Origin of the sequence: Endozoicomonas montiporae CL-33 (assembly GCF_001583435.1) — a bacterium.
Lineage (GTDB): Bacteria > Pseudomonadota > Gammaproteobacteria > Pseudomonadales > Endozoicomonadaceae > Endozoicomonas_A > Endozoicomonas_A montiporae.
Genome location: NZ_CP013251.1, coordinates 1087843 through 1145513 on the forward strand (window position 1 = coordinate 1087843; position 57671 = coordinate 1145513).

General features: G+C 49.5%; 43 protein-coding genes (2 of these 43 only partly in view). 22 read left to right on the top strand and 21 right to left on the bottom strand.

Translation table 11 applies throughout. The features are described 5' to 3' along the window. A protein-coding gene (locus tag EZMO1_RS04795; RefSeq protein ID WP_201772170.1) for a sodium-dependent transporter crosses the window boundary here: on the bottom strand, window positions 1-12 show its 5' portion. The gene continues 1404 nt to the left of window position 1, outside the view; the window shows 12 of its 1416 coding nt (coding positions 1-12); it begins with the start codon at window positions 10-12; its stop codon lies beyond the left edge, outside the window. 161 nt (window positions 13-173) lie between these two features. After that, window positions 174-1043, bottom strand: a complete 870-nt coding sequence (locus tag EZMO1_RS04800; protein ID WP_034875080.1) for a hypothetical protein — start codon at window positions 1041-1043, stop codon at window positions 174-176. Window positions 1044-1387: 344 nt separating this feature from the next. Here EZMO1_RS04800 and EZMO1_RS04805 point away from each other — a divergent pair, with 344 nt between their 5' ends. Further along, entirely contained in the window at window positions 1388-1930 is a 543-nt protein-coding gene (locus tag EZMO1_RS04805) for a hypothetical protein (protein ID WP_145912471.1), read from the top strand. Here the strand turns inward: EZMO1_RS04805 and holA are convergent, their stop codons facing one another. Beyond that, the gene (gene holA / locus EZMO1_RS04810; RefSeq protein WP_034875075.1) at window positions 1931-2968 is read right to left on the bottom strand and encodes a DNA polymerase III subunit delta; all 1038 of its coding nucleotides are present in this window, start codon (window positions 2966-2968) and stop codon (window positions 1931-1933) included. It lies immediately after the preceding gene. Continuing rightward, the gene (locus tag EZMO1_RS04815) at window positions 2965-3567 is read right to left on the bottom strand and encodes an LPS-assembly lipoprotein LptE (protein WP_051789839.1); all 603 of its coding nucleotides are present in this window, start codon (window positions 3565-3567) and stop codon (window positions 2965-2967) included. The genes holA and EZMO1_RS04815 overlap by 4 nt, the downstream gene beginning before the upstream one ends. Window positions 3568-3861: 294 nt before the next feature. On the opposite strand from EZMO1_RS04815, the gene EZMO1_RS04820 reads away from it, so the two are divergent. The 3 genes from EZMO1_RS04820 to EZMO1_RS04830 all read left to right on the top strand — a co-directional run bounded on the left by EZMO1_RS04820 (window position 3862) and on the right by EZMO1_RS04830 (window position 25083). Further along, window positions 3862-4560, top strand: coding sequence for a SapC family protein (locus EZMO1_RS04820; RefSeq protein ID WP_034875073.1), 699 nt, complete (start codon window positions 3862-3864; stop codon window positions 4558-4560). Between the two features lie 110 nt (window positions 4561-4670). Continuing rightward, on the top strand, window positions 4671-23237 hold the full coding sequence (locus EZMO1_RS04825; RefSeq protein ID WP_034875070.1) for a leukotoxin LktA family filamentous adhesin: 18567 nt from the start codon (window positions 4671-4673) through the stop codon (window positions 23235-23237). Between the two features lie 166 nt (window positions 23238-23403). Then, window positions 23404-25083: a ShlB/FhaC/HecB family hemolysin secretion/activation protein gene (locus tag EZMO1_RS04830; RefSeq protein WP_034875068.1), complete on the top strand. Its 1680-nt coding sequence runs from the start codon at window positions 23404-23406 to the stop codon at window positions 25081-25083. Between the two features lie 71 nt (window positions 25084-25154). On the opposite strand, the gene EZMO1_RS26095 is transcribed toward EZMO1_RS04830, so the two are convergent. Next, complete coding sequence (locus EZMO1_RS26095; RefSeq protein WP_145912472.1) at window positions 25155-25355, bottom strand: hypothetical protein; 201 nt, start codon at window positions 25353-25355, stop codon at window positions 25155-25157. 103 nt (window positions 25356-25458) lie between these two features. Between EZMO1_RS26095 and EZMO1_RS27995 the strand changes: the two genes are divergently transcribed. The 4 genes from EZMO1_RS27995 (at window position 25459) to EZMO1_RS04855 (ending at window position 29361) form a co-directional block, all read left to right on the top strand. Then, window positions 25459-26216, top strand: a protein-coding gene (locus EZMO1_RS27995; protein ID WP_420809906.1) for an IS1 family transposase whose coding sequence is annotated in 2 segments (ribosomal slippage) — window positions 25459-25726 and window positions 25726-26216 — 759 coding nt in all. Because the reading frame shifts where the segments join, the coding sequence is not laid out codon by codon here. Between the two features lie 357 nt (window positions 26217-26573). Further along, window positions 26574-27281 (top strand): Bcr/CflA family efflux MFS transporter, encoded by a 708-nt coding sequence (locus tag EZMO1_RS04845; RefSeq protein ID WP_051789837.1) that lies wholly within the window; start codon window positions 26574-26576, stop codon window positions 27279-27281. A gap of 20 nt (window positions 27282-27301) precedes the next feature. Further along, window positions 27302-27802, top strand: a complete 501-nt coding sequence (locus tag EZMO1_RS04850) for an MFS transporter (protein WP_051789835.1) — start codon at window positions 27302-27304, stop codon at window positions 27800-27802. A gap of 107 nt (window positions 27803-27909) precedes the next feature. Next, a complete protein-coding gene (locus tag EZMO1_RS04855) occupies window positions 27910-29361 on the top strand; it encodes a catalase (RefSeq protein ID WP_034875066.1) in 1452 nt (483 codons plus the stop codon). A gap of 74 nt (window positions 29362-29435) precedes the next feature. Here EZMO1_RS04855 and EZMO1_RS04860 read toward each other — a convergent pair whose 3' ends face one another. The 3 genes from EZMO1_RS04860 to EZMO1_RS04870 all read right to left on the bottom strand — a co-directional run bounded on the left by EZMO1_RS04860 (window position 29436) and on the right by EZMO1_RS04870 (window position 32028). Next, entirely contained in the window at window positions 29436-29651 is a 216-nt protein-coding gene (locus EZMO1_RS04860) for a hypothetical protein (protein ID WP_034875065.1), read from the bottom strand. 27 nt (window positions 29652-29678) lie between these two features. Beyond that, window positions 29679-30860, bottom strand: coding sequence for an alpha/beta hydrolase (locus EZMO1_RS04865; RefSeq protein WP_034875062.1), 1182 nt, complete (start codon window positions 30858-30860; stop codon window positions 29679-29681). A gap of 148 nt (window positions 30861-31008) precedes the next feature. Next, window positions 31009-32028 (bottom strand): MBL fold metallo-hydrolase, encoded by a 1020-nt coding sequence (locus tag EZMO1_RS04870; RefSeq protein WP_034875693.1) that lies wholly within the window; start codon window positions 32026-32028, stop codon window positions 31009-31011. 193 nt (window positions 32029-32221) lie between these two features. Here EZMO1_RS04870 and EZMO1_RS04875 point away from each other — a divergent pair, with 193 nt between their 5' ends. The 5 genes from EZMO1_RS04875 to EZMO1_RS04895 all read left to right on the top strand — a co-directional run bounded on the left by EZMO1_RS04875 (window position 32222) and on the right by EZMO1_RS04895 (window position 36694). Next, entirely contained in the window at window positions 32222-32839 is a 618-nt protein-coding gene (locus EZMO1_RS04875) for a TetR/AcrR family transcriptional regulator (protein ID WP_034875059.1), read from the top strand. Between the two features lie 3 nt (window positions 32840-32842). After that, window positions 32843-33547, top strand: a complete 705-nt coding sequence (locus tag EZMO1_RS04880; protein ID WP_034875057.1) for a DNA-3-methyladenine glycosylase I — start codon at window positions 32843-32845, stop codon at window positions 33545-33547. Window positions 33548-33681: 134 nt separating this feature from the next. Beyond that, entirely contained in the window at window positions 33682-34581 is a 900-nt protein-coding gene (locus EZMO1_RS04885; RefSeq protein WP_051789833.1) for an AEC family transporter, read from the top strand. A gap of 232 nt (window positions 34582-34813) precedes the next feature. Further along, window positions 34814-36139: a phospholipase D family protein gene (locus EZMO1_RS04890; protein WP_160174045.1), complete on the top strand. Its 1326-nt coding sequence runs from the start codon at window positions 34814-34816 to the stop codon at window positions 36137-36139. A 42-nt stretch (window positions 36140-36181) separates the two neighbouring features. Next, window positions 36182-36694: a lactoylglutathione lyase family protein gene (locus EZMO1_RS04895; protein WP_034875053.1), complete on the top strand. Its 513-nt coding sequence runs from the start codon at window positions 36182-36184 to the stop codon at window positions 36692-36694. A 71-nt stretch (window positions 36695-36765) separates the two neighbouring features. Here the strand turns inward: EZMO1_RS04895 and EZMO1_RS04900 are convergent, their stop codons facing one another. Beyond that, window positions 36766-38130, bottom strand: a complete 1365-nt coding sequence (locus tag EZMO1_RS04900) for an MATE family efflux transporter (RefSeq protein WP_034875051.1) — start codon at window positions 38128-38130, stop codon at window positions 36766-36768. Between the two features lie 226 nt (window positions 38131-38356). Here EZMO1_RS04900 and EZMO1_RS25305 point away from each other — a divergent pair, with 226 nt between their 5' ends. Both EZMO1_RS25305 and EZMO1_RS27745 read left to right on the top strand, forming a co-directional pair. Next, window positions 38357-38569: a TetR/AcrR family transcriptional regulator gene (locus EZMO1_RS25305; protein WP_145912473.1), complete on the top strand. Its 213-nt coding sequence runs from the start codon at window positions 38357-38359 to the stop codon at window positions 38567-38569. A 23-nt stretch (window positions 38570-38592) separates the two neighbouring features. After that, complete coding sequence (locus tag EZMO1_RS27745; protein ID WP_269077867.1) at window positions 38593-38727, top strand: hypothetical protein; 135 nt, start codon at window positions 38593-38595, stop codon at window positions 38725-38727. A gap of 60 nt (window positions 38728-38787) precedes the next feature. Here the strand turns inward: EZMO1_RS27745 and ribB are convergent, their stop codons facing one another. From ribB to EZMO1_RS04920, 4 genes are all read right to left on the bottom strand, one after another. Then, window positions 38788-39441, bottom strand: a complete 654-nt coding sequence (ribB, locus tag EZMO1_RS04905; RefSeq protein WP_034875049.1) for a 3,4-dihydroxy-2-butanone-4-phosphate synthase — start codon at window positions 39439-39441, stop codon at window positions 38788-38790. Between the two features lie 581 nt (window positions 39442-40022). Next, window positions 40023-40337 (bottom strand): AzlD domain-containing protein, encoded by a 315-nt coding sequence (locus EZMO1_RS04910; protein ID WP_034875046.1) that lies wholly within the window; start codon window positions 40335-40337, stop codon window positions 40023-40025. Then, window positions 40330-41088: an AzlC family ABC transporter permease gene (locus EZMO1_RS04915; protein WP_034875044.1), complete on the bottom strand. Its 759-nt coding sequence runs from the start codon at window positions 41086-41088 to the stop codon at window positions 40330-40332. Before EZMO1_RS04915 ends, EZMO1_RS04910 begins: the two co-directional genes overlap by 8 nt. A 130-nt stretch (window positions 41089-41218) precedes the next feature. Then, entirely contained in the window at window positions 41219-42184 is a 966-nt protein-coding gene (locus EZMO1_RS04920; protein WP_034875043.1) for a tetratricopeptide repeat protein, read from the bottom strand. 239 nt (window positions 42185-42423) lie between these two features. Between EZMO1_RS04920 and EZMO1_RS04925 the strand changes: the two genes are divergently transcribed. Together EZMO1_RS04925 and EZMO1_RS04930 are read left to right on the top strand one after the other, a co-directional pair. Further along, a complete protein-coding gene (locus EZMO1_RS04925; protein WP_034875042.1) occupies window positions 42424-42828 on the top strand; it encodes a response regulator in 405 nt (134 codons plus the stop codon). A 21-nt stretch (window positions 42829-42849) separates the two neighbouring features. Continuing rightward, a complete protein-coding gene (locus tag EZMO1_RS04930; RefSeq protein ID WP_034875041.1) occupies window positions 42850-43809 on the top strand; it encodes a hypothetical protein in 960 nt (319 codons plus the stop codon). 289 nt (window positions 43810-44098) lie between these two features. Here the strand turns inward: EZMO1_RS04930 and leuS are convergent, their stop codons facing one another. Both leuS and EZMO1_RS04940 read right to left on the bottom strand, forming a co-directional pair. Then, a complete protein-coding gene (gene leuS, locus EZMO1_RS04935; protein ID WP_034875689.1) occupies window positions 44099-46699 on the bottom strand; it encodes a leucine--tRNA ligase in 2601 nt (866 codons plus the stop codon). Window positions 46700-46915: 216 nt separating this feature from the next. Then, window positions 46916-47230, bottom strand: a complete 315-nt coding sequence (locus tag EZMO1_RS04940; protein ID WP_034875040.1) for an SCP2 sterol-binding domain-containing protein — start codon at window positions 47228-47230, stop codon at window positions 46916-46918. A 337-nt stretch (window positions 47231-47567) separates the two neighbouring features. Between EZMO1_RS04940 and EZMO1_RS04945 the strand changes: the two genes are divergently transcribed. After that, window positions 47568-48329 (top strand): enoyl-CoA hydratase, encoded by a 762-nt coding sequence (locus EZMO1_RS04945; protein WP_034875039.1) that lies wholly within the window; start codon window positions 47568-47570, stop codon window positions 48327-48329. 12 nt (window positions 48330-48341) lie between these two features. On the opposite strand, the gene EZMO1_RS04950 is transcribed toward EZMO1_RS04945, so the two are convergent. From EZMO1_RS04950 to EZMO1_RS04970, 5 genes are read right to left on the bottom strand one after another with little or no spacing between them, the layout of a single operon-like run. Continuing rightward, on the bottom strand, window positions 48342-48914 hold the full coding sequence (locus tag EZMO1_RS04950; RefSeq protein ID WP_051789829.1) for a DUF3299 domain-containing protein: 573 nt from the start codon (window positions 48912-48914) through the stop codon (window positions 48342-48344). Window positions 48915-48930: 16 nt separating this feature from the next. After that, the gene (locus EZMO1_RS04955; protein ID WP_034875038.1) at window positions 48931-50193 is read right to left on the bottom strand and encodes an ABC transporter permease; all 1263 of its coding nucleotides are present in this window, start codon (window positions 50191-50193) and stop codon (window positions 48931-48933) included. Further along, window positions 50190-50921 (bottom strand): ABC transporter ATP-binding protein, encoded by a 732-nt coding sequence (locus EZMO1_RS04960; protein ID WP_034875037.1) that lies wholly within the window; start codon window positions 50919-50921, stop codon window positions 50190-50192. Before EZMO1_RS04960 ends, EZMO1_RS04955 begins: the two co-directional genes overlap by 4 nt. 1 nt (window position 50922) lies before the next feature. Then, entirely contained in the window at window positions 50923-51555 is a 633-nt protein-coding gene (locus EZMO1_RS04965; RefSeq protein ID WP_034875035.1) for a ZrgA family zinc uptake protein, read from the bottom strand. A 42-nt stretch (window positions 51556-51597) separates the two neighbouring features. Beyond that, window positions 51598-51978: a hypothetical protein gene (locus tag EZMO1_RS04970; protein WP_145912474.1), complete on the bottom strand. Its 381-nt coding sequence runs from the start codon at window positions 51976-51978 to the stop codon at window positions 51598-51600. Window positions 51979-52247: 269 nt separating this feature from the next. On the opposite strand from EZMO1_RS04970, the gene EZMO1_RS04975 reads away from it, so the two are divergent. The 3 genes from EZMO1_RS04975 (at window position 52248) to EZMO1_RS04985 (ending at window position 55177) form a co-directional block, all read left to right on the top strand. Next, on the top strand, window positions 52248-53858 hold the full coding sequence (locus EZMO1_RS04975; RefSeq protein ID WP_160174044.1) for an amidohydrolase family protein: 1611 nt from the start codon (window positions 52248-52250) through the stop codon (window positions 53856-53858). 75 nt (window positions 53859-53933) lie between these two features. Next, window positions 53934-54392 carry a YcgN family cysteine cluster protein gene (locus EZMO1_RS04980; RefSeq protein WP_034875031.1) on the top strand — a complete coding sequence of 153 codons (459 nt, stop codon included), beginning with the start codon at window positions 53934-53936 and terminating at the stop codon, window positions 54390-54392. Between the two features lie 383 nt (window positions 54393-54775). Next, on the top strand, window positions 54776-55177 hold the full coding sequence (locus tag EZMO1_RS04985; RefSeq protein WP_051789827.1) for a pilin: 402 nt from the start codon (window positions 54776-54778) through the stop codon (window positions 55175-55177). 135 nt (window positions 55178-55312) lie between these two features. Here the strand turns inward: EZMO1_RS04985 and EZMO1_RS04990 are convergent, their stop codons facing one another. Further along, window positions 55313-55774 carry a hypothetical protein gene (locus EZMO1_RS04990; protein WP_034875029.1) on the bottom strand — a complete coding sequence of 154 codons (462 nt, stop codon included), beginning with the start codon at window positions 55772-55774 and terminating at the stop codon, window positions 55313-55315. Between the two features lie 198 nt (window positions 55775-55972). Here EZMO1_RS04990 and EZMO1_RS04995 point away from each other — a divergent pair, with 198 nt between their 5' ends. Then, window positions 55973-57671, top strand: partial view of a sulfatase-like hydrolase/transferase gene (locus EZMO1_RS04995; protein WP_034875027.1) — the 5' portion only. 167 nt of this gene lie beyond the right edge of the window; only the first 1699 of its 1866 coding nucleotides appear in the window; it begins with the start codon at window positions 55973-55975; its stop codon lies beyond the right edge, outside the window.

Genomic DNA, 57671 nt, shown 5'->3' on the forward strand with positions numbered 1-57671 from the left:
TGGCGCAGTCATGAAGGATTCACTTCAATGCTCGGACTCGTTTGCCTGTGTTCCTGTTAATAGAGGCAAACGAACTCTTGTGCTGAGGGCAATGACTTTATGCCAACAGCAGCAAGACCTCCTTTTGCTGGGACCCGGATACTATAGCAGTCTTCTTGGCGAGAGCAGTTCTCTCAGCGAGCAGGCCGGATAAACAGCAGGGGCTTGCCTTTTTCCAGAACGTAGGGGTAAGCAATGGTGGCATTGTTATCACCGGTGCCCACTTCGTCCGGAGCCAGATAAAGGTAGACCCAGCCGGGCAGTCTGGCACTCAGCTTTTGGTAGAAGACATTTTCACTGATGCTTTCCAGACCTTCCCCCTGAGTAATGGCCAGTCTCGGGTAGGCATCATTGTCTTCGGAAGGAAAGAACCAGGCGGGTTGTCCGGCAATACTGTAATAAGAGAAAAACGGTGCCTGATCGACGGCTACCGGTTCCGGTACATAAAGGCTCAGAACACAATTAAGGCGGGCAAAGTTACAGATGCCTCCGGACTGTTCCAGATACCACTGCTTGAAAGCCAGTCCGTTCAGCTCAAAAGGTTTCCTGATGGCCTGAGCCTTGTATCCCATTTCTTCGAGAATGGCCAGCGATGCTCTGCCGAGCATGGCTTCCATCTTGTCTCTTGCCCTGCCTTCATTGTCAGCCATCTCATCAGGCATCCAGGCGAACAGGCGGTGGTCGCTGTAATGGCTGGCACCGGGTACCGACCAGCCCCAGTAAAAGCTTTCAAAAGCTCCATAGGGCTGAACATTAACCCCTACTATTCCACTGCCGCTACCGTAAGCAGGGTGGGATATATTCCCCAGTTTATTATCCTGAAGCTTGCCTTCTTTATCATAAGCGCCGCTGGGCAGCTGCTGATCGTGTATCTGCTGACTCATGCCGGCAGAATGAACCATGTTTTTGGCTTTGGACCATTCATCGTTGTAGGAAGATTGGTTATACATGGCGCAGCCTGTCATCATCGCTGTGGCTATGACCAGCAGGTAACGGATTGTCATGCCGTTGTCTCCTCTCCTCTCCTGAGCGCTTATGAGAACTACCCGTCACTGGATAGTTATTGATTAGGCTTTAGCCGTTTCTGTCATTCGGGGCATCGGCCGGGCAAAAGCCGCCTTTATGGAATAACGATCCTTGTTGCAAATACTTCTAGTAAGGCTCTGTCTTTAGTATGATAGGTAGTAACCACAATGCTTTTTGGGGTTGTTACAGAGTGAAAAAAACTCTGCTTTTCGAGAGCTGACTGTTTTTTGACCCTGCCTGCTTTTTTCGGGGTGCTACTGTCGGTCAGTTCCGGGTTAAGGATTTTTATCGATGCTGTCGGTGATAGAAGGCTTTATCAAAGATGTACCGAATAACAACTATATTGCTTTTCGTTTTGCTTCTTGCTGGTTGTGACCAGAGAACTCTACCTCCTAAAAACTATAAGCTGGACGAAGGGGTCATGACGCTTTTGCTTGATGCCAAGGAAGATGCCATCCGTCGCAAAGATGCTGCTGCGGTGAGAGGCTTTTATTCAAAGCATGTCGTCATGGATATTACGGGCCCGAAAGGTCAGATGTTTCAGGGTTCTTACAAAATGGTGTCCCGGCAGGCGGAAATAAATGCTGAATATGGCAGGGATTTTTATTCGGAAATTCTGGAACGAGTGGTTTATGTTTCAGCGAATCAGGATAAAGCGATAGTACAGCAGCGCATCAAGGAGTCCTGGCTGTTCAACTCCCACTTCAACGATGTCATGGTGGAATCCATTAACCGGATGGAGTGGGAGCTGGTGGATAACGTTCCGCAAATCACTCGCGTCAGCAAGCGTATTCTGGATCGCAAAGTATTGAACGAAGTTGACCGGCAATTACCGGCAGGGGAATACCTGTTAAACGACGCCTGATCAGATGACAGGCGCTCCTGCCAGTGTCATCGAGAGTGTCAGAAGCTCATCCCACTCGTTAATCTGGGTCAGTCCTTTTATGCCCTGATCAATGATGCCGACATGCTCCAGCATTTGTCGTAGTTCCCGTTCTGATTGACGACTCATTCCCTTTTCCAGAAGCCCCCGACGTTTCTTCAACATAAAAGGGGAAAAGCCATGGGCTTTAGCGGCCTGCTCAATCGCCAGCTCGGTACTGATACCTCTGGATTTAAGACGGCTGAGGTGGCACAACAAACGTACTTCTCTTGCCAGTGCCCAGAGAACAATGGGTGGCTCTATGCCTTCCGACCGGAGACCGCCCAGAATACGCACAGTATTCCTGACATCACCCTGCAAAGCCGTATCGGCCAGCTGAAAGACATCAAACCGGGCATTATCTGAGACCACTTCACGAACGGTTTCGACATCAATGGTGTTGCCATTGGCCAGCAGTTTGAGTTTTTCAATCTCCTGTGCTGCCGCCAGCAGGTTGCCTTCAATCCTTTCGGCCAGCAGTGCTACGGCATCTTTCGAGGCTTCATAACCTGCCATTTTAAAACGATGGGCAACCCAGCCCGGTAGCTGACGGTGTTCAACCGGCCAGATCTGGATGAACACACCGGCTTTTTCCAACTGCTGAAACCACTTGGCTTTCTGTGTTGCGGCATCCAGCCGGTCGGTAATGATCAGCAACAGATTATCCGGAGAAGGGTTTTGCAGATACTCCAGCAGTGCTTTGCGCCCTTTGTCTCCGGGTTTGCCATTGGGCATTCGCAGTTCGAGAATCTGCTTTTCAGCAAACAGGGAGAGCGAGTTAGCTGTTTCCAGAAACTCGCCCCAGTCAAAGCTGTTGTCGATATGGTAGGAGTGTCGCTCGGTAAACCCCTGCTGGCGAGCTTCCTGACGGATAGCATCGCAGCATTCTGAGATTTGCAGGGGTTCATCGCCACTGACGATGTAGAGACTGCCAAGCTGGCGCTGTAACTGCGCACCAAGCTGCTCAGGTTTTAATTTCATTCCCTGGCCTCAAGTGCCTCCAGTTCCTGTTTGCGAACCTCCCGGGCGCGTTCAGTTTCCTGACGCAGGGCATCGCCTGACATGGCCGCCACCCGACGAACTGTAGAGCTGATGATGTCCTGACGCAGTTCATTAAAGATAATGCGCTCTTCGTTGCTGGAAGCATTGGACTGGTTCTGGTTCTGGGTAAAGAAACGCTCGTTACGCAGCTCCATGGGGGCAAACAGTTTCAGGCCGTCATCGGTTTCCAGCTGATAGGTGACAGACAGGGTTAACAGCCGGTCATAACTGCCAGCAGCGGATTGAGAACGTTGCTCGGAATCCTGATTGATGCGGGTGACTACCAGGCGATAAGGTGCGTCATCGTTCATGCTGATGCCAGACAGGGTAAGTGCTCTGCGAAGATCCCGGACAAAGGTTCTGTCAGAACCGCTGACAGACAGTTCGGACAGCTCACTGGCAATATCCATTTGTCCCCGCAGCTGAAAACCGCATGCAGTTAACAGGCTGGTGATCAGTAACAATGGCAGAATGGCACTTTTGTATATGGCACTTCGGTGAAAGTGTATTGCTCGTTGTGTTGATAGCTGTCTGAACATGATCTCTCCATAGCACACAAGACCGACGGTTAATCGCCCAACAATAACATGCTGACCACTTGGGGTTAAAGGGAAGGATGTATCGCTAGCGCGGTTTTATTTTGTCAGGGTTTAAATTTTGTTTCTCCTCACCAAAAAAATAAAACAATATAGGCGGAGCTTTTCGATAATAAAGTGCTACATAAATTTGTGGAACCAAAGTATTTGTTATCTTGAATTTAAAGGCTATAAAATGACACTATGTAGTGTCCTTCATATAATTCTGAAAAATAATAAAAAGAGTTGAATGCCTCCATGCCTGAACTGCTTTTTTACAAAGAACCTGCGCCCCTGAATCGTGAAGCTCACAAGGCGTTGAAATATAAATCATCAACAGACTATCGCTTTACTGAAGATGTTAACTCTGTTCCATTGACGGGGATTGAATTTTTCGAAGCCAGCCGGGATATGCCGGTACTGTTCAGCAAAGATAATGAAGGTCATTATTTTCCTCTTGCATTGCTATCCCTGATGGAAGCCGGACATAAACAGCTGGACGACGGTGGTCGTTGGGAGAACAGCTATGTTCCGGCTTTTGTTCGTCGTTATCCTTTTGCCATGACGGACGAAGGAACGGTTTGTTTCGATAAAGCAGCCGGTCAAGTGGGTAAAGAGGAGGGCGATGCACTGTTTGATGAAGACGGTGAAAATTCAGAAACGCTGAGTAATATTATCAGTTTCCTCAACAACTACGATCAGCAATATAAAAATACCAGAGCCTACTGTGACGAATGTGACGAACTGGAACTGTTTACCCCTTTCAATTTGCAGGTGCTTGTCGATAAAGATAAACCACTGAGACTTGAAGGCCTTTATGCCATTGATGAAAAGAAGCTGGCTGAATTGCCAGAAGATAAAATCAATCACTGGTTTAAATCAGGATGGCTGGCATGGAGCTATGCACATCAGCATTCACTCGGAGCCTTAAAGCGGCTACTGAAAAAACAACAATAACAGAGAGAGTCACTCAATAAACAAAAAAACAGAAGAGGGCTTTTGCCCTCTTTTCTTCTGACGAAGACGTATCAAAAATTAATTCAGAATAATAAAGAGAAGGAATCGCCATGGAAGGCTTTCATCGTACAACGCTGTCCAGTTCTATCGATCTGGTCAACAGAAAGGCCTTTAGTCACCTTCACTGGCCAGCAGTGACAGGCGCATTGCTTTCTACTCAAGCGCTTGCGGTTGACAATGATATTCAGGCGGTCGATGGCATCACTTCGGTCACCAGTGTCAATAACGTTCATACCATTACTTCCCTCAAGCGTTCTAATTCTTCTGCCATTAATGTGTTTGATAAGTTTGTTGTGGGTAATGCTCATACCGCCAATCTGACGGTACCTGCTGATGCCAGCAACCTGGTGAATATTGTCAGGGGAAGTGACGCACCTGAGATACACGGCATTCTCAATAGCTATAAAAACGGTACGCTGGGCGGCGATGTTGTGTTTGCCAGTTCGGCAGGGTTTGTCGTCGGTGAAACCGGTGTTGTTAATGTGGGCAGTCTTTCTGTCAAAACACCCGACGGCAGCCTGATGGATGCCCTGCTGAGTGGTGGTGAGCCGGTTAATGCCGAGGTGAGTAATCTTCTCAATAACAGTTTCAGTGTGTCGTCTTCAGGGTTGGTCAGGATTCAGGGGAAAATCAATACGGCATCGGGTGTTGATATTCATGCTCACAGTATTGAGGTTGGTGATAACGCCATTGTAATAGCCGGTAATGCGGCCTCTGCCACCGGTGTCAGCAATTACGGTGTGAATGATGATTACACCGCGGTTAACGTTGATGACCTGACGATTCCAACGGAATTAAAAGTTGACGGTGGCAGCATTGTGCTGAAGGCCGCCAGCACGGCGGATAATGCCATTAACCTGTCGGGTGATTTGTACGCCGATGGCGGTTTTACAATCACCGCCAGCGACATTAATCTTGCCTCGGATGCAACGCTGGATGCGCGTCATGCCAATGGTTCCAGCCGAGGCGATATAACCCTTACGGCGGCCGTGAGTGAAGAAGCGGGTCTTGGTGTGGTGAATGTCAGCACGGCAATCGACCTTGATGGTCAAGTGTATGCCGCTAACCTGACGGCAACGGCGGAATCCAAAGCCGCCAGTAGCATTAAAGAAGAGCCCGGCGCTGCCATAGGCTCTGCTGTGGGCGGGGCTTTCGCAGGCGCTTCATTTTATCTGATGGAAGCGGACGCAGAAGCTACCGTTAACGTCAACAGCAATGCTCATATAAACGCCAGTGGTAATGTAATCCTGAGTACGGAATCCCATGCGATTGCGGATGCTTCTGCCATTACATTGGGGAATGCGTTGCCCGGTGCCGTAGCGGCTATTTACGCCTCCAGTGATGCCACCAGTATAACTCATGTAAAATCCGGCGCCACCATTGAAGCCGGGGGCGATTTAGAGGTTTCAGCCCATAACGAATCGTATGTATCAGCAACGGCGTTTAACCTGATTGCAGAGGATGCCAACAAGGTTGTGATTGCGGCGGCTGTGGGTGAATCTGACGTTGATGCAACCGCAAAAATTGACAGCGGCGTGACTCTGGATGCTGATAATTTGGTGGTTGCCGCAGACAACCAGAATTACTATCACGTTTCTGCTTCGGCTTATGGTTTGAAAGCAACCCGTTATGGTTTGGCAGTGGCGGTGGGTGACTTTAATACCAATGCCACTGCGGAACTGGGCAGTAGCCTTGGCACGGATCAGGATAAAACCGGCGATGTCACGATTACGGCTTTAGACCGGACTCTGAACCAGAGGGTTCATTCCGGTGTGACGGTGGGTAGCAACCTGTTTATGCGCACCATTGGCTCTAAAGCCATCAGTGGCATTTCGGCGCTGCAAAATGGTGTTCATAACTATACGACCAAGTACCTGCCTATTGGGCACTCGGCACCCACGGATGAAAGTGGAAAGATCAACTTTAAAGGCGGCTTGTCGTTTTCTTTAAACCTTTCTGACCACGAAGCGTACAGCTATCTCGGTACCAATGTGTCCGGACAGGCCGATGCGCCTCATATCCATGCCACCGGCAATGTGCTTGTTGCCAGCCAGACGGATCTGGGCTCGGATAACGCGCCCGTGGCGGGGGGGAATAGCAGTGGTGCTCTGGGTGGTGATCAAGGAGGGTATCGCACTTCGTCGGAAACAGCGGTTTCATCACCGAATAAGCAGTCGGGAGGGGACAATCAGACTCCAGCTTCTGACAAAAGCCTTGCTTTGGCACTCAATTTTGCCATTAACGACAGTGACGCCGTGGCAGAAGTTGGCGAATCGGTTCAGATTGATGCCGCTAATCTTGGCGTGATCGCGGCGCAGCACATGCCCATTGTGTCCACTTATGATAAGTGGGATAACTTTTCCGATGTAGTCAGCAAGTTTAATGGTGTCGGAGGTCTACAGAATAATATCCTTACGGCCTTTGCCAATGCCGGAGCCGCGGCAGATAAAGAAGCCTATGGTGGCAGTTTTAATGTTATCTGGAATGACATGGACACCAAAGCCTGGATAGACGACAACGCAAAGGTAACAACCACGGGAACAGGCAATTGGAGTGCCAGTCGAACTGTTGAAGCCAACAGCCGCATTCCCGGTTTTCTTGGTGACAGCAGCGTTTTCAAAGACATTACGTACACCTTCGATTTTACGGACTCAGTCACCGTCCATGCGTATAACCTGATGGAAACGGCGACGGTAGCGGGCAACCTCGGTACGCTTGGTTTGTTGCCCAATGCCAATGGCACCAATGAAAAAGGCAAGTCCATTGGTGGTTCCATTTCTTACAATCAGCAGTCCGGTTCGGCGGTGGCGGGTATTGGCAAGGCCACGGTTAACGCGGCGGGTAATGTGGGCGTTTACAGTGAAACCGACGAACGTCATTTTCTGGTGACACCGTCGTCGGGTCAGGGCAGTGGCGTTGGTTTTAGTGGTGTGCTGGGCTTTTTAAATTCTGAAGTACTGACCCACTCTTCATTGCATCATCAGGCGCAATTAAGCGCAGATAACCTGCTGATTGTGGCGAGTCATGATTTTGGAAACTGGGCGGCGGCCGGTGCCTTTAACTGGTCAGATGAGTCCGCAGTGGGCATTGCGATTGCTGCCAATGTTTCTCAGGGTGATACCAAAGCGTTTATTGGCGATAACAGCAGCGAGTACAACAAGGTCACGTTTGAAAACAGCAACAACGTGAAGACCGACAAGCCTGTGCCAGATTCACCTACGGCGCCTGCACCCACGAAAGGGATTGTGGTGAATTCGGTAGCTGTCCGTGGTCGTGCGGCGGGTACGAATGGCTCGCTGGCAGTGGCGGGTGCCGCAACAACGGAACCTTCTGATAAGCCGGGAATGGGCACCAAGTTTGAAAAATGGTTCAACGGGCTGTCTTCCAAAGTGGCTTCGAATTACACCGGCGCTTCCGGCAGTGGCGGCGATGCTTCCGTAGGCAGTGCGTCTGAAAGCGGAAAAAATGACTCAGGCGGTTCCGGTAACAGCTCTGCCGAGGTGTCCGCCGATCAGACCGGATTAGCCGGTGCGGGCAGCTTTACCGTGTCGGTTAATAACATTGATGCCAAAGCTATGATTGAGGGTGCTTCTATCAGCGGGCACTACAATGGCAGCAGTTACAATGATGTGGATGTCGACGTTCAGGCTCTGGAAAAAGTGGTGTCTGCCAGTGCCTCGGGTTCAGCGGCATTGTCATTGCTGGGCGCACAATCACCGACCAACCAGAATACGATTGCCGGTGCTATTGCTTATCAAATCAGCTTTAACGACGCACTGGCCTGGATAAAAGATTCAACCATTTCCTACGCCGACGATGTCAGTGTGCAGGCTCTGCATGGTGGCGATCAGACCTCGGTTGCACTGGCGCTGTCTGTGACCAAACCGGATTCGTCATCCGGACAGACACGCAATGGCGCACTGTCCGTTTCTGGTGCTCAAATCTTCGACGGCACGTCTGCACGCATACAAGGCTCTTCCATCAGCTCCAACCAAGGCAGCGATAATAATCTGGAAGTGTCGGCTTATAACAACAGTCATGTGGGAGTCGGTGGCGGTACATTGTACGCCGGTGGTAAGCAGGGTGCTGGTCTTGCTATTACGTTTGCTGAAATCAACGATCCTTCAGCCATTATCGGTGATGCCAATCCCGATGGTAATAATACCCTCAGTACTGCTTACGACGAGGACGTTTATGATGGCGCAGCCACGGAAGCCATTATTGATTTTAGTGGCAGTAACCGCTCTTATCTGAACGACTTTGACCGTGTAGATGTCAGTGCCCGCAGTCTGAGTCAGATTGGTATTGGCGCGGCAGGCATTGGCTACAACAATAATCAGGAAGATTCGCTCGGTTTTCAGGGCAGCTTTGCCATAGGTTCTATTGGCGCGGATACCAAAGCGTTAATCAAAGGCACGAATATTACCGGTGCTGGTGTCGTCAATGCGAACGCCAGTGGCGACAAAGACGGTAGTCTTGACTCCATTCTCAGCGGATTGGGTTCCAGCAAGTTAAATAAGGATTATGACTTTAGCGGCGCTGAAGCCATTGATAATACCAACGTTCATACCAATGAAAACGGCAGTGGTTCGACCTACAGCTATTCATCGGAAGGCAAGCGGATTATTGCTGTAGCGGGTGCTGTTCAGATGGGCAAAAAGAATCTGGGCATTTCCTATGCCCATGCCGACGTTAAAAGCGAAACCAAAGCCCGCTTGGTAGACGTCAATATCAATAAAAACGATGCCGCCGCAGACGTTAGCGTGAATGCCCGTGATGATTCATTGCTTTACACCGTAGCCATTGGCGTTGGTGTGGGGACGGGTGGTTTTTCCGGCGTTGGCTCTGTGGCGGTTAACCGTTTGAATAATCAAGTGCTGGCAGAAATTGGCAATTGGAATGGTTCGGATAAAGGCACCATTAATGCCAGCAATGTGTCGGTTGTTGCCCAGAACGATATGGATCTTATCAACGTTGCAGGTTCGGTTGCTGTTGGCAGTGGTCAGGGCGGGGCATTAGCCGGTGGTTTGGCAGTGGCTTTGAATCTGGTGGGTACGGATGAGCATTCCACTAAAGCCAGAGTCAGCAACACCAGCCTGAAAGTCGATGAAAACCTGACGGTCAGAGCGCTCAGTGGCACCTCGAATGATCATAATTTGCTGGTCGGTAATGCCATTGCCATCGGTGCCAACCTGAGTCAGAGCGGCATTGGTTTTGCCGGTGCTATTTCAACCAACAACATTGACCAGTCGGTTGAAGCCGGTATTAAAGACATCGCCACCAATCGAAGTAGCGATGCTGCTTCAGACAGTGGCGGCGATGTGATTGTTCAGGGGCAAGACTACAGTGACAGCGTAGCAACAGCTTGGATGGGGGCGGGTTCCGGTAACGGTTCGGCGGGTGGTGTGGCTATTGCCACTAATCGGGTGGATTCCGATGTCACCGCAGAAATTCTGGGTAATAATGGCAATCCGGGCAGCACGACCCTGAAAGCAAAAAATGTGGTCGTGGACGCTTATCGTCGCAACTGGTTGTTGACCATTGATGCAGGCGTAGCCGCTTCCAAACAGGTGTCGCTGGCAGGCTCTGTCGGTACGGGGATTATAGACGGCGATGTTACCGCACGTATTGCTAAGGATGCCCGTATTGAAGCATGGAACAATGTGTTGGTGAACGCCGATGCCCTCAGTGTCAATTTAGTGGGCAGTGGTGCAGTGGGTATTGGTCTGGATGCCGGAGCCGGTGCCGTTGCCATATCCACCGCAATGGAATATGGCAAAACAGAAGCGTACATTGATGACGCCGTGGTCATTGCTAAAGGTAAAGGTGCCACCATGCGGGTGGATACCGGAGACCTTGAAGGGTATGGCGATCTTCCTGATCTTTCTACCGCGGGTGATGATTCCAACCCCGATGCTGTGTCCATGAATGACCTGACCAGCGGGTTCGATCTGCTCTCTGTTGAACGCACCAAAGACTCGGTGAATGGCTTGGTGGTCAACGCCACCTCCAGAACCAAACAGCGAGCCATCACTGTCGGTGGTGCCGGTGGTAAAACCGTTGCCATTAATGCGAACGTTGCCACCAACGGCACCTACAACGCCACCAAAGCGTATATCAACGAGGCGACCATTAACGATGGTGTCAGTAATGAAGACGGTGCGGATGTTTATGTTCGTGCTAATGCCCACGAAGCAGGATTAGCCGTTTCGGCAGGGATTGCCGTCTCTGGAGGCGGAGAAGCGGCAGGCGCCGGTGTGGGTGGTTTTGCTACCAATGCACAGAAGCGTTCCAGTGAAGCCACCGTGGTGAACAGCACGTTGAATGCAGACAAGCTGACCATTGACGCTAATTCATCCAAACTGGCGCAGGCGGTATCGGCCGGTGTCGCTGCGGGGCTGGGCGCTACAGGCGGTTTGGGTGGTGCGGCTTCCGTCGTGATTACGGAACAACTGGGGCATACCCGGGCATGGCTGCGGGGCGGGACAACGAATGCCGATGAGGTGGTGGTGGTTTCAGACCGCCGTCAGGAAACCAATGTTGCGGCGGGTGCTGCGGGCATTGGTACCACGGTGGGTGTTGGTATCGGTTTGGCCGTGAACATCGTCGGTGGTGACTCTCTGGCGATCATCGGCAATGATTTGGACGACAGTGGTGATACACGCACCATGGCGGTTAATGCAGATACTATCAAGGTGGATGCCGACCGTGTTTCCAGTGCGAACAGTTATGTGTTTGGTGCGGGTTTGTCCGGTAGTTTTGGTGTTGCCGCCATGGTCAACACCACGGAATTCCGGGGTGAAACCCGTGCCGGCATTCACGGTTATCTGAAAAGCAATAACCTGACCACGGACCTTCGTGGCAGTGATGGCAGCTCTGCTGCGACTAATGTCACGGTGAATGCCCAGAGCATTCAGGATGCGGATCACTGGGCGGCGGGTATTGGTGCCGGTGCCAGTGTGGGCGTGGGCGCGGTTGCCAATGTCGTCCTGGGTCGTTCACAGGTTTACAGTGAAGTGGTGGGGTCGGATATCAAGGCCGATACGCTTGATCTTGATGCGACTGCCCGGCGTACTTCACGCCTGATCAGTGTCGCCGGAGGCGCATCCACCAATGCTGCCGCCGCCGTGAGCATTGGGGTGGCACTGTACGGTCAGGGGGATACGACCGCAGAAGATGGCACGAATGCCGAAGACGAATTCGACCCCAGTCGCAATGAAGCCAACACCGTACTGGCGACGGATACCGCCAGTTATAACAGACATCTGTCTGATGAAGAGCTGGCAACGCTGTCGGCCGATTCGGGTGTCACCATAGAACGCAGCGGCATTCCTTCTGCGTCAACCACCACAGAGTCTGGTCAATCCCTTAAGTTAAGCGGTGAAAGTGTCACCGCAGCCAGAATCAGTGGCGGCGATATTGATGTGGACACGCTGAATGTTAATAGTCGTACATTGCAGCACAGTTATCAGGGGCTGGGTGCGGCTCAGGTCAGCACCGTGGGCATCGCCGGAGTCATCGGTATTAGCCGGTCCTATGAAATGAACATCGCCACTGTAGACAGTAACATCAAGGCTGACGATGTGGTGATTGGTGCCAGCCTCGAAAACGTCAGTGACGACGATGCCGCGTTGGAAATGAAAAGCTTTATTGTCGGGCTGGGTGGCACCAGTGTTGTGGTGAATTATAACGATGCCCGCAGCGAAAACCGTGTGGTGGCAGGCATCAATTCCGTAGAAGGCAATGACACCGGCGATCTGGTGGTGTCAGCGCATGATTCTACAGAAATCCGTTTGGGCGATGTGGACAGCGGCAAACCTTCATCGGCTACCGATGGCAACCTTAACTTGAATATTGGTGCCGGAGCCATAGGCGTCAGTATCGGGTATGCCGAAAAAGACAGCGATATTGATGCCTGGATTGGCGAAACGGGCAAATTGATTGACGGTTTTAATAGTATCAGCCTGAACGCTGTTAATTCAGGCATGGTCAAGAGCACTAACTTCGCGTTGGCGGGTGGTTTGCTTGCCGGCGTTCAGGGCGTTGTGACGGATGCTCGTGATGATTCTGATGTGAAGGCCATTGTTTACGGCACCATTGATACAGGCTCCGATACCAGCGTCGTGAATATTAGTGCCCAGTCTACACCCGAGCTTTACTCCAGTGCTTATGGTGTCACTGTGGCCGCCGGTGGTTCTATGGGTGGGTCGTTTGCTTATGCGATCACCAATACGAAAGCAGAAGCGGAAGTGGCTGATGGCACTGTCTTTAACGGCAGTGGTCATGTGGTGGTGCGCTCAGAGACGGGTAGCGGTGCGGATGGCTACGAAACGGCTTATTCTGCAGCTTTTGCTGCGTCTGGCGGGCTTTTTCTGGGTGTGGCGGGCAGTGAGGCTCGTTCAACCAATAAAGCTCAGTCTGTTGCCCGTGTCGGTGACGGTGTTTACTTGCCGTATTCTGACTTCTCGGTGTACTCACGTCATACCGGCGTGCAGATTGCCGATGCCGATGGTTATTTTGTCGGATGGGTTGCTGGCGGTTATCAAACGGGTGTCGCTCAGTCTTTCTCATCCAGTCGGGTTGAGTTTGGCAAGAATCCCATTGCAGCCCTTGAGCGTCCGGGTGATTTGATTCTGGATGCCAGCAGTTATAACCAGAACCAGAGCTTTACCACCGCAGGCGGTGGCGGTTATTACTCGGGCAGTGCCGCAGAATCGGTGATGGATGCTGGCGACCATAGTAATGGTCATTATTCTGCTGCCGTGCTTGTGGATGATTGGTCCGGCAATTATCGGGTGGTGCCGGTGGATGCGGGCGGTGTTTATATTTCGGCTGCCAGTGAAACCGAGTTTTTTGCCGGTACAGATTCGACCACCGTTTCTGTGGTGGGTGGCTCGGGTGCGACTTCGTTGGTAGAAGTGGATACCAATGCCCAAGTCGAATTAGGTGAAAATGTCAGCTTCTCGGCGATGCAGCTCGATATCGACGCTATTAATGGTGCCTCTCAGATTCAGAACCCTTATTTCAATGGCTTTACTTCTTCCATTCACGGTGTCGGTGGGGGTGCGCTCAATGGTTCGGCGGGGCTTTCTTATCAAAACCTGAAAAATCTGACCGCTGAAGTGGTGGTCGGTAAAAACGCCGTTCTGAAAATTTCGGATCTGGCGTGGCTCGATGACACCTACGATCACAAGATTACGCTGGATGCGTTCACTGATTTCTTTGTCTACGACGAATCTAAACTGGAAATCGGTGGTGCTTTACAGGGTGCGGGTGCGGAGTCTGATGTTGACGTTAAGGTGCGTAACAAGATTTCACTGGGCGAAGGTGTAGAGCTTTATAATCCGGTGGGTGAAATTGGCATTGGCACCTATTCACGGGGAAGTGCCGTTTCTCAGGCGAATGTGACGGTGTATGCCGCAGCCGGTGTTGTCGGTGGTGTCAGCACGGTGGATCTGGATATTCTGAACCAAGTAAGTGTGGGTAAGAATGTCGAGATAAACGGCTATGGCAATGTGGGCATTTACAGTGGTCGCAGCAGTAGCTATTTTCAGGAAAACCAACTAACAGGCAATGCGCTTGCCAATGTTTATAACTGGACAGCGATTCCTATTCCGGCGGGTAACAAGGCGAAATCCAATATCACGCTGAACAATAATGTGGTGTTTGCGGATGGCTTTGATATCGGTTCTGACAGTCATGTCTTTATTGAAGCGAACGAAGGGCTGCTGAGCTCTTCTCACCGTGGCGTTGAAAAAAATCCCTATCTGGAACTGTTCAGTTCCGAAACCAAGTTTGGCAGCAGTGACACAATCACCAGTAATGTTCTGACGTTTAACGGCAGTGGTTCTGTCGTCGCGGGTCAGTATGCTTATCAGTGGGTTGAAATAGAAACCAACGGTACGATCAGCAAACAACTCTACCGATACGGCACCGCTGCCAGAATGGACGATAAGTATTCCAGTCGTGCTGAACTGCAAGCGTATATCAAGGAGCTGGAGGATCGGGTGACGTTGCTGGAGTCTTGGGATGGCTCCAGTACGGTGATAGGAGGCATTACTGTCAGTGATGGCGACGGTGAAGATGGTGAAGACACCAGTAGTTCATCGGGTTCGGCATCAGAAACGGTAGTTGATGGCGGCTCTAACCCTTATCTGGCAGAAATAGAAGAACTAAAATCAGAGATCGTATTGTTGTCCGCGATTGTTAATGACCTGTCGGCTAATCCGAATTATGCCATAAGAGTGGCGGATGTTCAGGCGACGGCGGGTAACATTAATCTGGTGGCTGACACCATTACATTGGCTGGCAGTAATAAGCCGACCTTCACCGCGAAAGGCGATGCCTACGTTAAGGTGGATAATAAAACCGATGAACACCTGTTACTCGAAAATCTGAGTATTACCAATCAAACCGGCGGTAATGTGTTTGTCACGGGCGGTGCTTCATTGGGTAGCAGTCATATCTTTGAACAGTCTGGTAGTGATTATACATCGACCACCGGCATTGTTATTAGCCATGCACCGACGGGTGCGAACTATCTGGACTCCGACGTTATTATTAATGGCGACCTCTCGAACCTGTTATCCAGCGTGACTATTGATGTGGCAGAAGGGGACTTAATTCAGCAAGCGGTGATTGAAGCCAATGCCATTAACCTGAATGTCGAAAATGGCAGCTTGCTGCTGAATTCCAACAAACCTCAGACTTATGGTCGTGACCCTAAAGCGCTGGTTAACTACACCGCAGGATGGAAGCCTTCGGCCGAAGGGTTTGTTCAGCTGTATATTAACGACAAGTACAGTACAGCCATCAATGCCACCGGCATTAATGATTTTAACAACTGGTTCACGGGCAGGGCGATTCGCCATACGGATGATCAGAAAAGTTATTATCAGGGCAGTGGTTACGGCTATGACGAGATGAACATCTACTTCAATTGGGGCTTCAGTGACAGTCAGGAATATAGCGACAATGGTGCGATTGTGTTTGAAATGCGATCCAACAGCAGCGGTCGTGGTGGCAAATATTGGAAATTCAAACCCGTTTGGAACAAGCAGTCTGATCTGACTCAGAGTGCCACTTACGCTCAGGTAAAAAGCGCATTGGGAGGTACTGGCACCTCCATCATTGGCGAAAAGGTGGTAATTAATGCTGAGCGTTTGGATATCAACGGAAAAATTATTGTTGGTACGGATAACGCATGGTCAGTGGATGTCGGATCAGGTTTTGATAATAAAATTGCTCAATATATCAGTGATGCCGGACTGTCTGCCGGTGATGTCGTTAATATCAGACCCGGAGAAACCAAAACACTGTGGGTCAGAAACAGTTTTGGGCTGTTAGAAAGAAAATTCTATACATTTGATGTGTCGTCTAATGGGGGTTCGAGCGGCATTGGACTGACCTATGATGTCGCTTCGGGCAAGCTGGTGGCGGACGATATTCCGGTGAGTGGTGGTGGCTATGTTGCGATTCGTGCCCGAATTTCTTCCACCGGACAGGATGGCAATATTACCGTTAAAGACGGTTTGGGTCAGATTGATATCAATAACGATTCCAACAAGCAGCTGGTACTAGGCACGGTCAGTGCCGGAGACGATGCCACTGGCGTGATTCGAATCACCGACCTGAATAAGCGCAAAAACGGCAGTTATTACAGTGAGTGGTTTGTGCACTCACCCGGCAATAAAATCAGGCAGTACGAAACCAATGCCTGGGCGGTCAGCTACGACGAATCCAATTACATTAAAAGTTTAGGGGGAACCGGTACCACCTCAACCATGACGTACAACCCTCTGGCCGGACAGCTGTTTTATATTCGTGAAGGGGCGACCGTTCGCAGAAGCATTGATCCGCCGGGAGACAGCTCTGAACCTTATGATGGTAAAGACATTGATGGCTACTTTGCCAAATACCCCGGCACTGTCGGCAACTGGTATTACGAAACCGACTGGAATACAGAAACCAGCTATTACACCAACTGTTCCGTAAAAGCCGAAGCGTGCTCGGGTGGTACCGCCAGCAATTATCTGACTCAGGTTTACGACTATGGCGGTGCGAACCTCTGGCGGGTGAAGTGGGGTCTGAGCTATGACAAGTATTACGGTAGCAACATGACCAATGTCGATCCGTCGGTTAGAGTCGCCTATCGAATGTGGATGGATGCCCATACGTATGTGAAGGCGGATAACCCGATTACGTTCCAGTTCACCGGTTCTGCCCAAGGTTCGATTGACCTCACATCCAAGTCAACCATACAACTGACCGGCAATGTCTATAACCCCAGAGGGACGACCAATATCAGTACCCTTCGGAATCTGGTGACCTCAAACTCAACCGCTATTACTTCCGATGTCACCACGATCACGGCAATGGGTAGCATTGGTCGCAAGGATAATGCGTTGTCCATTGTGACCGATGAACTGGGGCTGAACTCCACCCACGGTTCGCTGTATTTCAATGTGACCGGTACGGATGGCGATGTCGAACTTCAGCACCTTAAAGCAAAATACGACATTATTGGGGTGTTTGATAAAGGCATTGTGGCGAAAAACAGCAGCACCCTTGTGCAGTCTGACCAACTGGATCTGACCAGCTCTACCGGCAGTATCGGTAAAGTGGGTACCGTAGGAAACACCAGTACCTATCAATACATTAATATCTCTACCACCGGTGCTGTAAAACTCAACGCGGCAACGGATATTGCGGTCAACCAGAACAGCGGTGATATGGAGCTTCACAGTGCTAATGCCAGTGAAGATATTGTTATCCGGCTGGGCAACGGGCGGATAACCAATGGCATCGGACGACTGGACAAGACGGATGAGGAATTGGCTTATGACGCGTCGGTTTGGGATAGCCTGAACCTGCTCAGTGATGAGGCGGGTGCTGTCACGGTGTCGTCTTATGAGAACCAGTTTTCCCACAAGTATCATACTTACTGGATGTTGAAGCAGAGGCTGAGTGATAACAGTGATGCCAATTTCACCATTGACCCTGCTTTTATTGAAGCTTTGAAACTGCGTTACAGCATCAATGATGAGGCAGAGCTGACAAGTGCTGTGAAGTCTGACTACCAAGGGCTTACACAATGGTTTGCCGATCAGATTGCCGTGGCAGATGTTTATGAGAACCCTGAAGAGGCCATCGGTAAAGAGCAAAAAGGCATACTGTATGGTTACGATTATGGTGACCTGCTGACCGGAGGTTACGATCAGAATTACAAGCTGACGCTGGCGAAAGAGTCCGGCTGGTACAGTGACATGGTGGAAGGCGCTCGCTGGAAGCAAAGTCAGTTGGATATCAGTATTTCTTCTACGGCACTGAATGGTGATGCGTCCAGTCAGATTACCAACCGGGATGCCAATGTTAAGGCATCGAATGTTCATCTGATGGCCAATGGAGGCAGTATTGGTGAAAACCTGAATGATCTGGTGTTCAGTATTAAGCGAGATGGGACAGGCAGTATTTCTGATGCCCAAAAAGCGGCGTTACTGGCAGCAGGGGCAGGGGATATTTCCACGACAGTGACCAATGATGCCGTCACTTTCAATGTGAAGCAGGTTGACCCCATTAAAGTGGATGCGCCGGGTGAGTTATACGCCTCGGCCACCAATGAGATTTATATTGAGTCCACATCTGGTCTTACCATTGGCAAGCTGGAATCGGCCAGTAAAGATATACGACTGATTGTTGATGGTGCCATCAGTGCGAAGGCGGGGCTGACTCATATTAAAGCCAGAGATTTGTTTATTGCGAATACTCAGGGTGATATTGGTTCGCAGTCCAGTGCTGTGAAACTGAATCTTAGCGGTACTTTACGTCAGGCAGGGGCATCCTCAGATATGTACCTTCAGGGGGGTGGAGACGAGCTTTATATTGGGGCGGTCAGTGCTGGCGGTTTGCTTTCCATTCATAACAGCAACGACCTGTTGGCTTATAACGATGATAGTTTCCTTTCCGCTGAGTTTTTCAACCTCGATGTCAATAGCCACGATCTGGGCAGTAGTGCCCGCACTCTGAACCTGATTATGTCCGGAGTCGGAACCTTCCGGGCAGATGCGGGTAATGCATGGTTGAACATCAAAGACTCCAGCCTGTTTACCCTTGGGCAGGTAGATGTCGATAATCGTTTGTCTCTGAATGCGTCGGGCGCTCTGGCTTTGCAGGGTAATATGAAGGTGGCTGATCTGATTCTGGATGCTAACGGCGATCTGACGTCTGGCGCTTACGCAATGACGGTTGGTAATGATGCGGATATTGAGGCTGCCAATATTGACCTGAGCGGTATGAATGTGAACGTTGGCAGTGCCAATATGTATGCCCGTTCCGGCACGCTGGCATTGGGGAATGTGACGGCTAATAAAGGTCAGTTGACGCTGCTGGCTAACGGTCAGTTGACGCTTAATGGCGATGTTGTGACCAAAGCCGACAAACTGGTGGCTGATGCTAACCGGATTGTGATGGATGGACTGGCTTCCGTGACGAGCAGCAGCGATTTGGTTATGTCGGCAACCGACAGCATGAATCTGTTTAACCTGATGGCTAAAAACGGTGCTATTGATCTGGTGGCTACCAACGGCTTCGATGAATCGCTTGGGGCGATCGAAGCGCATGGGTTGGATGCCCGCAAGATAGACATTGACACTCAGACAGACCTGACGTTGACCGGCAGTATTGTTGCTTCAACAGAAAATGTGCAACTGACTTCCGGCGGTGACATGCTTTTGAATGCAGATATCACCAGTGACAAAGGCTCGATTATTGTTCATGGGCAAAAAACACTGTCAGCTGGTCGTCGCTTGAAAGCAGGCAAGGATGTCGTGCTGGAAACGGTTGGCAGCCAAGCTTTGGGTACGCTGAAAGTTGGTAGAAATCTGGATATTGATTTAGCGGGTGGATCTGCCCTGAGTATTGAAGCAGCGACGGTGGGTGGCGTTGTTGATATTCTTTCCAGTGGTGATCTCAATCTCTCCGGTTCTATGGCAGCCAGTGATGTTTTGATTGAAACCGCCGGTGAATTGGTGTCCGGAGGTTCCATCTATTCATCGGCTGGCTCCATGACGCTGAACGTGGGTAAGGGGCTGAATGTTCAGGGCGATATCGGTGCTTTCCGTCATATTGATATTGTTGCCAAAAAAGGTGTTGCGATGGCAGCCGGTCGAAATATGACGGCTGGCGGCGCTATGGATATTGATGCTGCATTCATCAAAATGAGCGACAGTAGCTTGATGCGTTCTGGCGGCGATATGAAGCTGGATGCATCGGGTTCAATGCGTTTGGGCGCGTTGAATGTGGGAAGGGATCTGGATATTGATATAGCATCTGGCTCCGAGTTGTTTATTAAATCTGCCACAGTGAAGCGCAATGTTGATGTACTTTCCAGTGGTGATCTGACCCTGTCTGGCTCGTTGGCAGCCGCAGGTGTCAACATTGAAACGGCAGGAAGCCTGACGTCGGGTGGCGCTCTCAGTGCTTCTGCCGGTTCTATGAATCTTCTGACAGGCAATACTCTCAAAGTTCGTGGTGATATCAGTGCCTCTGAGCATCTGGATATCGTCGCAAAAGGTGGGCTGACGATGGCAGCTGGTCGAAATATGACAGCTGGCGGCTCTATGGATATTAATGCTGCTTTCGTCAAAATGAGCGACAGTAGCCTGATGCGTTCTGGCGGCGATATGAAGCTGGATGCCTCGGGTTCCATGCTGCTGGGCACGCTGGATGTGGGGGGTGATCTTGATATTGATATCGAATCCGGTTCAGAGCTGGCAATTAACTCTGCCACCGTCGTCGGTGATGTGGATGTGCTTTCCAGCGGTGATCTGACCTTGTCCGGCTCGTTGGCGGCTGCCGGTGTCAACATTGAAACGGCAGGAAGCCTGACGTCGGGTGGTGCTCTCAGTGCTTCTGCTGGTTCTATGAATCTTCTGACAGGCAATATTCTCGATGTGCAGGGTGATATCAGTGCTTCTGAGCATCTGGATATCGTCGCAAGAGGTGGGCTGACGATGTCAGCTGGTCGGAATATGACGGCTGGCGGTTATGCCGATGTGAAGGCTGCCTTTATCACGATGAGCGACAGCAGTCTGATGCGTTCTGGCGGCGATATGAAGCTGGATGCCTCGGGTTCCATGCTGTTGGGCACACTGGATGTGGGGGGTGATCTTGATATTGATATCGAATCCGGCTCCGAACTGGCGATTAACTCTGCCACTGTCGCCGGTGATGTGGATGTGCTGTCCAGTGGTGATCTGACCCTGTCTGGCTCGCTGGCAGCAGCCGGTGTCAACATTGAAACGGCAGGAAGCCTGACGTCGGGTGGTGCTCTTTATGCTTCAGCCGGTTCTATGTTCCTGAAAATGGGTGAAAGTCTCAGTGTTCAGGGGGATATCACTGCTTCTGGCAATATGCGCATTGAAGCGGTGGGCGGTGTTGATATTGCACCTTTCCAACGGGTATCAGCCGGGGGGAATTTGTCGTTAACGGCGGATCAGCTTGAGATGACAGACAGTGCTCTGAGTTCGGGCGGATCTATGCAGTTGACGACGAGTGGCCTGATGAACCTGTCCGGGTTGACGGCGGGTGGTCACCTGAGCATTGCCAGTGGGTCTGGTCCGGTCTTGTTTAATGATCATGTTCAGGTGGGTGGTCATGCGGATGTGCGTACTGGTACTGAAGAAGAACCGGTTCCTCAGAGTGTTAACCTTGTGCCTGTTTCATCACCTGCCACTATTCATCTGGCGGCCGGTAAGCGCATAGCGACGGGCGGTAATATGTTCTTTGAATCGGATCATGTTGTGCTGGGCAGTGCGAGTGGGTTGGCATCCGGAGGCAGTACCCGTCTGATTTCAAACCGTCTGGATTTGCAGGGTAATAATTACCTGCATGCCGGAGCCAATCTATTGCTCAGTAATAAGGGTATGACTCTGCCATTAAGCACCAGCCTGAGAGCAGGTGGCGATTTGTCTTTGTTGACGAAAGGTGTTGTGCAGTTGGATGGTCAGGTTCAGAGAGCGGGCGGTTCTTTCATCGTCAATACGGACGACGACCTTTATATTAATCAGGATATTGCGGCTGGCAGACACCTACAGCTGTCAACGCCTGAGAATGTTTATCTTGAGGCGGGCAGGCAGCTGACCTCCGCTGAGAATCTGAGTATTGAATCTGACCGGTTGTATCTCGGTAGAAATACAACACTTGACTCAGGCGGTGATCTTTCCCTTATCAACCATTATTTGTCGTTGCCAGACAGTGTGAAGATACAATCGGGTGGTGATTTTGAATTAACCACCGATGGACGTGTTTACCTTAACGGCACGATTGGCGATGTGGGTGGTTCATTCCGGTTTAATGGTGATCAGTTGTACCTGTATCAGAGCATTAATGCGGGTGAGTCCATTGAATTGAATGCCAGCGACTTCATTTATCAGGGCTATTACCGCAGCCTGAATGCCGGTGATGATATCATTATCAACACCGACCGGTATTACACCCGTTATGGCAACCAGTTAAACGCCGGAGCCAATCTTTCTGTTACCAGCCAGGGTTATCTGAATTTTTATGATGTGAATGCCGGCAATGATTTCAGCGTTGTCAGTGATTACGGTGACGTCTATTTTCGTCGGTTTGTTACTGCTGGCGGAGACATGAGTATCTTGTCAGGAAGGAATATCTACTTGTCTCCGAGGATTAATATCACAGCAGGTTCTTTTGCAGTAGGTTATGACCATCAGGCGGGTGCCTATTATATGAACACCGGCTATGGCTCGTCCATTAGCACCACAGGCGATATGCGGGTCAACACCCGATACTCTCAGTCGTATAAAGCGCTCACTGTCGGTGGAAACTTTGTTGCTCATTCTGATTGGGGCAGTATCCGCTTTAACGAATCGGTGCAGGTGGATGGCAGTATGGCGCTTCAGGCAGGTAGAGATATTGATTTATCTTTTGGAAGGGCCATTCGTGCCAGTTCATTCTCTGTCGGTTCTTCAGAACAGTTTGGGGCTGACCGGTTCAGAATGGGTCAGTACAGCACTATTGAAACCGATGGGGCAACGCTGATACACACCCGGGGCTATCAGAGTATCGGGCATTTAACTTCTCATGCTTCGGGTCTGGCTTTTGAACTCAAGTCAGCAAAGAGCAATATCCGTGGGAATTATATCAGCCGATGGAATAATGCTTCTGTTCACTTGAAGGCCACCAACGAGGGGCAGGCGCTTCTGCAGGCGGCTACCGGCATCGGGCATCCGTTGGTGGTGGATCTGCCGTGGTTATCTGCAGAGACAGAGAGAGGCAAGATATACATTGTGGCTCGTTCCGATCTTCATGCCAGCTTGCTGAAAACCAGTGGTGATGATATCTATATGACGACCATGGGTTCGTTGTCTATTGATGAACTGATCGGTAATCCGTGGCTAGTGATGGGGGATTTTCTGTTCGGGCGTAAAATGACGGTAGAAAAAGGCTCGATTAGAGCAAGAAATGGTATTGAGATTCAGGAGTTGATTAAGGAGGGCAGACACTGGTTTACTTTGTATGCACCGAAAATAGACATCAATGGACGTCAGGTTTCAAAGGGTAGGCGTGGCAGAGCGATTATTAACTCGATATAAAGGAAGGCGCAGGCCAGTTCATCCCATCGTCATCTTCGCGAAGGCAGAGATCTACTGTTCGTGGTGGATTCCCACCTTCGTGGGAATGACGGTAAGCCGGTATATTCTAAGGAAGTAAAGCCTTTTCTAAAGGCGAAAAGGCGTTGCAGGACAGGGGTCAACGTTCTTGTATAATAATAAAAATAATCTTAAAAAAAGCCTGCGATACAGGCTTTTACCTTCTTCACAGCATAAAGCACTGGTGATAACCGTTATTGTCGGTGCTTCTTCATACAGTCTGGCGGCACAGCCGCCGTTGCCTGATCCGGCGGGTGTGATTGGCAGAGAGATAGAAACCCAGCAGCGTCGATTGACCGACTCCATACCGGATAAAAAAGTACCAGCGGTTAAAAAAGACACAGAAAGTCCGGAATCGGATACAAGCCAGATATCCAGTTATTCTGTAGTGGTGTTGCAGGGGGTACGGTTTAACGCTTCAAGACATCTGTCTCAGGGTGAATTGGAAGGCGTCGTTAAACCCTGGTTGGCTAAACCGGTCAGCTATCAGGATCTTCAAACCATTCTTAATGGCATAAAGCAACTCTATCGTAATAAGGGCATTTATACGGCAACGGCTGTTTTTCCGGAGCAGAGTATTGAAGACGGTGTTGTCAGTGTCAGGCTGGTTGAAGGCCGTTTTGGTGAGCTGGTGCTGGCTGGTGATCCCGTGGCTGAGTATGACGCAGACTATTTCCAGCACTGGATTAATACGGACTGGCAGGAAAAGTCTATTGATGTGACGGCTTTGGAGCGTGATATTCAGTTTTACAATCGTGTGCATGACCAGCGTCTTCAGGCTGAACTCAAAGCCGGACAGTCGTTTGGGCTGACGGATGTGGTGATCAGAGTTCCTGAATCCGAGCAAGGGTTGACGATGTATTTTGATAATTATGGCTCTAAAGATGCCGGTGCGGAGCAGTTCAGTCTGTTGTATCAGCGTGAGTCTGTTTTTGATCCGGCCGACAAGCTATTGGCCTATGGTGTTGTTTCCAATGGGTTGAGGTCTTTAAGTGGCAGTTACTTCCGAATTGTTGGCTACGATGGTTGGAGACTGGGTGCAACGTTTCAGTATACCGATATGAGTCTTCAGAGCTACGATGTCAATGTCGTGGGTGATAGCCTGAGATTGTCGTTGGATGCTCGTTATCTTGTCTGGTTCAATGACGATCAGTGGTTAAACCTGCTGTTGTCCGGAAGTCGTCTTGAATCTGAAAATTCGATTGCCGGAGAGCCACTGTCGGACTACCGCAATGACCGGTTTCAGTTTGGAGTGGAATATAACTATGTCGGTCATGACTGGCGGATTAATGCACGTTTACTGAATAGCCGGGTTAATAGCGTATCAAAAATAAACAACGACAATCGTTATATTAATTTGTCGAGCCCTGAATTGTCTGTTGTTTACAACTTTAATAAGCCTTTTTATGTGATGTCTTCCTTGCAGGGGCAGTGGTCTGGAGATAAAAACTTGCCCGCTTCCCTGGGCTTTACGCTGGGTGGTATCTATAGCATCAGAGGCTATCGAAGCAATGCGGTTTCTGGCGACAACGGTTGGAAAAATCAGACAGAGCTTCACTATTATGGTTTCAGTTTGAAACAGTCACCTGTTGACTCATTTATTTTTTTTGATTACGGCGAAATTTATGCGCCTGATCGAAAAGAACAAATCACATCGACAGGAATTGGTTTAAAATTCGCAATGCCAATGGGAAGTATGGAAATCACTGCAGCGCAACGTTTGAATGCTATTTCTTCTTCTGAACGGGGTGGAGAAGTTTATGCCCGATTTATCCTGAAGTTTAATTAAACGTGCATGAGTCTGCTCAGGGTGTGCACCATGGCTTGACTGCATACCCTGAATCAGACGGACAGACTGACTTAGTCGTGATCTTTCAGAATACGCAGACAAACTTTACGGCAGGCGTCAGAGCGAGTTGAAGAAGGTAGAACAACGCCGTGTTTTCTAAGCTCTTTATCGAGTATTGGCCATTCCTCTAAGGTGCCGCTGATGTAGCCCAGTGCCGCCTGGCGAATGGGCTGGGAGACAGAATCATAAGTCGTGTTGTGGCTGGACGTCATTTTTTTTGCTTCCCTAATCGTTTCGGTAGTGGCACAGTTCTGTGATTCTAGCCCTGTCTGCTAAAATACGACATTCGGCAACTTTGAAAAATGCGGTTTAAAAATGTGCCTTACGCAAGTCCTCTGTACAACATGTGGCAGTAACCAAGTTCGGCCTTTCGGATACAGCACTCATGATGTTCCACGATACTATTGCTGTAATGACAAATGTGAAATCAAAACCTTCATGCTTGAATATCGCTACAAGGCCTGTGAGCCTGGCGTTAAAGAAAAAATCATCGATATGGCAATAAATGGCAGCGGAATCAGGGATACAAGTAAAGTACTCGGAATAAGCAAGACAACAGTAATAAAGACTCTAAAAAAAAAGAAAGCGGTCTGGTAAAGGTCAACCCAAATATTCAAACTATTGATCTCAAGTCAGATGCAATTATTCATGTAGGGCTTGTCTGCCAAGAGGCTGAGCTAGATGAGCAGTGGTCGTATGTTCATGATAAATCGAACCAACGCTGGCTTTGGTATGCTGTTGATCACGCTACAAATACCGTGCTTGCTTATGTTTTCGGAAAACGGAAAGATGAAGTTTTTAAAGAACTCAAAACACTTCTGAAGCCATTTGGTATTAATAAATTTTACACCGATGATTGGGGAGCCTATGAGCGACACCTTGATGAAAACATGCATATTATTGGTAAAGCAAACACTCAGAAGATAGAGCGTAAAAACCTTAATTTTCGGACTTGGATTAAACGGTTGGCCAGAAAGACAATTTGTTTTTCAAAGCTCGAAAAGATGCACGATATTGTTATTGGATTATTGATTAATAAAGTTGAGTTTGGGGTCAATATTCACGCGATATAACAGTTCTGGCCCACTACCATCGTTTCATTAATACCCCCAATAGCATCGAAGTTGCTTTGGAAATTATTATTCATGAAAGCAGTTCATCTTATAGCTGATGTTGTTGCTTCATGGTTTTTGTTGTGTTCTACGACACATTAATGTAAGCAAGTTACATGCCTGTTACAGTGAATAGGATAAGAGTAAATACCTAGCCGGTGTCAGATGTTGACACAGGTTAATTTGGAACCGGTTACATTGGTAGAATAGAGACAGAAGAATTTTCTCGGCTTCCAGTGAGTTCTGACGCTCACTTCATTCAATGGTATGATGGCGCGATATACGACAAAAAACAAATAAAAATATTCGGAATGTCCCATGAACAAGGCCAGTAGTGAGTCACTGTCCATTCGTCTTGCTGTTATGCTCGCAGCTCTGGTCGCTATTGGACCCTTCGCCATTGATACCTACCTCCCCGCTTTACCGGCAATGGCTGCCGACTTCGGTACATCCTCAGCCAGCCTGCAGTTAACGGTCAGTTATTATTTTCTTGGCGCTGCGGTAGGACAAATCATCGGCGGTCCTGTTTCAGACAGCAGAGGCCGAAAACCGGTTGCCCTGTTTGGGCTAGGTCTTTTTTTAGTGGCAAGCCTGTTAATCAGTCAGGTTGAATCGGTAAGCCAGATGCTTTTTCTGCGATTTATTCAGGCGTTAGGCGGCGGTGCAACGGTCGTTATTGCAGCAGCGACGGTGAGAGATCGATACAGCGACAAACGGGAAGCCGCAAAGATGTTGTCCCTGGTCTCGATGATCATGCTGATGGCTCCCATGGTGGCGCCCAGCTTTGGCGCAGTCGTGCTCGCTTTTTCACAATGGCGCACCATTTTTGTTGCACTGGCGGTATACAGCGGCCTGTTGCTGGTGATGGTGGTGTTTTATTTCCCTGAAACTCATCACCGGGGAGAGGCGTCGTCTTCATCGGTTCGTACAGTTATTAAAGCGTATGGAAAAGTGTTAAGGCATACCAGAGCCATGGGCTTTATTCTCTGCATTAGTTTTGGTCTGGGGGGCTGTTTACTTTTCTGACCTCTTCACCTTTTGCCTATATGGAATATTTCGGCATTTCACCCAATATTTATCCGCTGTTGTTTGGTGCCAATGTTTTGCTTTATATGGTGCTGAACCGGTTTAATATGAAGCTTCTCAACCGATACGACCCAATACAGCTCATTCCGGTTGGGCTAACCCTGCAGGTTGCTGCCTCCTTCTCACTGGTGGTGTATACGGTGATGTTCGAACCTCAGTTTATTGTTGTTTATCTTCTGATTCTGATGAACATCTGTTCCATCAGCCTGATTGCTGCTAATGCGACCAGTTGTGCCCTGAAGTATTTTCCTGACGTGTCAGGTACAGCCAATGCCGTGATTGGTACCATGAACTTTGGGCTGGCAGGATTGACCGGGATCATAGCATCTCTGTTTCATGATGGTACGCTTCTGCCGATGGTTGTCACCATGCTGGTAGGGAGCTCCCTTTCTTTGCTGGCATTTACGGTGAGCAGACGGGTGCCGGAGCCTGATTTTGAACAGGCTCGCCACCGCCTCTGATAGCCTGCCTGCATAAGTTCTATCGAAACTTCCGATTAGAACTCTGATGCCCAGTCCGTAAAGTAGAGATTGCATATAATAAAACATCCACCTGAATGGAGGTTGGAATGAGCAAGACGTACTTGACTACCGCTAGTGGTGCCCCGGTTGCTGACGACAACAACAGTGTTTCTGCGGGAGAGCGAGGCTCACTGACATTTGACAATGTTCATCTGTTTGAAAAGCTTGCTCATTTTAACCGCGAAAGAATTCCAGAGCGTGTCGTTCATGCCAGGGGTTATGGAGCCTATGGTACATTTACCCTGAATAAGGACCTGTCCGACTATACAATCGCAGACTTTCTCAAGGATGCTGGTAAGAAAACGGATGTGTTTCTACGCTTTTCCACCGTAGCCGGTGGTCAGGATTCGGGTGATTACGTCAGGGATGTCAGAGGTTTTGCCCTGCGCTTTTATACAGAACAGGGTAACTACGATATCGTTGGTAATAATACGCCCGTGTTCTTTATTCGTGATCCGGCCAAGTTCCCTGACTTTATCCATTCGCAAAAGAAAGACCCGAAAACCAATCTGCCTAATCCTGCGCACCATTTTGAGTTCTGGGCAAACCATCCCCAGTCCATGCACCAGATTACCATTCTTATGTCAGACCGGGGTATTCCCAAGTCTCTGAGACATACTAACGGCTATGGCTCCCACACCCTGAGTCTGTGGAATAAAGACGGAGAGCGGTTCTGGGTTAAATGGCACTTCAAGACGAATCAGGGCATTGAAACGCTAACCAATGAGGAAGCCGAGAAGCAGCCTGCTGATGGTATGCAGAAAGATCTGGTAGAAGCAATCGACAAGGGCGATTTCCCCAGCTGGTCAGTGAAGATCCAGATTATGACGGATGAGCAGGCCAGGCAATGCAGCTTTAACCCGTTTGATCTGACCAAGGTCTGGCCTCACAGTGAGTTTCCATTAAAAGACATTGGTATACTGGAGTTGAATCGCAATGTTGATAACTACTTTGCTGAAACCGAGCAGGTAGCCTTTGCGCCTTCTAATCTGGTGCCAGGCGTTGGCGTATCACCCGATAAAGTGTTGCAGGGACGTCTTTTTGCTTATGCGGATGCACACCGTTATCGTCTCGGTGTGAATCATCAACAGATTCCTGTTAACAAGCCGTTGTGTCCGGTGCATCACTATCAGCGTGATGGTGCGATGGCGGGCGCCAGCGGTTGTCCTGTTACCGGACATCTGCAAAACGGTGACGTTAACTTTTATCCGAATGACCGTACTGATGCACCGGCTCCTGCGGCACAGTTTGGTGAACCTTCCATGCCTCTGGAAACCGATGCATGGCTGAAAGCTTATGACTCGTCAGATGAAGACAATTACTCTCAGGCAGGCAACTTGTACCGAATTATGTCTGAAGACCGGAAGCAACAGTTGGTGAGTAATATTGCCGGTGGCCTGAGTCAGGCAACGGAATCTGTTCAAAGTCGTATGATTGAGCACTTCACTCGTTGTGATGAAGACTATGGGCAACGCATTCAGGCTTTGCTGGAAGGGTAAGCAGGAAGTGACTGAATAAACAACGATAGCCCTTTGTATTGCACAAAGGGCTTTTTCGTAGTGCTAAGCAATGGTTATTGCTGCTTTGATAGTCGTGACTTTACACTGTCAACCACTCCACCCAGTCCGGGTCTTTCTCCCAGCTTTATGACATACAGTGGCTTTTCGGTGAATCTTGGAAAGTCTGCCTGAAAGTAGAATGTTTTACTGTTAACGATCAGTTCCTGATTCTTGGTCAGGCCAAGAAAGGCCACCACAATAATCACCAGCGTAAAAAAGAAGCGAAGCATTAGTTGAAATCCTGAAGTTGATTAATTCTATTCTGTAATAGTTTTAATCGACTTTTCCAGCTCTGCAAAATATGGATTCCATGTCAGCCTTGCGTGAATCTTATTTTCTTCGCGATAGCCCCAGGCCGAGTACCAGACCGTTTTAGCTGTTGGGCACTGTTCGTTGGCCTGAAGCGTCTGACCATTGTCACACATACGATAGCTGCCATTCTGGCCGTAGTAATCGTTGTCAGGCGCAAACAGGGCGTTCATATGTGAAAAATTGCTGATATTGAATTCAGGAATAGAACTTTCCAGGACTGATACTCTGGAGTCCTTTGTGTCCGGTGCCGTTCCGTACCAGATCAGCTGGCTGTCAGGGTGAGTAAACTGTGTTTCGAATAATGACAGTACGTTTTCAGCATCAATCACACTGTCGTTTTCACTGATGGTCATCAAGACAGGAAATGTCACCGGGTTTATATTCAGATCTGAACGTACCGTTTTACTGGTTTTGTAATACTCTCCTGCGCCGTTCACTGCCAATGAATCATAACGAACATAGTTATTGGCAAGGTCAATATCAGCCCAATCCTTAAAGTAAGACAGTGCCGGAGAGAGAGCCACCAGACTGCTTTTGGGTTTATAACCCGGAGAAAACAGCAGCATGCCTTTTACCGTATCGGCTTTTTGTTGTGTCGCCCAGCTGGTTACCAGATTTGCGCCGGTAGAAAAGCCTCCCAGCCAGAGCTGATCGACTTCTAAAGCCATTAAATCTGCATGATGAGAAACAGCATCCTCCCAGTCTTCCATGGTCACTTGAATAAGATCCGCCGGTTTGGAGCCATGACCAGGCAGTAGAATGGTTCTGACCAGAAAACCTTGTTGTGCCAGAAGCGGAGCGATATCAACAAAGGAGTATGGTGAGTCGCCCAAACCATGTACCAGCAGAATGCCTTTTGTCGGTGCGGTTTTATCGGACGGGTTATTTTTGACAGGTGCCAGCTCAAATGGACTGTTACTGTCCAGCTCAAGGCGTTTGTTTTGGGTAATGAATGCCCGGTTATGACTTAACCATTCGCGAGTGTCGTTTATATAGTCATGGAAAGTCGTTTGATTATAGGCGGGTTGGGAATCCGAAACAGTAAAAGCCGGGCTGTCAGGCGCCTGACTACAACCACTAAGGCTGAGAGCAAGAAGGAGGCTGGGTATGATGGGTCGATACAACATCTTCGTAATTATTTTTTAGATAAGCCGGTTAAGCCTGACTATACCAAAGTCTTTGGTCAGATAAAAAATTATGAAAATGCGAACGTTGCTGTTTGCCGTCGAAGCACAACAGGAAGGTCGTAGCTATTGTGCTTCGATGGCTGAGCTTTTACCACCAGGGTTTTCGTGGCTCAGGGCTTTCCAGTTGAAGGATTTCGCCAAACTTAGGTGTCAGCACCTGCTGGTTATGCTTTTTGCCTGCGGCAATGACTCTTTCCAAAGGCTCGTACCAGGCGTGTAAAGCCAGATCAAAGGTAGCGTTGTGTACTGGTACCATCCATTTTCCGCGAAGGTCTTTATGTGCCTGAACACTCTCTTCCGGAAACATATGAATGTTGGCCCACTCCTGGTGGTAAGCACCGGTTTCAATAAAGGTCAGGTCGAAGGGGCCATAGCGGTCGCCAATGGTTTTGAAACCATCAAAATAACCACTGTCACCGCTGAAAAAAAACCGTTCACTGTCTGTCATAATGACCCAGGAAGCCCATAAGGTTTTGTTTCTGTCCATCAGACCCCGGCCAGAAAAGTGCTGGGCAGGTGTAGCAACCAGCTTAATGTCACCATGAAGCGCCGATTCCCACCAGTCGAGTTCGGTGATTTTGTCTTCAGCAACCCCCCATGTCTGCATCAACTTTCCCACACCAAGCGGAACATAAAACTGTTTAACGCGGTTTTCAAGTTTCAGGATGGTGTCTTTATCCAAATGGTCATAATGGTCATGGGAAATAATGACACCCTCAAGATCAGGCAAAGCCTCAAGTTCTATCGGGGCTTCGTGAAAGCGTTTTGGTCCGGCCCACTGAACCGGAGAAGCCCGTTCAGAGAACACTGGATCCATCAGCCAGTAACCCTCATTCAGTCGAAGCAGGATTGACGAATGGCCCAGCTTGACGGCAAGAGTGCCTTCCAGTTTTTCCATGGCTGACAGAGTCAGAGGTTCAACAGGGATGGTCTGACTGGGAGTAGCGTCTGACGACTTTTCCCCCATGGTGCGCCACATGATTTTTGGAAAACTGCTGAGTCCGGCAGCTTTTTCGCCACTGGCATTTTGAAATTTGCCATTGCTGAGCAGGTCTGTACCCGTTATCCGAGAGTCAGCAAATGCATTAGAACTGATACCTACGGTCATGGCAATAACTCCAAAATAACTCAAAAGGCGTTGAAAATAGCGGCTTGATCGTGACATAGGGTGCGATATGGGTATGGTTCAAAAAGTAAACTGATGAGTTTAGTATAGGGAAGTCTTTCAGAAAGTAAACTGATAAGTGTAATATTGGTGTGTAAAGATTTTGAATGGCTTGAAAACTGCCAGGGTGAGTAATATGGCTGAAAAAACGCTGACAAGAAGTCAGCAGAAACGCGCTTCTATTCTTGAAGCGGCAACCAATGAGTTCAAAGAGAGGGGCGTTCAGGGTGCCAGTATGGACCGGATTTCAGAGCGAGCCGGAGTTTCAAAAAGAACAGTCTATAACCATTTTCCCAGTAAAGAAGAGCTGTTTCTGGATATTGCCAACAGCCTCTGGCAGCGTGTTAAGGCCGCAGAGTCTATGGAGTATGTTTCAGAAAGGCCATTGGCTGAGCAGCTGAAAGGTTTTGCACTGGCGACAATGAACTTATACGCAGTGGATGATTACATCTGTCTTTCCCGCTGCATTCTGGCTGAGTATATGCATTCAGAAACCCTTGCCAGGCAGGCTATGGCAAAGATCAGTGAAGATGACTCCGGTCTGGTACGCTGGCTGCAGGCAGGAATAAACGACAAACGATTGGTCAGTGGTGATCCGGAGTTTATGGCGACGCAACTCATTTATTTGCTGAAGGGGTTTGGTTTCTGGCCTCAGGCAATCGGGCATTCACCGCTATTAACACCTGAGCAGCAACAAGAGGTCGTTGAGTCTACCATCGCCATGTTTTTGAATCAGTATGAGTTGAAGGAGTAGAGTGTGAAACAGGAAAGCTATCAGGTGATTTATGATCGGGCCTGTGAACGCAAGGGTGGAGAGCGGGCTTTGGAAACACTGCTGGCAAAGCCTTTGTCACCGGCTCGGTTGCAGCGTATTCCTGATGACCGTTATCTGGCAGAGTTAACCCGCAAAGTCTTTCAGAGTGGTTTTGTATGGCGGGTGGTGGATCAGAAGTGGCAAGATTTTGAAGAGGTATTCTGGGGTTTCGATATTGAGAAACTGCTGATGATGCCCGATGACATGCTGGAACGAAAAGCCACCGATCCGAAAATCATACGACACCTGAGAAAGGTCTGGAGCATTCGGGACAATGCCCTGATGATCAGTGATGTTGCCCGCGAGCACGGCAGCTTTGGTCAGTTCATTGCCCAATGGCCGGAAGAGAATATCGTTGGTTTATGGATGTATCTTAAGAAACATGGTTCCCGGCTTGGAGGTAACACCGGCCCCTATGCGTTGCGCGCCATTGGTAAAGACTCATTTTTACTGACCCGGGATATTGAAGGGTACTTTAGAGCCATGAAAATCATTGATGGCAGCGTCAGCAGTCAGAAGAGCCTTAAAGCCATTCAGGGCTTTTTTAACCAGCTACATGACAGCAGTGGCCGCAGTTATACCGAACTCAGTCAATTATTGGCATTCGGGGTTGGAGAAAATCGGGTACAGGCAGAAGTTACTAATTAATTGCCTTTTCGATTTCTCTGTATTCCTTTTCCCGCAAGGCTTGGGCAAACTTATCGGTTTACCGGTTAATCGAGTCACGTGTAATGCTAGATACCCTGTTGTTTACAGCTGGAGTCACTCTGCCTGTTTGTATAATGCTACTGGCAGGTATTCTGTTAAAGAAGACAGGGTATATTGATGATCATTTTATAAGCGTTTCATCCCGCCTGGTGTTTAACTTTGGTCTGCCTGCTGTTCTTTTTTTCAGCCTTTCTTCTCTGGATCACAGTGAGCCGTTTGATGCGGATTTGCTGTTGTTCACCTGCGTGGTCACTATCGCCGGTTTCTTTCTTGCCTGGCTTCTGTCTCTGAAGGTTGTTGCGGCATGGCAGGATCGGGGCGTGTTTATACAGGGGGCTGCCCGTGGCAACCTGGCGGTTGTGGGGCTGGCTCTGGCCGGAAATATGTATGGCGAAGCCGGTATTGCACAACTGTCGTTAATGATGGCCATTACCATTCCTGTCTATAACATTCTGTCGATCATACTGCTGACGTATTACGGGCAGGATCGGTCACAGCAGGTCAGCCCCGCCAAACTGATCAAAGATATCGTTTCCAATCCGTTGATTATGGCCGTGTTTGCGGGTGTGCTATTCAGTACAAACGGGCTGGAGATCCCTGGTGTGATCGACAAAGTGGGCAACTATTTTGCCCAGATCACCCTGCCACTGGCTTTGTTGGGCGTAGGCGGTACGCTCAGTATCAGGGCGCTGGGAAAAACCAGTCATGTGTCGTTTTGGGCCAGCCTGTTCAAAGTGGCTGTACTGCCTGCTATTGCGGTGCCGGTTGCCATTCTTCTTGATTATGACCAGATGGAACTGGGCGTTCTGTTTCTGATGATGTCCTGTCCAACGGCAGCAGCCAGTTTCATCATGGCAAAAGCTTCCGGTGGAAACGGGGAACTGGCTGCTAATATTATCGTTTTGACCACTCTGGCATCCTTGCCAGCGGTCAGTATAGGGCTGTTTGCCATGAGGACTCTGGGGGTTATCTGAGATGTTATTGTCCGGCTGGCGCAAGCCCAGATTCTGGTTGTTACTCATCACGGTTACAGCTCTTTTTACCAACGCGGGCTGTACTAATCTGCCGAAAAACGTCCAGCGCACCGAGTCCCATGCGTTTACAACAACAGAAAATACGCTGATTGGCACACATATAAAGGAAACTCTGAAATCACACTCACAGAATGAAACGGGGTTTTATCCCCTTAGCAACGGCCTTGACGCAATGGCGACCAGACTAGCGCTGATTGATGCTGCCCAAAAAAGCATAGACGTTCAATACTATCTGTATAAGAACGACCTGGCGGGGCAACTGTTTACCAAACGACTGCTGCATGCCGCTGATAAAGGGGTCAGGGTCAGGATGCTGCTGGATGATCTGGGAGCGTCTGATAAAGATCGAATGCTATCGGTTCTGAATCAGCATCCGAACATTGAAGTCCGCTTGTTTAACCCGGTCACGACCCGAGGATTACTAAGAAGTCTCAATCTGGTCACCGATTTCAGCCGCATAAACCGCCGTATGCACAATAAGTCGTTTATTGTTGATAATCAGATTGCCATCATTGGTGGACGCAATATTGGCGATGAGTATTTCGATGCCAGTGTCGTTGAGTTTGCTGACCTTGATATGGTTCAGATTGGTGCAGCAGTGCCGGATATTTCGGTCGATTTTGATGAATACTGGAACAGTGATTACAGTTACCCGGCTGAAACCATTATTAAAGGGCATGATGTTTCCGATAAAAAGCGCACAAGGTTGATGCGGAAACTGGAAAAAGCCATGCAAACGCCGGAAGGGCAGCAGTATTTTATGCGTCTGCAGAATGCGCCGCTTATTGAGAATTTACGTAAAGGTGATTTGCAATGGTTCTGGGGGCAGGCCAGTGTCTATGCCGATATGCCTGATAAAATTGAACTGGTTGATATTGACAGCAGTATTCACCTGACACCCAGACTGGAGCCGTACTTTCAGAAAGCACAGGAAGAAGTGATCATGGTGTCGGCGTATTTTGTGCCAGGGAAAGAGGGCATGGCTTTTATACGCTCAATGGTCGAAAGAGGAGTTCGGGTTACCATTGTGACCAACAGCCTTGCTTCAACCGATGTGGCTCTGGTGCACACCGGTTATAGTCAGTATCGCTCTGAACTGCTTGATCTTGGCGTTGTTCTGATTGAAATGAAACCCAGTCTCAGTGAAAAGAAAAAGTTTATTCAGGGTTCCAGTAGCCGGGCCAGCCTGCATGCAAAAACCTACATTATTGATGGCAGTATTGTGTTTGTGGGGTCTCTTAACCTTGATCCCCGTTCCGTCAGGCTGAACACTGAAAACGGTGTGATTTATCATTCGCCGGAACTGGTCAGATACATGAAAGAAGAAATGCTCGGGGCGGACCGTAACCTGTACTGGTTACTCCAAAAAAATGGCAATACGATTGAATGGATCAATGGGCAGGGCGAAGTGGATGCCACTACGGATCCGGAAACGTCCTGGCTATTGCGCACAGGTATACGTCTGATGTCTATTTTTCCGATTGAAAGTCAATTGTAGACTATCCTGACTCCTGAAACATCAGTGTTTCAGGAGTTGTTCATGTCAAGCAGTACACATCCATACCCTCGCAGCTTTAGCCATATCGGCCTTTCTGTTCCCGACCTTGAAAAAGCGGTTGAGTTTTATACCGAGGTGTTGGGCTGGTATCTGATTATGCCGCCCACTGAAATCACAGAAGACGACAGTGCTATTGGTGTGATGTGCACCGATGTATTTGGCAGTGGCTGGGGTTCTTTTCGAATTGCCCATTTATCGACCGGGGATCGTATAGGGGTTGAAATTTTTCAGTTTCCTAACCATGAAACGCCCGATAATAATTTTGAATACTGGAAAACCAGCATCTTCCATTTTTGTGTTCAGGATCCGGATGTAGAAGGTCTGGCTGAGCGTATTGTTCGTCACGGTGGGAAACAGAGAATGCCGGTCAGGTACTATTTTCCGAATGAGAAGCCTTACCGAATGGTGTATATGGAAGACCCGTTTGGCAACATTCTTGAAGTGTATTCACACAGTTATGAGCTGACTTATTCGGCAGGGGCTTACGGTAGCTGATTGTTCAAGTGAAGCCTCTCTGTTGTTCTGCAAAACCACAACAGAGAGGCTCCTCTAATCTAAGACGGTTTCTAAGTGGTTTGTAGCATTACTTCCTGTTGAGCAGCCTTCAGTTTTGGCAGTTCTCTGGCAAAAACAGTTAATGTCACAATGCAGGCCAGTGCGTCGGACACAGGGAAGGCCAGCCAGACACCTTTCAGCTCGAACATCTGTGGCAACAGATACAGCATTGGAATCAGAATCAGCACCTGACGGCTGATGGTCAGGATAAAAGCGGCAACAGGTTTGCCCATGGCTTGAAAATAACCAGCGGCAATATTCTGAGCAGCAGCCAGTGGCATCAGAACCGTGATGGTTTTCAGCCCCTGAACACCCAGTTCCAGAACGGTTTCATCGCTGGTAAACAGTTTGATCAGGACTTCCGGAAAACTCCAGGCCAGAAACGCCAGAGTGGCAGACACAATCGTTCCGAACAAGATGGATTTGTAGACGACTTCCAGCACCCGGTCATACTGCTTCGCGCCATAGTTATAGCCTGCTATGGGTAAGAAGCCCTGAGTCATGCCAATGATCGGAACGAACAGCAGCGAGATGATTCTGTGCAAAACGCCGTAAACGGCTACGGCTACCGGGCCACCATAGAGATAAAGGCTCTGGTTCAGCAGTACTACCATGGCACTGCCTGAACCTTGTCGTCCAACCGTTGATGCGCCCAGAGACAGGGTTTCACGAATAATGGCTTTGTCCCATTTGAACGATTGGCGTTTGAATTTAAGATGGCTGCGCCCGCTCAAATAGAACAATACCAGATAGACTAATGCTGCCAGCTGTGAAATAACGGTTGCGATGGCTGCGCCTTTCAGCCCCATGTCCATATAAATGACAAACACGATATCCAGAATAATATTGATAGCAGACGACAGGCACATACCAATAACCGAATATTTGGTCAGACCTTCTGCACGAAGCATATTATTCATGCACATCCAGCTTCCCAGCAGCGGAATGCCGAAGAGAATAATGGAATAGTATTCCATGGCGTAGGGCAGAATCTCGCCACGTCCGCCAAACAGGGACAGAATTTCAGTGGCATAGAATCCGCACAGAACCGACACCGTTATACAAACAACTGCCGCCAGAGACAGTGCATTGCCAAAAGCCTGTTGTGCGGTTTTAAAGTCTTTTGCCCCAAGGCTGCGGGAGATAATGGATGATGCACCGACACCGATTCCCATGCCCAGGGTCGGTATCAGCATACTGACGGGCAGCACCACGGACATACCGGCAATTGCCATGGCACCGGCGTATTGACCGACGATAATTGTATCGATGATGTTGTACATCATCAGCACCAGAATGCCGGAGCAGGCTGGCAGAGTCATATTGATGAGTAATTTGCCAATAGGGGCACTACCCAACCGATTCAGTTGGCTCATAGAGATAGGCTTAGGTTGCGTGAACCTTTCTTCTTGAATTAATTAGTACAGAAGTCCATATGATAAAGAGAAATAGCAATGTATTGAGCTATCAGGAGGTAGGGGAAAGTGCGTAGGGGTTAATAACTGTCTGGTCAGATTTTTATAAAAAACTGGACTTAAAGCGACTTGCGTATTGGTTGATCGTCAACAAAAGCAAGTCCGTATAATCACCTGCGGCACCGAAATGGCTAGACCACAACAGTATGACAGGAGTATTGTAACCGATAGTGCTATGCATCTTTTCTGGCACAAAGGTTACTATACGACTCCGGTCAGCGAAATCATTAAAATCACAGGGCTTCAGGCGGTTAGCCTGTATTCAGCGTTTGGCAGTAAAGAAGGATTGTTGCTGGCAATGCTTAATCATTACACCGACCAGTTAGCGTCACGGACTTGAAAGAGCCAGGGCTGAATAACACAATGGATATTGACGGACTGGTCATCTTCGTAATGGGGGTTACCTGTTCCATTTCCATTATGGGACGACTGGCTCCCGGTAAAGAGCACATGCAGTCACTGGTCAGACCAGCACTGCAGGCGCTCTTTGTTTCTTAACGTTGTTTCTTAAAAATGTTTCTTAAATGTTGCACTCTTAACGCTTCACGGCCTATCTCATTATGCTGTTTTAACCTGAAGGTTTAAGCGGTACTGCACAAGATCTTCAATGGTCAGGACGGGCATATGATGTTGTCTGGCGAACTCGATCAGAGCCGGCAGGCGCATCATTGTTCCGTCTTCATGGGTTAACTCGCACAGCACGCCTGCCGGTTTTAAGCCTGCCATTGAGGCAAGGTCTACCGTTCCTTCCGTATGACCACGTCGTGTCAGCACACCACCGGGTTGAGCCCGCAGAGGAAAGACATGACCGGGACGGGCCAGATCTTCCGGACGGCAGCCGTCTGCGATAGCGGTTTTAATGGTGGTAACACGGTCAGCAGCAGAAACCCCGGTTGTGACTCCGACTCTGGCTTCAATGGTGACGGTAAAAGCCGTTCCATTCTTGCTGGTGTTGTCGGACACCATCGGTGGCAGGTCTAGCTGTCTGAGTTTTTCATCGGTCATACACAGGCAGACAATGCCACTGCATTCCCTGATCAGCAGTGCCATCTGGGGCGGGGTAATGGTTTCGGCAGCGAAGATCAGATCACCTTCGTTTTCCCGATCCTCATCATCAACGAGTACGACACCACGCCCTTCTTTTATGGCATTCAGGGCACTGATCACACGGTCTTCAGAGGTGCCGAAAGGTGAGAGTAGAGACTGATTCATGGTAGTGGTCCAGCATGGAGTAAAAAGGATTACCAGAATCAGGGCAAAGGAATAGACAGGCTCTGCTGGCCGAACTCATTTGAGCCGTGCTGCATACCTGAATGAACGAACACACTGGTTTCAGCCACAATACTGAAACCCTGGTTTATTCTCTTCCATCCGGACTGTAACCGTCGGCTCTGGTTTCGCACCAGATCTGCTGACCCTGTCGTGAGACATCAACGACAGGCGCTCGCGGGCTCTCTTTATTCGACGACATAAGTACTCAACCATATGAAATCATATTTTCTGACTCATTGTTCAGGTGCTCTCGGTAACTGCTCCTGCGTTACCCTATCTCCTGCATCCATGCAGTCGTGACTGCGTTGCAACTCTGGTCACATAGCTTGCTATGCTCCCGTCGTTGCGCCTTGCATAGCATCTGCCCAATAAGCCAGAAATATTCGATTCCATATGGCCGAGTACTTATTGAATAAAAAATACCGCCGGTGGGGAATTTCACCCCGCCCTGAGAATAGTTTTACCAGACGCGCGCGTCTGGTCTGCACATCCTAATAAAACCGGCGTTAAGGCTCAATAGTCTAAAAGAAGGAAATACAGACCCAGTAAAATGCCAGCCCGGCAATGACAGTGATCATCAGGCTATTGCTGATGCGGGAAACAATAAAGGCGACAATGGCAGACCAGAAAAACGCAACGTTAATGCCGTTCGAACCGTCTGGAGCCCGCACCAGAATGGTCTGAACAATAATGGCACTGAGTACTGCAACCGGAACGTACTTTAACGATCGCTCGATATTGGGTGGCAGTGTCCATCGACCAGAGGTCGCCAGCAAAACAAAACGAATTCCAAACGTTATGGCGGCCATACTCAAAATCAGTAACCACTCATTCACGATTCAGCCCCCCTTCGGATGAATGATCTTGAGACTTTATTGTTTTGGACAGGTTCAGGGTTTCCAGAATCAGTCCCAGAGAGACGCCCACTACAGAGGAAACAATCAAACCACTCTGGTAAGGCCAGTCGATGGTGAAAATTGCACACACTCCGGCGCTGATACCTGCCAGCCACATGGGACTGTAAACCATCGCAGGCGCAATAATGCCGACAAAAGCAACAATCATGGCGACTTCAAGTCCGAGATCAGTCATGCCGGGCAGGTTTTGCCCAAGGGTTAAACCGATCCAGCTGCACAGCAGCCAGTTGCTGTACATCAGTAGTGCCGAACCGGTGTAGTACCAGTACAACCCCTTTCCGTCCTGATGGGTACGCAGCCAGCCGGAGACAACCGCAAAGGTTTCATCGGTGAGCCAGAATGCCAGTTTGGCGCGGATGCTACTGCGCATGTGTCGTGTATGAGGCACCAGTGTCGCTGCGTAGAGCATATGGCGCAGGTTAACAAAAAACGTTGCCAATAGAATGGCTGGCCAGGCGGCGGCAGCTCCCAGCATGGAGACAGCAAGAAACTGCGCCGAACCGGCAAACACCAGTGCCGACATGCCTATGATGGCAAGGTCGGACATTCCGGCGGCTTTTGCCAGAACACCATAGAGAATGCCGAAAGGGACGGCTGCAAGAATCAGTGGCAGAGAGTGTTGAGCGCCCTGCAACAACAGGCGGGCAGGAGAAGGTGTCTGGTCAGGCATTGTTATTGTGTTGTTCGAAGCTTTTTTCAGAGCAATGACCTTACTCTTTTTAAGGAGTAAATACCATTTTCCTCAGCGGGTGAAGAAAATGGTAACGGCGAGCCTGAGAAACTATCGGGGGAGAAGTCTTTTACAGACCTCTGGGAGTCAGTGACAGCAGTGTTTTCTGAGCCAGCTTCAGTTCGTCACTCTTGAAGTCTTTTCTATGGAGCTGATCGATTTTGTTAAACAGAGCGTCAGTTAACTGCTCAGTCATCTGCGTCTGAAATCTGGGATGGTGTATGACTTCAGAAATACAATTGCTGTACAGCGAGTAAGTCACTTCAGGGTCATCTTCAGGTAGGTTGATGGCTTGTTCCAGCGATTTAAAGGCTTCGGAGTACTGACCCTGTTCCATTGATTTAACCGCCTGCTCCCTGAACCAGGCGGCCCCAACCGGGACGCCAAACTGTGCAAGGTCTCTCGACCAGATGCCCTGTTCGCAAAGGCTTTCCAGCTGTTCAAGAATGACCTTGGGTGAGGTGCCCTGTTTCTGCTCATCCTTCATAAAGCCCAGCCATGCCTCAATTTCGAGGTCAGCCATGGCTTCAGTGAAATCGTGGGGAACGCCTTTACGATGCTTCTTCGATAACTCAAGGGTGTCTATGGCAGCCTTGTAGTGTTCATTTCTGGCCTGAATAAAAATGGCAACAAACAGGGCCTTGCCCTTGGTTCCCTTAATTTTTACATCTTCATGGGTCAGTCCCCATTCAAGCAGCCCCGGTTCCATATCCGGAGCACCTTTATGAATATGGCCAAGCGCCCTGATAATCTGCTCCGGTGTGTATTCATGTTCCAGCATAAAGTTGAAAACAGAATAAAGTTGTTTCGGGTGGTTGTTCTCAATGGCCTGCTTCAGAAAACCATCCACCTGGTTTTTGGTGGCTTTCTCGGCAATGGCAGGAAAGTCATCATGACAGGTGGGCTTTCTTTCCGGTACAGGCTTATCAATGATGGAAACCGGTTCAATGGGCAGGCCTGTTTCTAGATCGTGTCCCAGGGCATTGGCTGCTTCTTCCAGCTTCATTGCATGCAGGTTACTGGCCGTGGGCTTCATAGAACTCTCCCTGTGCGGATATAAGGTATAAATTTGGCCTATTTCTTGTATTTCGGACTGATTGGCTTTTGATTAAGGCGATTGCTGGCTTTTTTACCGGTAGATAAAGGTTTCACCGTCTTATTGTGCAAAAGTCGGTTTTTTGTCATGAGACAAAAGTCGCAAGCAATTGTTGATAAGCTTTTTCTTTCGGCAACCGATGACTTATAAATCAGTTGCGAATCAGCAGGGTGACGGTTGTGGAAGATTATCAGTTAATTCTGACCGGTAAGCAGGTACTGGTGGCAGAGGACAACCCGGCGAACCGGATGGTCATGAAAAAACTGCTGAAAAAAGTTGGTATAGAGTTTGAGTTTGCTGAAAACGGTCAGCTGGCGTTGGAAAATTACCAGCAAAATCACGAACGTTTGCATCTGATTCTGATGGACTGTGAAATGCCGGTGATGGATGGTTACAACGCCACGGCAGTGATCAGGCAGTTTGAAGCCGAGTCGGGTCTGTCACGTAAGCTGATTATTGGGCTTAGTGCCCATGCCATAGATGATTTGAAAAACAAGGCCATTGAACAGGGTATGGACGATTACCTGACCAAGCCCATTGATCGTGATTTGCTGTACACAACGCTGGTCAAATACCTTTCCTGAAACAATACCTTTTAGGGCGCCATGAGCATTCCACCGGGCAAACCCGAAGGGACACCAGACAGTCCGGTCAGCTCTTCGGTTGAACAGGATTCAACGGAAGATGAAAGTGTCTCAGGGCACTTTCATTATAGAAAAGCCCAATCTATATCCGATTCTTCGGATTCAACTTCTCGAGCTCCCAAGGCACCTCCACGACGGGCGAGCTTCAGACGACTGTCATCAAGAGCAAAAATTCTGGAAGCACATCAGAAAGAGAAAGAGCTGCACCCAGAAGAGAACAAAGCTATTTCTGGCAGTATTCCTGTTCCCGGACGGTCTGCAACCCATAGAGACAAAGACTGGCAACACTCGTCAGGTTCACCCAATAGCGCAAGTCTGCAGGCATTTTTAACAGAGGTTGAACAGGACGATGTGGCAGCCTCACTGGGGCGTTTTGATCGGGCAGGCTCTGTCACTAGTGAAACCAGTTTGCCTGATATTCAGTCGAAGCCGTTTGAGTATGATCGCTTACTGATGTTCGTTAATCCTGATAACCCTAAAAGCCCGCTGTTTAAAGCGTTTAAAAAACATTTTTCGGTTTCATTTAAAGCAATGCCACCTTACGAGCAAAATCGTGTTTACAAATTTTGCCTGAGCAGGCTGAGTACGATTTGCTTCAACAGTGATCCAACAGAATCGGCTGCCAAAGGCTTTCTGACTTCATCACTGCAGGACTATAAGTCTGAAGTTTGTGAGCGTTTCAGCACCTGTTCCGCGCAATGTGAAGAGGCAGGCAAAGTCATTAGTGTTGAAGCACTGCTTATGAAGCTGGGGATAAAGGGCAAGACAGGCAGAGCCATTGCGGTAGCGGCTGAAAAATCCATTGAATGGTTGTCAGCTGGCTCTGAACAGCGGGCAGGCGGAATGGCAAACCCGATCCACCGGTGTTCCCAGTTAGAAAATGAAGCGTTTTATGTTGGGCTATACAGATATTATTTTTAATGCTTTAAATCGCAAAGTGAAGCCGGATACGCAGTGGTTAACGAAAGATTGAGACAAATAAAAAAGCTGGCAGCATTGTGTTATACCAATCGCAATAATTAGCTATTCTATTGCGCTGCCTTTTCAGCCGGTTATTCTGCGTTAGCATTCGTCGCCATAGCTACGGCTATGGCTCCTCACGCCGCCTTGCCTAACCGGCTGAAAAGGCATGCTCATCACGAAGCTAATTATTTTGATTGGTATTAAATGCTGCCAGCTTTCAGGTTTGGCTAATCGTTAATTCAGAGAATTAATTAGCCACAATATTCACCAGCTTACCCGGTACAACAATGACCTTACGAACGGTTTTGCCGTCGGTAAACTTGGTCACGTTTTCCTGTTCCAGAGCCAGCTTTTCAATGTCGTCTTTAGACATTCCTGCAGGTACTTCCAGTTTTGCACGCACCTTGCCGTTCACCTGAACCACCATAGTGATGGCGTCTTTCTTCAGGGCGGATTCGTCAAACACTGGCCAGCTGGCACCCACAACGGCTTCAGTATGACCCAGTGACTGCCAGATAGTGTGCATGGCATGCGGTGCAATCGGAGCCAGCATCAGTGTGGTGGCTTCCAGAGCTTCACGTACAACGGCACGTCCCTGATCGCTGCTGTCTTTGAACTTGGCCAGAGCGTTGTTCAGTTCCATGATCGCAGCAATCGCTGTGTTGAACGTCAGGCGGCGTGCGCAGTCGTCCGATACCTTTTTAATGGTTTCGTGAGTTTTACGACGCAGGTCTTTCTGTTCTTTGGTCAGTGCGTTCACATCCACTGCCGGAGCTTCACCACCGGCAACATGGTCGGCTACCTGTTTCCAGAAACGACGCAGGAAGCGGTGCGCACCTTCTACAGCACTTTCGGACCATTCCAGTGTCTGCTCGGGTGGCGCAGCAAACATGGTGTACAGACGAATCGTGTCGGCACCGTACTGGTCGATCATGGCCTGCGGGTCAATACCGTTGTTCTTGGACTTGGACATCTTGCTCATGCCCGCATGCTCAACGGCTTCACCGGTCTCTTTCAGAGTGGCTTTGGTCAGACGACCTTTGTCGTCAAATTCCATGTCAACGTCGGTTGGCGCAATCCACTGCTTAACGCCTTTGGCATCCAGCTTGTAGAAAGTATCGGCCAGAACCATGCCCTGACACAGCAGACGCTTGAACGGTTCGTCGCTGTTGACCAGACCTGCATCACGCAGCAGTTTGTGGAAGAAACGGGAGTACAGCAGGTGCATGACCGCGTGCTCGATACCACCGATATACTGATCCACTGGCAGCCAGTAGTTGGCAGCCGCCGGGTCCAGCATCCTGTCATCAGACTGTGGAGAACAGTAGCGGGCATAGTACCAGCTGGATTCCATAAAGGTATCAAAGGTGTCGGTTTCCAGAGTCGCCGCTGCACCGTTGTGAGAGGTTTTAGCCCACTCGGGATCAGCCTTGATCGGAGACTGCACGCCGTCCATTTCCACATCTTCCGGCAGCAGAACGGGCAGTTCTTCCAGAGGCACTGGAATTTCAGTACCGTCTTCCAGGTACTTCATCGGGATAGGCGCACCCCAGTAACGCTGACGGCTCACGCCCCAGTCACGCAGACGGTAGTTCACCTGCTTTTCGCCCTTGCCTTCGGCAATCAGTTTGTCGCAGATGGCATTGAATGCGGCTTCAAAGGTCATGCCGTCGAACTCGCCAGAGTTCACCAGTTTGCCTTTTTCGGTGAACGCAGCTTTGGACAGGTCGCACTCTTCGTCTGCGTTCAGTGGCTCAATCACCTGTTCAATGGGCAGACCAAAACGCTGGGCGAACTCATAATCACGCTGATCATGACCCGGAACCGACATCACCGCACCGGTGCCGTAATCCATCAGCACAAAGTTGGCAGCCCAGACGGGTACTTCACGACCTGTAATCGGGTGAATGGCGCGCAGACCGGTATCGACACCCATCTTCTCCATGGTGGCCATTTCTGCTTCAGTCACACCGTTGCTTTTGCACTCTTCAATGAAAGCAGCCAGCTTTTCATTGTTGGCAGCCGCCGCTTTTGCCAGCGGGTGTTCGGCAGCGACAGCCACATAAGTGATGCCCATCACGGTGTCCGGACGGGTGGTGTAGATCTGGAATGCTTCCGGAGCATCAGCCACCGGGTTAGCGACCTTAAAGGTCATTTGCACACCTTCGGAACGGCCGATCCAGTTGCGCTGCATCGCTTTAACCTGTTCAGGCCACTCTTCCAGCTTGTCCAGGTCTGCCAGCAATTCGTCGGCGTAATCGGTGATCTTGATAAACCACTGTGGCAGCTCTTTGCGCTCTACCAGTGTGTCACAGCGCCAGCAGCGACCGTCTTCCACCTGTTCGTTCGCCAGTACCGTTGCGTCGTTCGGGCACCAGTTAACGTTGGACATTTTTTTGTACACCAGACCTTTTTCATACAGCTTGGTGAAGAACCATTGTTCCCACTTGTAGTAGTCCGGTTTGCAGGTAGCCAGCTCACGATCCCAGTCGTAACCAAAGCCCAGACGCTTCAGCTGGCCTTTCATGTACTCGATGTTTTCGTAAGTCCACGGGGCAGGAGCGGTCTTGTTCTTGATGGCTGCGTTTTCCGCAGGCAGACCGAAGGCGTCCCAACCCATAGGCTGCATGACATTTTTGCCCTGCATGCGTTGATAGCGGGAAATCACGTCACCAATGGTGTAGTTGCGAACGTGACCCATGTGTAGTCGTCCACTGGGGTACGGGAACATGGAAAGGCAGTAGTATTTTTCCTTTCCTTCGTCCTCGGTCACAGCAAAGCTGTTGTTGTCTTCCCAGAATGACTGGGCCTCAGTTTCGATCTGATGCGGGTGGTAATGCTCTTCCATCATAGCTCTAGTACGAGAAACAGGTATTTGGAACGTTCGTTTAAAATCAGGCGTCCCCCGAAAATGATCTTTCAGAAGTCAGTTAGATTATAACGAGAGTTTGAGTATAAACCCGCAAGGATACATGAGTGAGAGATTAAGGGATAGCGTAAAGAGAAAGGATCATTGAGCAGGCTCCGCATCCGCCGATGCGGAGCCTGAAAAGCGCGTCGGGAATTACTGTTTGAACAGTTCGCCCAGCTTGCTGGCCAGCATCATGTTGCCTTCAGTGCGCAGTTTGCCGGTCATAAAGGCCTGCATACCGTTCACTTCACCGGTCATGATACCCACAAAGGTGCTGGTATCAGAAATCAGGCTAACGCTTGGGTTGTTGCTGGTGCCTTCCACGATGTCACAGGTACCGTCATTCACGTTGATGTGGAAGGGGTCGCCGTCAGTGATATTGAACTGAAAAACAATGTTCAGGCCAGCCGCTGCGTCTGCGTCAAAGCGCTCGGACAAGCCGCTGAGGATTTCCTGCATTTCTGCCATTGCTATTACTCCGTTGTTGTTATTGTGTTAGGACATTTTCAGTTGCCGGAGCCACTGAGAAAAGACGATCAGGTGTTCCGTTTCTGCCTGTCGTCACAGGTCAATGCAAAGATTGCCTGTTAGGGAATCTGAAGGCAAGGCTTTATTGCGCCAAATTCTGTGACGCAGGCACGGTTTGCATACATTAGTATTTAATTTTCGTCACTGCCGATGTTTATGATACTCATCCAGTCATTAAATGATAACAGCTAACCTGTGGCTGACTATCCGAATGGTCTCTAGTATGATCACCAGACTTCAGGCGTACGACACCAATAACATAATAAGGTGAATAACAGTGGAAGGCGTATACCAATCTGAGCATGTGCTGCTGGAACAGCAGGGACGTATTCTCACCATCAGGCTTAACCGCACCGATAAAAAAAATGCCCTGAGTGGTGACATGTATAAAGCCATGACTTCCGCTCTGGCTTATGCGGACGGTGAAGACTCGGTGTATGCCGTTTTGCTGACCGGCGATGACCAGTGCTTTACCGCCGGTAACGACATTGCCGACTTTCTTCAATCCGAACTGGGCAATAACGCGCCGGTCATGCTGTTTCTGCGTCAGTTGATTGATTTTGAAAAACCGCTGGTGGCGGCAGTGAATGGTGTAGCTGTCGGTATTGGTATCACCATGCTGTTGCACTGTGATCTGGTGTATGTCGGTGAAAACACACGCTGTCGTCTGCCGTTTGTGAACCTTGGACTGGTGCCGGAAGCTGCTTCCAGTCTGTTGCTGCCGAACATTATGGGTCACCAGAGAGCCGCCGAGCTGTTGATGCTGGGTGATTTTTTCGACGGCAGAAAAGCCATGGATTATGGTATTGCCAATGAAGCATTGCCTGATGGTGAAGCTGTTATGCAAAGAGCAGTGGAACAGGTCAACAAGCTGGCTAACCAGCCCAGAGAGGCGTTACGGCTTACCCGCAGACTACTGAAAAAACGGGAGTACGATCCGGTAGAACACCGGATCGGCGAAGAAGGTATGATGTTTGCCAAACAGCTTCGTTCAAAGGAAGCCATGGACATCATGCAGGCATTTTTCAAAGGGGGCTGAATGCCCCTGCTGTCAGAAATAACCTTTGATGGATTCCACTTCAATGGAATACAGGGTATCGGTGTATTCCGAGGTGTTTTTCTCGACCCGCAGTGTTCCGGTGACCCAGTAGGGTGTGTAACCCGCTTCGGTCACCTTGATGCCTTTGTCGTATTTAATGTAGATCGTCTGGTTGGGGGGCGGAGGCGGCACGTGAATACAGGCGCCCGCCGATGGTACCAGCAGCAACTCTGTGGCGTTCTGGTTTTTGTCCATATTCAGGGGCACCAGAAAGCCTGGCATTTTGCCATAGGTTTTATCCAGCTTATCCACAGCGGTATTGCCCAGCTTCTCCAGATAGGCGATTACCGCGTCGCGATCCATTTTGCCCTTCTGGTAATCTTCCACCACTTTCGGGTCTGGCTCCGGCATCAGGTCGCGCCAGTCCAGTTCACGGACTTCTGCCTTTGACTCGGCTTTGGCCAACTTTTCAGGGACTGGCTGTTTATTGGTATCGACCGGTCTGGCCTGAGATTCGCTCACTGACAAAGTGGCTGACAAAGTGGCTGACAAAGCCAGAGTCAGAATGAGTAATCCTTGTTTCATCGTTTTTATTCCTGTTTCAAAGACGAACGGTCAGGCCGTCTGCCAGCGAGTTTCTATAGGCGCGCCAGGCGGGAATGATTCCCAGGATGGTCGCACTGCCTATCACAATGCTGGCTATCAACCACTCTACAGCGCCAGGGGCTGTGATCGCCAGATAGAAGCCAAAATACTTTTGCAACGACGGTTGAACCGCAAACAGAAGACCATACTGCAAGGCAAACCCCAGTGCGGTGCCGGCTATGGCATAAATCAGTGACTCACTGACCATTAACGCAAAGATATGTCCGGGGCGGGCACCGACAGATCGTAAAATAGCCATTTCCCGTCGCCTTTCGTTCAGAGACGTGAGAATGGTGGTCAGCATCCCGATCAGCCCTGCCAGCACCACCATCACGGAAACCGCCAGCAAAGCTTTTTCTGCCGAGCCAACAAGCCGCCATAATTCCTGCAAGGCGACGCCGGGCAAAATGGCAGATAACGCTTCCTGACGATAATCGTTAATCATGCGCTGGTAGCGAAAGGCAGCCACCCTTGATTTCAGACCCACAAAGTAAGCGGTAATGCTGGTGGGTTGCAGATCCATCTGCCGGGTTCTGTCTGCCGAAATAGTAAAACCGGGAATCGGTGGTGCACCGCTGACCCAGTCAATATGCAGGGCTTCAATACCTTCCAGCGAGATCATAATCACCCGATCCATAGGCGTGCCGGTTGGTTCAAGAATACCGCTGATAACAAACGGTTTGTCGTCGTGCTCCTGCAATGAAGTCGCTTCAACACCATGGCTCAGGGTAATGGGCTGCCCGACGGAATAACCCAGCGCCAGAGCCACTTCTGAACCAATGACCGCATCGTACAGGTCGTCAAACGCTGCACCGGATTTGAACGACAATGATTGATCATTGGCGTAACGGTAATGATCAAACATCCCCTGAGTAGTACCAACCACCCGATAACCCTGATGGGAGTCACCCAGTGCAATAGGCACTGTCCATGCCACTGCCGGATTGGAAGACAGCTCTTCGTAGGTCTGCCAGGTAATGTTGTTGGTGGCATTGCCAATATGAAACACCGAATACAGCAGCAAGTTGATCGAACTGCTACGGGCTCCGACAATCAGGTCGGTACCGGAAATGGTGCTGGTGAAACTGTTTTTGGCTTCAACCCTGACTCGCTCAACCCCCAGCAGCAGGGCAACACTGACCGCGATGGAAAAAATGGTCAGTACCGCAGTGGTTTTGCGGTTACGCAGGCTCTTTAATGCCAGACTGGCTATGCTCATAAATCGCCTCCGGTGCTTGAGCCTGAACGGGCATGGTTGATTTCATGCAGCGCAATGGTGCGGTCAAACAGCTGTTCCAGAGTCGGATCGTGGCTGACAAACACCAGCGTGTTTTCAGCGGCTTCACATTCTTCAAACAGCAGTTGAATAAAGGCTTCGCGGGTATCGGTATCGAGTGCCGAGGTCGGTTCATCGGCAATCACTATGCCGGGTCGACCAATCATGGCTCTGGCTGCGGCAACACGCTGCTGTTGTCCGATACTGAGTTCGGTGACACTGTTATTCAGTTGCTTTTGGTCGTTTAATCCAAGATGCGACAGTAGACGTAAGGCTTCCTGACGAGCATCTGAGCCGGACTGTTTAACCTGTTGTTGTCGTTGCTGGGAAAAGCTCAGTGGCAGAGTCACATTATCCACTAACGATAGATAAGGAATCAGGTTGAACATCTGGAAAATAAAACCGATATGGTTGGCGCGGAAATGATCCCGCTGCGCCGGGGACAAACTGCACAGGTTGGTTCCCAGCACATCGACTGATCCCCGTTCAGGCACCAGTACGCCACCCAGAAGGCCCAGCAACGTGGTTTTACCAGAGCCGGAAGGCCCCCGGATAAAGACCTTTTCGCCCCGGTAAATAGTGAGCTGGCTGATGTCCAGAACCGTAGAGCCCTGCTTCCAACTGAACTGAACCTGATCCAGTTCAATAACCGGTGAACGGGAATCCGTCATATCAGAAACGTACCTGTGGCTGGTTCGGGGTCATGGTTTCGGACAGTTGACCGCTTCGGGTAAAGCCCTGCACACGAATCCGTTCGCTGCGTGGAAAGCTTTCAAACAGCGTGGTGGAAAACTGGTTCAGCTGACTGATGTCCTTGCACTGGTAAACGTAAGAGGCTGAAATATCCATATGACCATCATCATGAGCATCATGATCGTCGTGATGATGGTCATGCCCTGAATGTTTATGATGATGGTCATCGTCGTGTTTGTGCCCGTGGTCATGGTCGTCTTGAACATGAACCTCTTTCGTCGTGCTGGCATGTGCGGTTTTCAACTGACAACCCGCAGCCGCTGGCAGCGACCAGAGGTTTTCAGACTCCAGTTTTGCCAGTGCTTTATCCAGTTGTTGTTTTTGAGCATGAGTAGTGATGCGCTCAAAGCCCAGAATGTCGTGAGCAGGCATCATCAGCTCCATGTGCAGCTCTGAACCTTCCGTGGCGAAATTCAGTTTGCCTTCTCCGTGAACATGGGCACCGGCATGGCGAACGTCATCATGATCGTGGTGATGACTGTGAGCCAGTACTGCACCGGAAAACGCCAGAGTGCAGGCAGCTGCGACTGCCATGCGAATTGATGTACGCATAAATAAATCCTGTTGTTAAAAACTTGAAGGTCATTGAATCAGTCAGGCAACAGGAGGCGCGCGGGTGAGTCGTTTGGTGGGTGTTGTACGGGAAAAATAACGGACTGCCGGAACCGTAAAGGCAGTGCCAGCTTTCAGAATGGCAACATAGCGAGCGCTATCGGACGTGGGATGGCTGCACTGGAACTTACAGGCGGTACAGTCGTGGGCATCATTGTCCCATGGGTGACCAGGGTCATCCAGTTCCAGAGACTGAACATAATGGTTCAGTGCCTTATGAAAGCTGTCGGGCGCATCATGGTGTGCGTGATGGGTGTGAACCGTGGCATAACCAGCCCCAAGGGCGTAGCCAAACAACAATAGCCAGACAACAACGGGGTGTTGTCGCAGCAGTCGCAGAATGTTGACTATGGAAAAACTCATGGGGGTGTTCCACTGAAAAACAACGATTGACATTTTTTCAATCAGGCTGGATATTCTGTCATAAAAAAACGTTATTTTATAACATTTTTGTAATGACACTGTTGATGCCACAGAGCAATTCAATAGTGGTAAAAGCTTTCTCCGGATTAAAAATTGTGAACGGACGCAGGAAAAATCGTCCAAAGGCAGTTGGTACAAGGGGTGGCTTAGGGTAGGGTATAAAAAGCAGTCGCTTTCTAAAAAAACAATAAAATCCCATGGAGAGCCCTATGTCGGATCGTTTTATTCTCACCGGTGGAATGATTTGTGACGGCACCGGTCAGGACGCCTTTCAGGGGGAAGTGCTGGTTGAGGATGGTGTTATCAGGCAGATAACACGTGGCGTTAGTGCCCCTGCTGACAATACGCCACGAATAGACTGTCAGGGTCTTGTGGTGGCACCCGGTTTTATTGATGTCACCTCGAATATGGATTTTTATGCAGGCTTTGGCGGATCGGTGTATTTCGGTCAGTTTACCCGTCAGGGCGTCACCAGCTTCGTTACCGGGCAGGGCGGGTACAGCCCGTTTGCCATTTCGGCGTACAGCCCGCACCAGACTCTGTTGAATCAGCCACCGTTTGATATCGGACAGATAGAGCAACCGGCAGGCGGCTTACGGCAGTTCAATCATCAACTTGATTCCACTATTCACCATCAGCTGATCCCCATGGCGGGTCATGGCAGCTGTCGTTTGTCCATTGCCGGTTATGACAACCGTCCTCTGAGTGGCAAAGAACAGAAACAGTTGCTGGGGCTGCTGGAAGAATCCCTGCAGGATGGCGCGGCGGGTATTGCTATTGGTTTGAATGAACGTCCGGGTATGTTTGCCACCAAGGAAGAGTTGCACGCAGTGGCGCAACTGACCCAGCGTTATGACAAAGTACTGCGGGTGCATGGTCGTAGCCAGATGGCGCTGTCGGGCTATTACCCTGCTTTGTCGTTGCGACGTCATAATCTGCAAGCGCTGGATGAAATGCTTTTGCTGGCGCGGCGTATCGGGGTAAAACTGCAATGTTCACAACTGGCCTTTTTAGGTGACCGATCCTGGTACACCATGGATACCGCGCTGGACAGCCTTTATAAAGCCTGTGAAATGGGTGTGGATGTGCAGTTTGATATATCGCCTCACAGCGTTGGCACTACACGGCTGATCAACCTGTTACCCCAGTGGTTTGTTGGAAACTGGCAGGAAGGTATGGCATCGCGATGGCAGCGACAACGTTTGCAGCTGGCATTGACGCTTAACTTTGCCATGTCCGGACTGGGTTACTCTGATATTAAACTGGTGTCGTCGTATTCTGAAACCTATGAACCCAGTGAAGGTGAACGGCTGGACACCATTGCCAGTTCTGCCGGTCAGAGCCCCTTTGATACGCTACTGGATATTCTGGATAAAAGTAACAGTCAGGCGCGGGTGATGGTGTATGAGCGCTATGGTATCGGCATGGTGCAGCAACTGATGGCGCACGTGTGTTCATTGTTGGGTTCCGGGGCGGTGCCCGAACCACTGTCGGGTGTGCATCATCCGTCTGCAGTGGCAGCGTTCCCAAGGTTTTTGCAGATTGCCCGTAATACCGGTGTATTGTCCATGGAACACTGTGTGCGGAAAATGACCGGTGCCGTTGCCGACCGGGTCGGTGTACGCGACCGTGGTTACCTGCTGGAAGGCAAACGGGCAGATATTACAGTGTTTAACTGGAAAAGCCTGATGGATTTAACCGACTTTGCCGGTTACGACGCACAACCAGATGGCATTGACCAGGTGTATATTGGCGGGAAGTGTTTGCTGAAACAGTCACGGCTGGTGTCGGCAGACAGTGTTTCAACCAATACCTTATAAGTAACGCTTGCGGTTCATTTTTCAGTCAGAGCGCGGTAAAGTGGCGCGTTTTTATTCCCTGCCGGGGACTGCGTGATGAAAACTGCCACCGACTCAAATCAGCCTTTCTGGCTGCAAAAGAACCTTGAGGAAATGACTTCTCAGGAATGGGAATCCCTGTGCGACGGCTGCGGCCGCTGCTGCCTGAACAAGCTGGTGGACGAAGACGATAATATTCTGACCGTTGCCGTGGCGTGCAAACTGCTCGACTTGGACACCGGCCTGTGCAAAAACTACAAGCACCGTCGCAAGCATGTGCCGGACTGCATCAAATTTACCCCTAAAACACTGCACGAATATTTGAAATGGCTGCCCGACAGTTGCGCCTACCGGTTACTGTACGACGGCTATAGCCTGCCGGACTGGCATCCGCTGATCACCGGTAACCCTGATTCAGTACATGACGCTGGATTTTCTGTTAAGGGCAAGGGTTTTGTATCAGAAGACGATGTATCGGTAATGGATTGGCACGATTATATCATCTGTACAGGGTAGGTTGGGACGAACGAAGTGATTCCCAACACGGAGACTGTTTTTTATGAATGAACTTACCGTGTTGGGAATCGCGTTCCGCTCGTCCCAACCTACGTAGAGTAATAAGTGCATTAAAAATACCGGTTTTGGGGCTTGCAGTTTATATTGGTCAGCTTAATGTAAGCACTAAGGATGTTTCCTTACTTTGACTCAGACAAGGGATTACCGGCTCGCAGAGCCTCGTCAGGATGACGGACACACAGTAAACCCGGCGCAAGCGGGTTTTTTAATTTAGGGATGATCATAGTTACGTTGTAAGAGTTGCGTCGTAAGACATGGAACCGACCGTAACTGCTGTGGATCGAATAATAATAAGAAAAACAACGTGTCCTCAGGGGTACCTTATGAAAAAACAACAATCCGGTTTTACCTTAATCGAGCTGATGATCGTGGTGGCGATTATTGGTATTTTGGCGGCTGTGGCTTTGCCATCTTATCAAAACTATACAGCTCGAGCTTATGCCTCGGAAGCATTAACTGCCTTGCGTCCTCTTCAGTTATCAATAGCCGAACACTTGCAAGTTGAAGGGGCTTTGCCTGATACATTGGCAGACTTGGGCAGCTATGGAGGAATGGCAACTGCAAATGATTACTCGTCAGGTAGCGTTGCTTCGATTGATTTAGGACAGGTTAAGACGGGAACGGATACTGATGGCAACGATATAAATGAAACACGTATTACTGTTACATTTGCTGCAGAGTTGGATGATGCTCCGGAGTCAGTTGAGGCAAAACTTTATCATTGACTTTAACTGATACTAATGGTCGCTTGTCTCTTGGTGTGGATACTGAGGCCACTAGAACAACTCTTGATACTGAGTTTCATCCGAACATTTAATGTAACTTACTTTATTGATTAGTAATAATCAGTACTACAGGTTTTAATCTAAGCTTGCAGTACTGATCATTACTTTTCTTAGATGAAGCTTTGGTATAGTTACTCCCCTGTAGTAGAAAGATTCTTCAGTTATCCTTTTTTCATACCGCACCTCATAAAGTAGAATAAACGGCAAACTCTCACTACTTTTCATCCTCTCCACATCCGCATTCCACCCAATAAACCGATGCGACTGATAAGCCCCCAACTCATCATCCAACAAAGGCAAAAAGTGATCCTTTTTATTACCTGTGGCAGTGAGTGTGTGACGGTCAATCTGAATAATCAGGTTGTCTTCCGTTGCTATGCCATCGGCAAAGTAGTCGTTGACGGCCTGCTGGTAGAAGTACTGCAGGCTCACGGCGGCGGTAATGAGTCCGGCGGTAAAAATCAGAAGCACGGTAAAGCATCGTGATAAAAATGATAGTTTGCGATTGCTGATCAGAACCCGTTTGCTTATGCCCATTGTCTGTCTCCTGTCATTAATCAGACATATCGGACAGAACAACGAAACGCTTAATAGAAAAGTTGACACACAAGACTGGCTGTTTGCAGCTGTGTGCCGATGACACCTATTCAGAGATAACAATTCAGACATAACAATTCAGACCTAACAATTCAGACCTAACAATTCAGACCTAACAATGACAACAAGGTAAGATTCATGCGGGTGAGCAGGTCTCTGGTAAAAGAGTGGCTATTGCTGGTGTTGCTGACACTGGGGTTAATGGTGTTGCAGGGCAGTTACCGGTTCTGGATATTTTCCGAAACCTTTGCCATCAAAAAAGGCTCTATTAATGCAGATATGATGATTGCCGCTTTCTGGGACAGCGCCAAACTGCAGGGTGACTTGTTGCATTATCTGTTGATGCAGTTTCTGTTGCATTTCTCGTTGGCGTTGGCGGCGTGGTGGTTTGCCCGGCGTTTTATGCAGCGATTCGCGGTATACCGGCATCAGCCAAAGCGTGTGATTGCGTTGTTCTGGTCGGTGCTGGTGCTGTGTACCTTTATGGCCAACTCACTGGTTTATAAGTTTTCTTTCTTCTCTTTATATCATTCTGTTCACAGCGGGCTGGCCATTGCGCTTCTGCTGGCGGTTGGGGGGGTTGCGATTTATCTGAGCCGGGGCTGGGTGTTGCTGCTGGCTGCGGTGTGGTGGTGGCCAACGGGCAGTGTGACAAAGCAGGAGGCGGCCAAAACAGACCAACCCAATATTTTTATCATTGGTGTGGATTCGTTGCGGGCGGATCTTGTCGAGGCAGAAAATTCACCAACACCGGTATTAAAAGCCCTGTCGGAATCATCCCTCTATTTTGAAAACGCACTGACACCGGTGGCCCGAACGTTTCCGGCATGGGTGTCCATTTTAACCGGCAATGCTCCGCAAACCACCGGTGTTCGCATTAACCTGCAGGATGTTTCGCAAATGGACTGGAGCCACACATTGCCCAGCCTTTTGCAGCAGCAGGGTTATCAGACGGCTTACATTACCGATGAAAAACGCTTCAGTAATATCGATCACCGTTATGGTTTTAATGTGCTGGGCGGGCCGGAGATTGGTGCTTACGATTTTATGCTGGGGAAAATTAACGATTTTCCCCTGTCTAACCTGGTGATGAATTCAGGGCTGGGTCAGTGGTTGTTCCGTTATACGCATTTAAACCGCGCGGCTGACCATGTGTACGACCCGGACTATTTTGTGGATAAAACCGTTGATCAGCTGGGAGAGATGGGGTCACAGGGCAGCGTGTTTGCCGCAGTGCATCTGTGTTTGCCGCACTGGCCTTATATCTGGGGTGGCGTGGGACGTAAAGACACTATTGTTGACCAGTACCTGAAAGCCGTCGTGGAAGCGGATCGTCAGGTGGGACGCTTGCTGGACGGGCTGCAGCGCAAAGGCATGCTCGATAACAGTATTGTGGTGTTTCTGTCAGACCATGGCGAAGCATTCCCCATGGCGTATGAAAACGGCAAACCACTGTTTCCCTGGCTGTCTGAGAAGTATGTGGACTATGCGCCTCTGCACGGCACCGACCTGCTGAGTTTTAACCAGAATCGTGTGGTTCTGGGGGTTAAGGATTTTCGCTCTCAACCCGTCATTGAGACAAAGCAGGTGTCTGAAGTGGTCTCCCTGATAGATATTACGCCTACGCTGCTTGGGCTGCTCGGTACTGACAGTTGGCCCGACCGGTCATTTGACGGCGTTGACCTTCTGGCAGAAGGTTCTGAAGCTGTGCTTCAGTCAAGGGCGCTGTATCTGGAAACCGGTTTTACGGTGGAAGCCATGTATCGGGCAAAAGGATTGGTCAAACTGGTGGATATTGTCCATGAATCCTTTGATTTCTATGAAATTGATACCGACA

Excerpts from the sequence above, each read along its gene's own strand:
- EZMO1_RS04960 (WP_034875037.1), bottom strand. The coding sequence starts at position 50,921 with ATGACGGATTCCCGTTCACCGGTTATTGAACTGGATCAGGTTCAGTTC.
- holA (WP_034875075.1), bottom strand. The coding sequence starts at position 2,968 with ATGAAATTAAAACCTGAGCAGCTTGGTGCGCAGTTACAGCGCCAGCTT.
- EZMO1_RS04845 (WP_051789837.1), top strand. The coding sequence starts at position 26,574 with ATGAACAAGGCCAGTAGTGAGTCACTGTCCATTCGTCTTGCTGTTATG.
- leuS (WP_034875689.1), bottom strand. The coding sequence starts at position 46,699 with ATGGAAGAGCATTACCACCCGCATCAGATCGAAACTGAGGCCCAGTCA.
- EZMO1_RS27745 (WP_269077867.1), top strand. The coding sequence starts at position 38,593 with ATGGATATTGACGGACTGGTCATCTTCGTAATGGGGGTTACCTGTTCC.
- EZMO1_RS04915 (WP_034875044.1), bottom strand. The coding sequence starts at position 41,088 with ATGCCTGACCAGACACCTTCTCCTGCCCGCCTGTTGTTGCAGGGCGCT.
- EZMO1_RS04955 (WP_034875038.1), bottom strand. The coding sequence starts at position 50,193 with ATGAGCATAGCCAGTCTGGCATTAAAGAGCCTGCGTAACCGCAAAACC.
- EZMO1_RS04985 (WP_051789827.1), top strand. The coding sequence starts at position 54,776 with ATGAAAAAACAACAATCCGGTTTTACCTTAATCGAGCTGATGATCGTG.
- EZMO1_RS04940 (WP_034875040.1), bottom strand. The coding sequence starts at position 47,230 with ATGGCAGAAATGCAGGAAATCCTCAGCGGCTTGTCCGAGCGCTTTGAC.
- EZMO1_RS04895 (WP_034875053.1), top strand. The coding sequence starts at position 36,182 with ATGTCAAGCAGTACACATCCATACCCTCGCAGCTTTAGCCATATCGGC.
- EZMO1_RS04875 (WP_034875059.1), top strand. The coding sequence starts at position 32,222 with ATGGCTGAAAAAACGCTGACAAGAAGTCAGCAGAAACGCGCTTCTATT.
- EZMO1_RS26095 (WP_145912472.1), bottom strand. The coding sequence starts at position 25,355 with ATGACGTCCAGCCACAACACGACTTATGATTCTGTCTCCCAGCCCATT.
- EZMO1_RS04855 (WP_034875066.1), top strand. The coding sequence starts at position 27,910 with ATGAGCAAGACGTACTTGACTACCGCTAGTGGTGCCCCGGTTGCTGAC.
- EZMO1_RS04805 (WP_145912471.1), top strand. The coding sequence starts at position 1,388 with ATGTACCGAATAACAACTATATTGCTTTTCGTTTTGCTTCTTGCTGGT.
- EZMO1_RS04920 (WP_034875043.1), bottom strand. The coding sequence starts at position 42,184 with ATGAAGCCCACGGCCAGTAACCTGCATGCAATGAAGCTGGAAGAAGCA.
- EZMO1_RS04980 (WP_034875031.1), top strand. The coding sequence starts at position 53,934 with ATGAAAACTGCCACCGACTCAAATCAGCCTTTCTGGCTGCAAAAGAAC.
- EZMO1_RS04965 (WP_034875035.1), bottom strand. The coding sequence starts at position 51,555 with ATGCGTACATCAATTCGCATGGCAGTCGCAGCTGCCTGCACTCTGGCG.
- EZMO1_RS04990 (WP_034875029.1), bottom strand. The coding sequence starts at position 55,774 with ATGGGCATAAGCAAACGGGTTCTGATCAGCAATCGCAAACTATCATTT.
- EZMO1_RS04865 (WP_034875062.1), bottom strand. The coding sequence starts at position 30,860 with ATGTTGTATCGACCCATCATACCCAGCCTCCTTCTTGCTCTCAGCCTT.
- EZMO1_RS04800 (WP_034875080.1), bottom strand. The coding sequence starts at position 1,043 with ATGACAATCCGTTACCTGCTGGTCATAGCCACAGCGATGATGACAGGC.
- EZMO1_RS04930 (WP_034875041.1), top strand. The coding sequence starts at position 42,850 with ATGAGCATTCCACCGGGCAAACCCGAAGGGACACCAGACAGTCCGGTC.
- EZMO1_RS25305 (WP_145912473.1), top strand. The coding sequence starts at position 38,357 with ATGGCTAGACCACAACAGTATGACAGGAGTATTGTAACCGATAGTGCT.
- EZMO1_RS04900 (WP_034875051.1), bottom strand. The coding sequence starts at position 38,130 with ATGAGCCAACTGAATCGGTTGGGTAGTGCCCCTATTGGCAAATTACTC.
- EZMO1_RS04885 (WP_051789833.1), top strand. The coding sequence starts at position 33,682 with ATGCTACTGGCAGGTATTCTGTTAAAGAAGACAGGGTATATTGATGAT.
- EZMO1_RS04870 (WP_034875693.1), bottom strand. The coding sequence starts at position 32,028 with ATGACCGTAGGTATCAGTTCTAATGCATTTGCTGACTCTCGGATAACG.
- ribB (WP_034875049.1), bottom strand. The coding sequence starts at position 39,441 with ATGAATCAGTCTCTACTCTCACCTTTCGGCACCTCTGAAGACCGTGTG.
- EZMO1_RS04860 (WP_034875065.1), bottom strand. The coding sequence starts at position 29,651 with ATGCTTCGCTTCTTTTTTACGCTGGTGATTATTGTGGTGGCCTTTCTT.
- EZMO1_RS04815 (WP_051789839.1), bottom strand. The coding sequence starts at position 3,567 with ATGTTCAGACAGCTATCAACACAACGAGCAATACACTTTCACCGAAGT.
- EZMO1_RS04970 (WP_145912474.1), bottom strand. The coding sequence starts at position 51,978 with ATGAGTTTTTCCATAGTCAACATTCTGCGACTGCTGCGACAACACCCC.
- EZMO1_RS04820 (WP_034875073.1), top strand. The coding sequence starts at position 3,862 with ATGCCTGAACTGCTTTTTTACAAAGAACCTGCGCCCCTGAATCGTGAA.
- EZMO1_RS04975 (WP_160174044.1), top strand. The coding sequence starts at position 52,248 with ATGTCGGATCGTTTTATTCTCACCGGTGGAATGATTTGTGACGGCACC.
- EZMO1_RS04950 (WP_051789829.1), bottom strand. The coding sequence starts at position 48,914 with ATGAAACAAGGATTACTCATTCTGACTCTGGCTTTGTCAGCCACTTTG.
- EZMO1_RS04850 (WP_051789835.1), top strand. The coding sequence starts at position 27,302 with ATGGAATATTTCGGCATTTCACCCAATATTTATCCGCTGTTGTTTGGT.
- EZMO1_RS04825 (WP_034875070.1), top strand. The coding sequence starts at position 4,671 with ATGGAAGGCTTTCATCGTACAACGCTGTCCAGTTCTATCGATCTGGTC.
- EZMO1_RS04890 (WP_160174045.1), top strand. The coding sequence starts at position 34,814 with ATGGCGACCAGACTAGCGCTGATTGATGCTGCCCAAAAAAGCATAGAC.